The organism is Rhizobium sp. 05L429, assembly GCF_056397645.1.
Genome location: NZ_JBFTNV010000026.1, coordinates 1 through 56,211, shown reverse-complemented (window position 1 = coordinate 56,211; position 56,211 = coordinate 1). Strand labels below are relative to the sequence as shown.

59 protein-coding genes (1 of these 59 only partly in view) are annotated in these 56,211 nt (G+C 61.0%); 29 read left to right on the top strand and 30 right to left on the bottom strand.

All coding sequences use genetic code 11. From position 1 onward, the window contains the following. A protein-coding gene (locus AC1DNW_RS24480; RefSeq protein WP_477854614.1) for a zinc-dependent alcohol dehydrogenase family protein crosses the window boundary here: on the bottom strand, positions 1–770 show its 5' portion. Its footprint begins 271 nt before the window's first position; only the first 770 of its 1,041 coding nucleotides appear in the window; its start codon is at positions 768–770; its stop codon lies off the left edge, out of view. A gap of 250 nt (positions 771–1,020) precedes the next feature. Here AC1DNW_RS24480 and AC1DNW_RS24475 point away from each other — a divergent pair, with 250 nt between their 5' ends. Next, on the top strand, positions 1,021–1,908 hold the full coding sequence (locus AC1DNW_RS24475; RefSeq protein ID WP_113311706.1) for a branched-chain amino acid aminotransferase: 888 nt from the start codon (positions 1,021–1,023) through the stop codon (positions 1,906–1,908). A gap of 97 nt (positions 1,909–2,005) precedes the next feature. Here the strand turns inward: AC1DNW_RS24475 and AC1DNW_RS24470 are convergent, their stop codons facing one another. The 3 genes from AC1DNW_RS24470 to AC1DNW_RS24460 form a co-directional block, all read right to left on the bottom strand. Beyond that, positions 2,006–3,202, bottom strand: a complete 1,197-nt coding sequence (locus AC1DNW_RS24470) for an adenylate/guanylate cyclase domain-containing protein (RefSeq protein WP_477854613.1) — start codon at positions 3,200–3,202, stop codon at positions 2,006–2,008. A gap of 30 nt (positions 3,203–3,232) precedes the next feature. Then, the gene (locus AC1DNW_RS24465) at positions 3,233–4,870 is read right to left on the bottom strand and encodes an MDR family MFS transporter (RefSeq protein ID WP_113311707.1); all 1,638 of its coding nucleotides are present in this window, start codon (positions 4,868–4,870) and stop codon (positions 3,233–3,235) included. 77 nt (positions 4,871–4,947) lie between these two features. After that, positions 4,948–6,162 carry an HlyD family secretion protein gene (locus AC1DNW_RS24460; RefSeq protein ID WP_113311708.1) on the bottom strand — a complete coding sequence of 405 codons (1,215 nt, stop codon included), beginning with the start codon at positions 6,160–6,162 and terminating at the stop codon, positions 4,948–4,950. 137 nt (positions 6,163–6,299) lie between these two features. On the opposite strand from AC1DNW_RS24460, the gene AC1DNW_RS24455 reads away from it, so the two are divergent. Continuing rightward, positions 6,300–7,202: a LysR family transcriptional regulator gene (locus AC1DNW_RS24455; protein WP_113300265.1), complete on the top strand. Its 903-nt coding sequence runs from the start codon at positions 6,300–6,302 to the stop codon at positions 7,200–7,202. Positions 7,203–7,253: 51 nt separating this feature from the next. Here the strand turns inward: AC1DNW_RS24455 and AC1DNW_RS24450 are convergent, their stop codons facing one another. Next, entirely contained in the window at positions 7,254–8,225 is a 972-nt protein-coding gene (locus tag AC1DNW_RS24450) for an NADP-dependent oxidoreductase (RefSeq protein ID WP_477854612.1), read from the bottom strand. 153 nt (positions 8,226–8,378) lie between these two features. Then, complete coding sequence (gene gstA / locus AC1DNW_RS24445; protein WP_113311710.1) at positions 8,379–9,062, bottom strand: glutathione transferase GstA; 684 nt, start codon at positions 9,060–9,062, stop codon at positions 8,379–8,381. 110 nt (positions 9,063–9,172) lie between these two features. Here gstA and AC1DNW_RS24440 point away from each other — a divergent pair, with 110 nt between their 5' ends. After that, complete coding sequence (locus AC1DNW_RS24440) at positions 9,173–9,781, top strand: TetR/AcrR family transcriptional regulator (protein ID WP_477854611.1); 609 nt, start codon at positions 9,173–9,175, stop codon at positions 9,779–9,781. A gap of 3 nt (positions 9,782–9,784) precedes the next feature. Here the strand turns inward: AC1DNW_RS24440 and AC1DNW_RS24435 are convergent, their stop codons facing one another. Continuing rightward, a complete protein-coding gene (locus AC1DNW_RS24435; RefSeq protein ID WP_477854610.1) occupies positions 9,785–11,011 on the bottom strand; it encodes an MFS transporter in 1,227 nt (408 codons plus the stop codon). Between the two features lie 192 nt (positions 11,012–11,203). On the opposite strand from AC1DNW_RS24435, the gene AC1DNW_RS24430 reads away from it, so the two are divergent. Continuing rightward, positions 11,204–11,551 (top strand): nuclear transport factor 2 family protein, encoded by a 348-nt coding sequence (locus AC1DNW_RS24430; protein ID WP_113300270.1) that lies wholly within the window; start codon positions 11,204–11,206, stop codon positions 11,549–11,551. Here AC1DNW_RS24430 and AC1DNW_RS24425 read toward each other — a convergent pair. The 3 genes from AC1DNW_RS24425 to AC1DNW_RS24415 form a co-directional block, all read right to left on the bottom strand. Further along, a complete protein-coding gene (locus tag AC1DNW_RS24425; protein WP_113300271.1) occupies positions 11,548–12,279 on the bottom strand; it encodes a sulfite exporter TauE/SafE family protein in 732 nt (243 codons plus the stop codon). The genes AC1DNW_RS24430 and AC1DNW_RS24425 overlap by 4 nt on opposite strands. 162 nt (positions 12,280–12,441) lie before the next feature. After that, on the bottom strand, positions 12,442–13,092 hold the full coding sequence (locus AC1DNW_RS24420; RefSeq protein WP_113311713.1) for a class I SAM-dependent methyltransferase: 651 nt from the start codon (positions 13,090–13,092) through the stop codon (positions 12,442–12,444). A gap of 135 nt (positions 13,093–13,227) precedes the next feature. Continuing rightward, entirely contained in the window at positions 13,228–14,769 is a 1,542-nt protein-coding gene (locus tag AC1DNW_RS24415) for a hypothetical protein (RefSeq protein ID WP_477854609.1), read from the bottom strand. Positions 14,770–15,272: 503 nt separating this feature from the next. Here AC1DNW_RS24415 and AC1DNW_RS24410 point away from each other — a divergent pair. The 5 genes from AC1DNW_RS24410 to AC1DNW_RS24390 all read left to right on the top strand — a co-directional run bounded on the left by AC1DNW_RS24410 (position 15,273) and on the right by AC1DNW_RS24390 (position 17,965). After that, on the top strand, positions 15,273–15,875 hold the full coding sequence (locus AC1DNW_RS24410; protein WP_113300274.1) for a superoxide dismutase: 603 nt from the start codon (positions 15,273–15,275) through the stop codon (positions 15,873–15,875). Between the two features lie 166 nt (positions 15,876–16,041). After that, entirely contained in the window at positions 16,042–16,365 is a 324-nt protein-coding gene (locus tag AC1DNW_RS24405; protein ID WP_113311715.1) for a metalloregulator ArsR/SmtB family transcription factor, read from the top strand. Further along, positions 16,362–16,772, top strand: coding sequence for an SRPBCC family protein (locus tag AC1DNW_RS24400; RefSeq protein ID WP_113311716.1), 411 nt, complete (start codon positions 16,362–16,364; stop codon positions 16,770–16,772). Before AC1DNW_RS24405 ends, AC1DNW_RS24400 begins: the two co-directional genes overlap by 4 nt. 41 nt (positions 16,773–16,813) lie before the next feature. After that, positions 16,814–17,035 (top strand): hypothetical protein, encoded by a 222-nt coding sequence (locus AC1DNW_RS24395; protein ID WP_113300277.1) that lies wholly within the window; start codon positions 16,814–16,816, stop codon positions 17,033–17,035. An 84-nt stretch (positions 17,036–17,119) separates the two neighbouring features. Continuing rightward, a complete protein-coding gene (locus tag AC1DNW_RS24390; RefSeq protein ID WP_113311717.1) occupies positions 17,120–17,965 on the top strand; it encodes a metallophosphoesterase in 846 nt (281 codons plus the stop codon). On the opposite strand, the gene AC1DNW_RS24385 is transcribed toward AC1DNW_RS24390, so the two are convergent. Continuing rightward, positions 17,962–18,876 carry an AraC family transcriptional regulator gene (locus AC1DNW_RS24385; protein WP_477854625.1) on the bottom strand — a complete coding sequence of 305 codons (915 nt, stop codon included), beginning with the start codon at positions 18,874–18,876 and terminating at the stop codon, positions 17,962–17,964. The two genes, AC1DNW_RS24390 and AC1DNW_RS24385, sit on opposite strands and share 4 nt — an antisense overlap. A gap of 159 nt (positions 18,877–19,035) precedes the next feature. On the opposite strand from AC1DNW_RS24385, the gene AC1DNW_RS24380 reads away from it, so the two are divergent. After that, positions 19,036–19,806: an SDR family NAD(P)-dependent oxidoreductase gene (locus tag AC1DNW_RS24380; RefSeq protein ID WP_477854608.1), complete on the top strand. Its 771-nt coding sequence runs from the start codon at positions 19,036–19,038 to the stop codon at positions 19,804–19,806. Positions 19,807–19,845: 39 nt separating this feature from the next. Here AC1DNW_RS24380 and AC1DNW_RS24375 read toward each other — a convergent pair whose 3' ends face one another. Further along, a complete protein-coding gene (locus AC1DNW_RS24375; RefSeq protein WP_113311720.1) occupies positions 19,846–20,547 on the bottom strand; it encodes a helix-turn-helix transcriptional regulator in 702 nt (233 codons plus the stop codon). A gap of 127 nt (positions 20,548–20,674) precedes the next feature. Here AC1DNW_RS24375 and AC1DNW_RS24370 point away from each other — a divergent pair, with 127 nt between their 5' ends. From AC1DNW_RS24370 to AC1DNW_RS24350, 5 genes are all read left to right on the top strand, one after another. After that, entirely contained in the window at positions 20,675–21,310 is a 636-nt protein-coding gene (locus AC1DNW_RS24370) for a LysE family translocator (protein WP_113311721.1), read from the top strand. A gap of 134 nt (positions 21,311–21,444) precedes the next feature. Next, positions 21,445–21,888, top strand: coding sequence for a cytochrome c (locus AC1DNW_RS24365; protein ID WP_113311751.1), 444 nt, complete (start codon positions 21,445–21,447; stop codon positions 21,886–21,888). A 128-nt stretch (positions 21,889–22,016) separates the two neighbouring features. Further along, the gene (locus AC1DNW_RS24360; RefSeq protein ID WP_113311722.1) at positions 22,017–22,931 is read left to right on the top strand and encodes a c-type cytochrome; all 915 of its coding nucleotides are present in this window, start codon (positions 22,017–22,019) and stop codon (positions 22,929–22,931) included. Positions 22,932–22,970: 39 nt separating this feature from the next. Beyond that, positions 22,971–23,261 carry a hypothetical protein gene (locus AC1DNW_RS24355; RefSeq protein ID WP_113311723.1) on the top strand — a complete coding sequence of 97 codons (291 nt, stop codon included), beginning with the start codon at positions 22,971–22,973 and terminating at the stop codon, positions 23,259–23,261. 29 nt (positions 23,262–23,290) lie between these two features. Next, positions 23,291–23,968 (top strand): cysteine hydrolase family protein, encoded by a 678-nt coding sequence (locus tag AC1DNW_RS24350; RefSeq protein ID WP_113311752.1) that lies wholly within the window; start codon positions 23,291–23,293, stop codon positions 23,966–23,968. On the opposite strand, the gene AC1DNW_RS24345 is transcribed toward AC1DNW_RS24350, so the two are convergent. The 5 genes from AC1DNW_RS24345 to AC1DNW_RS24325 all read right to left on the bottom strand — a co-directional run bounded on the left by AC1DNW_RS24345 (position 23,950) and on the right by AC1DNW_RS24325 (position 27,367). Continuing rightward, the gene (locus tag AC1DNW_RS24345) at positions 23,950–24,528 is read right to left on the bottom strand and encodes a type 1 glutamine amidotransferase family protein (RefSeq protein ID WP_113300286.1); all 579 of its coding nucleotides are present in this window, start codon (positions 24,526–24,528) and stop codon (positions 23,950–23,952) included. The two genes, AC1DNW_RS24350 and AC1DNW_RS24345, sit on opposite strands and share 19 nt — an antisense overlap. 40 nt (positions 24,529–24,568) lie before the next feature. After that, on the bottom strand, positions 24,569–25,063 hold the full coding sequence (locus tag AC1DNW_RS24340; protein WP_113300320.1) for a GNAT family N-acetyltransferase: 495 nt from the start codon (positions 25,061–25,063) through the stop codon (positions 24,569–24,571). Positions 25,064–25,270: 207 nt separating this feature from the next. After that, the gene (locus AC1DNW_RS24335) at positions 25,271–25,816 is read right to left on the bottom strand and encodes a redoxin family protein (RefSeq protein WP_113311724.1); all 546 of its coding nucleotides are present in this window, start codon (positions 25,814–25,816) and stop codon (positions 25,271–25,273) included. Positions 25,817–25,967: 151 nt separating this feature from the next. Further along, complete coding sequence (locus AC1DNW_RS24330; protein ID WP_113311725.1) at positions 25,968–26,684, bottom strand: hypothetical protein; 717 nt, start codon at positions 26,682–26,684, stop codon at positions 25,968–25,970. Further along, positions 26,678–27,367 (bottom strand): MarR family winged helix-turn-helix transcriptional regulator, encoded by a 690-nt coding sequence (locus AC1DNW_RS24325; RefSeq protein WP_477854607.1) that lies wholly within the window; start codon positions 27,365–27,367, stop codon positions 26,678–26,680. The genes AC1DNW_RS24330 and AC1DNW_RS24325 overlap by 7 nt, the downstream gene beginning before the upstream one ends. A gap of 114 nt (positions 27,368–27,481) precedes the next feature. Between AC1DNW_RS24325 and dmeR the strand changes: the two genes are divergently transcribed. From dmeR to bla, 3 genes are all read left to right on the top strand, one after another. Beyond that, positions 27,482–27,754 carry a Ni(II)/Co(II)-sensing transcriptional repressor DmeR gene (gene dmeR, locus AC1DNW_RS24320; RefSeq protein ID WP_113311727.1) on the top strand — a complete coding sequence of 91 codons (273 nt, stop codon included), beginning with the start codon at positions 27,482–27,484 and terminating at the stop codon, positions 27,752–27,754. Between the two features lie 23 nt (positions 27,755–27,777). After that, positions 27,778–28,731 (top strand): CDF family Co(II)/Ni(II) efflux transporter DmeF, encoded by a 954-nt coding sequence (gene dmeF / locus AC1DNW_RS24315; protein WP_477854606.1) that lies wholly within the window; start codon positions 27,778–27,780, stop codon positions 28,729–28,731. A 72-nt stretch (positions 28,732–28,803) separates the two neighbouring features. Continuing rightward, a complete protein-coding gene (gene bla / locus AC1DNW_RS24310) occupies positions 28,804–29,688 on the top strand; it encodes a class A beta-lactamase (RefSeq protein ID WP_113311729.1) in 885 nt (294 codons plus the stop codon). 128 nt (positions 29,689–29,816) lie between these two features. Here bla and AC1DNW_RS24305 read toward each other — a convergent pair whose 3' ends face one another. The 4 genes from AC1DNW_RS24305 to AC1DNW_RS24290 form a co-directional block, all read right to left on the bottom strand. After that, complete coding sequence (locus AC1DNW_RS24305; RefSeq protein WP_477854605.1) at positions 29,817–30,320, bottom strand: hypothetical protein; 504 nt, start codon at positions 30,318–30,320, stop codon at positions 29,817–29,819. A 77-nt stretch (positions 30,321–30,397) separates the two neighbouring features. Continuing rightward, complete coding sequence (locus tag AC1DNW_RS24300) at positions 30,398–32,737, bottom strand: glucose/quinate/shikimate family membrane-bound PQQ-dependent dehydrogenase (RefSeq protein ID WP_477854604.1); 2,340 nt, start codon at positions 32,735–32,737, stop codon at positions 30,398–30,400. A 121-nt stretch (positions 32,738–32,858) separates the two neighbouring features. Further along, positions 32,859–33,401 (bottom strand): glutathione peroxidase, encoded by a 543-nt coding sequence (locus AC1DNW_RS24295; protein ID WP_162748632.1) that lies wholly within the window; start codon positions 33,399–33,401, stop codon positions 32,859–32,861. 47 nt (positions 33,402–33,448) lie between these two features. After that, entirely contained in the window at positions 33,449–34,951 is a 1,503-nt protein-coding gene (locus AC1DNW_RS24290) for a protein adenylyltransferase SelO (RefSeq protein WP_113311733.1), read from the bottom strand. Between the two features lie 258 nt (positions 34,952–35,209). Here AC1DNW_RS24290 and AC1DNW_RS24285 point away from each other — a divergent pair, with 258 nt between their 5' ends. After that, positions 35,210–36,664, top strand: a complete 1,455-nt coding sequence (locus tag AC1DNW_RS24285; protein ID WP_477854603.1) for a DHA2 family efflux MFS transporter permease subunit — start codon at positions 35,210–35,212, stop codon at positions 36,662–36,664. 16 nt (positions 36,665–36,680) lie between these two features. Here AC1DNW_RS24285 and AC1DNW_RS24280 read toward each other — a convergent pair whose 3' ends face one another. Then, positions 36,681–36,920, bottom strand: coding sequence for a hypothetical protein (locus AC1DNW_RS24280; protein WP_477854602.1), 240 nt, complete (start codon positions 36,918–36,920; stop codon positions 36,681–36,683). A gap of 18 nt (positions 36,921–36,938) precedes the next feature. Continuing rightward, the gene (locus AC1DNW_RS24275) at positions 36,939–37,886 is read right to left on the bottom strand and encodes a homocysteine S-methyltransferase family protein (RefSeq protein WP_113311735.1); all 948 of its coding nucleotides are present in this window, start codon (positions 37,884–37,886) and stop codon (positions 36,939–36,941) included. A 220-nt stretch (positions 37,887–38,106) separates the two neighbouring features. Between AC1DNW_RS24275 and AC1DNW_RS24270 the strand changes: the two genes are divergently transcribed. Continuing rightward, a complete protein-coding gene (locus AC1DNW_RS24270; RefSeq protein ID WP_477854601.1) occupies positions 38,107–38,790 on the top strand; it encodes a TetR/AcrR family transcriptional regulator in 684 nt (227 codons plus the stop codon). Between the two features lie 87 nt (positions 38,791–38,877). Beyond that, positions 38,878–39,783: an SDR family oxidoreductase gene (locus tag AC1DNW_RS24265; protein WP_113311737.1), complete on the top strand. Its 906-nt coding sequence runs from the start codon at positions 38,878–38,880 to the stop codon at positions 39,781–39,783. A 66-nt stretch (positions 39,784–39,849) separates the two neighbouring features. Here AC1DNW_RS24265 and AC1DNW_RS24260 read toward each other — a convergent pair whose 3' ends face one another. Then, positions 39,850–40,377 (bottom strand): DUF1697 domain-containing protein, encoded by a 528-nt coding sequence (locus AC1DNW_RS24260; protein ID WP_113311738.1) that lies wholly within the window; start codon positions 40,375–40,377, stop codon positions 39,850–39,852. Between the two features lie 50 nt (positions 40,378–40,427). Next, positions 40,428–42,536, bottom strand: a complete 2,109-nt coding sequence (locus AC1DNW_RS24255) for a S9 family peptidase (RefSeq protein ID WP_113311739.1) — start codon at positions 42,534–42,536, stop codon at positions 40,428–40,430. Positions 42,537–42,768: 232 nt separating this feature from the next. Here AC1DNW_RS24255 and AC1DNW_RS24250 point away from each other — a divergent pair, with 232 nt between their 5' ends. Next, positions 42,769–43,161 carry a DUF930 domain-containing protein gene (locus AC1DNW_RS24250; RefSeq protein WP_113300302.1) on the top strand — a complete coding sequence of 131 codons (393 nt, stop codon included), beginning with the start codon at positions 42,769–42,771 and terminating at the stop codon, positions 43,159–43,161. Positions 43,162–43,358: 197 nt separating this feature from the next. Next, positions 43,359–44,141, top strand: a complete 783-nt coding sequence (locus AC1DNW_RS24245) for a polysaccharide deacetylase family protein (RefSeq protein ID WP_113311740.1) — start codon at positions 43,359–43,361, stop codon at positions 44,139–44,141. Between the two features lie 9 nt (positions 44,142–44,150). Here AC1DNW_RS24245 and AC1DNW_RS24240 read toward each other — a convergent pair whose 3' ends face one another. The 3 genes from AC1DNW_RS24240 to AC1DNW_RS24230 all read right to left on the bottom strand — a co-directional run bounded on the left by AC1DNW_RS24240 (position 44,151) and on the right by AC1DNW_RS24230 (position 47,620). After that, entirely contained in the window at positions 44,151–45,443 is a 1,293-nt protein-coding gene (locus tag AC1DNW_RS24240; protein ID WP_477854600.1) for an NAD(P)/FAD-dependent oxidoreductase, read from the bottom strand. A gap of 22 nt (positions 45,444–45,465) precedes the next feature. Next, positions 45,466–46,638, bottom strand: a complete 1,173-nt coding sequence (locus tag AC1DNW_RS24235) for an AI-2E family transporter (RefSeq protein WP_113300305.1) — start codon at positions 46,636–46,638, stop codon at positions 45,466–45,468. Between the two features lie 82 nt (positions 46,639–46,720). After that, a complete protein-coding gene (locus tag AC1DNW_RS24230; RefSeq protein WP_113311742.1) occupies positions 46,721–47,620 on the bottom strand; it encodes a LysR family transcriptional regulator in 900 nt (299 codons plus the stop codon). A 95-nt stretch (positions 47,621–47,715) separates the two neighbouring features. Between AC1DNW_RS24230 and AC1DNW_RS24225 the strand changes: the two genes are divergently transcribed. Continuing rightward, positions 47,716–48,789: an aldo/keto reductase gene (locus tag AC1DNW_RS24225; RefSeq protein WP_113311743.1), complete on the top strand. Its 1,074-nt coding sequence runs from the start codon at positions 47,716–47,718 to the stop codon at positions 48,787–48,789. 118 nt (positions 48,790–48,907) lie between these two features. Here AC1DNW_RS24225 and AC1DNW_RS24220 read toward each other — a convergent pair whose 3' ends face one another. Together AC1DNW_RS24220 and AC1DNW_RS24215 are read right to left on the bottom strand one after the other, a co-directional pair. Further along, positions 48,908–51,724: a phospholipase D-like domain-containing protein gene (locus AC1DNW_RS24220; RefSeq protein ID WP_113311744.1), complete on the bottom strand. Its 2,817-nt coding sequence runs from the start codon at positions 51,722–51,724 to the stop codon at positions 48,908–48,910. 261 nt (positions 51,725–51,985) lie between these two features. Continuing rightward, positions 51,986–52,942 carry a VOC family protein gene (locus AC1DNW_RS24215; protein ID WP_477854599.1) on the bottom strand — a complete coding sequence of 319 codons (957 nt, stop codon included), beginning with the start codon at positions 52,940–52,942 and terminating at the stop codon, positions 51,986–51,988. Positions 52,943–53,140: 198 nt separating this feature from the next. On the opposite strand from AC1DNW_RS24215, the gene AC1DNW_RS24210 reads away from it, so the two are divergent. From AC1DNW_RS24210 to AC1DNW_RS24190, 5 genes are all read left to right on the top strand, one after another. Next, complete coding sequence (locus AC1DNW_RS24210) at positions 53,141–53,551, top strand: universal stress protein (protein WP_113311745.1); 411 nt, start codon at positions 53,141–53,143, stop codon at positions 53,549–53,551. An 11-nt stretch (positions 53,552–53,562) separates the two neighbouring features. After that, positions 53,563–53,883, top strand: a complete 321-nt coding sequence (locus AC1DNW_RS24205; RefSeq protein WP_477854598.1) for a TraR/DksA family transcriptional regulator — start codon at positions 53,563–53,565, stop codon at positions 53,881–53,883. Between the two features lie 120 nt (positions 53,884–54,003). Further along, the gene (gene trhA / locus AC1DNW_RS24200; RefSeq protein ID WP_113300311.1) at positions 54,004–54,672 is read left to right on the top strand and encodes a PAQR family membrane homeostasis protein TrhA; all 669 of its coding nucleotides are present in this window, start codon (positions 54,004–54,006) and stop codon (positions 54,670–54,672) included. Positions 54,673–54,716: 44 nt separating this feature from the next. Then, positions 54,717–55,265: a GNAT family N-acetyltransferase gene (locus AC1DNW_RS24195; protein WP_113311747.1), complete on the top strand. Its 549-nt coding sequence runs from the start codon at positions 54,717–54,719 to the stop codon at positions 55,263–55,265. A 104-nt stretch (positions 55,266–55,369) separates the two neighbouring features. After that, on the top strand, positions 55,370–56,068 hold the full coding sequence (locus AC1DNW_RS24190) for a pentapeptide repeat-containing protein (RefSeq protein ID WP_113300313.1): 699 nt from the start codon (positions 55,370–55,372) through the stop codon (positions 56,066–56,068). The last annotated feature ends 143 nt before the right edge of the window (positions 56,069–56,211 follow it).

Here is a 56,211-nt window from a genome sequence, read left to right as displayed (position 1 = left end):
CGCCGGCGCAGGTTCTTGATCGAATTGAAGCAGGTGGCGGGATGACCAAGCGCGTCGATGGACACATGCGCGCCGCCCTTGGTGATCTCGCGCACGGCTTCCGGTACGTCGCCAACTGCGGAGGCATTGATCGTTGCCACCGCCCCGCACTCGCGCGCAAAGGCCAGCTTTTCCACGGAGATATCGATGGCGATCGCATTGGCCCCAAGCGCGCTGGCGATCATGATCGCCGAAAGGCCGACACCGCCGCAGCCATGCACCGCAATCCACTCGCCCGGTCCGGTGCGCGCCTGATCCGCAACGGCGCGGAAGGAGGTCGCAAAGCGGCAGCCGAGGCTTGCCGCCGTCGCATCATCCACGCTCTCGGGCAGATGCACCAGATTGGTGTCGGCATAATCGATGCCGACATATTCGGCGAACGAACCCCAGTGAGTGAAGCCCGGCTGGAACTGGTTGGGGCAGACCTGCTGGTTGCCGGAATGGCATTCGCTGCAGTGGCCGCAGCCGGAAACAAAGGGCACTGTCACCCGGTCGCCGACCTTGAAGCGCACCACGCCCTTGCCCGTCGCCACGATCTTGCCCGCAAGCTCATGCCCCGGCACATGCGGCAGGCGGATATCAGGGTCATGCCCCATCCAGCCGTGCCAGTCACTGCGGCAAAGCCCTGTCGCGCCGACCTTGATGACCACGCCATCTTCCGAAGGTGTCGGATMCGGCACGGTGCGGATCTCCGGCGCCTGTTCGAAGGCTTCGTAATACATGGCTTTCATCGGTTTCTCTCCTGGCCCCGCACACGCTTTTCCTCATCCATGATGACATGCGGCGGGGGGCTCGATCCAGTCGCCTATCCATCATTTTCCTTTATAGACCCATCGCTTTGGGACCAAGACACGCGCATCAATATTTCAATCCTAGCGCACTATCGGGCATTTTCTTGCTTCGATGTTTCAACCGTCAATTTGCGCTTGACCGTCCCCGGCATGGAGGATTTTGCTTTGCCGACTTCAGAAGGAGAGCGCCATGTCCGTCGATACGTCACCCCGCACGACCACCTGGACCTATGTCGAGGGAGAGTGGATTGCCGGCAACCCGCCGCTGATCGGGCCGACTTCGCATGCCATGTGGCTCGGCTCCACCGTCTTCGATGGAGCCCGCTGGTTCGATGGCATCGCACCCGATCTCGACCTGCATTGCCAGCGTATCAACCGCTCTGCCGTTGCCATGGGCCTGAAGCCGGTCAAGACGGCCGAAGAGATCGAGGCGCTTGCCTGGGACGGGTTGAAGAAGTTCGACGGCAAGACGCCGATCTATATCAAACCTATGTACTGGGGTGAGCACGGCTCGCCGGGCAGCGTTGTGACCGTTGATCGCGAATCCACGCGTTTCGCGCTCTGCCTGTTCGAGGCGGCCATGGGCGGCCACGGCGGTTCCTCGCTCACCGTGTCGCCCTACCGTCGCCCGACGCCGGAAACCGCGATGACCGACGCCAAGGCGGGCGCGCTCTACCCGAACAGCGGTCGCGCCATTGCCGAGGCGAGAGGCCGTGGCTTCGACAACGCCCTGATGCGCGACATGAACGGCAATGTGGTCGAAACCGCTTCCTCAAATGTCTTCATGGTCAAGGATAGCGTAGTCTTCACCCCGGTCGCCAACCGTACCTTCCTCGCTGGCATCACGCGCCTGCGCGTCATCGGCCTCTTGCGCAAGGCCGGCTTCGACGTACGCGAGGCGACGCTCTCGGTCGAGGACTTCATGGGCGCCGACGAGATCTTCACAAGCGGCAATTATTCCAAGGTCGTCGGGGTCAACAGGCTCGACGGCCGCAATTTCCAGGAAGGCCCTTTCACCCGCAAGGCGCTCGACCTCTACATGGACTGGGCCTACGGCCGCGGGGGGAACGAGGAGTGAGTGATGTGTCGCGTAGCGGCAGTAATTGATCCAGTGAATCGATCGCAGTCACGAACGCCCTGAGCCATGCGAAGGGCTGGGTCAACGAGCGAGGGCCTCACTTCACGGTATAAAGCTCCACCTCGTCCGGAAAGCCCTTCAGCCGATGGCTTCCCACCGATACTGCGTCCTCCGGCTTTGCCTCTTCAATAAACGCCTCGGACATCAGCAGCGCCTCCCCAAGTTCGCTGCACGCCCCCTGAATACGGCTGACGAGATTGACGTCGCCGCCGATCAGCGTGAAGTCCAGCCGCCGGCCGGAGCCGATATTGCCGTAGCTGACTTCGCCGTGATGCAAGGCGATGCCAGCCTTGGCGCCGATGCCGTCATAATTGAAGCCATCCAGCGCTTCGAGGATCGCTCGCGCCGCCGAGAGTGCTGCATTGCAGGTACGGGTGGCATCGAAGCCGGGAAAGAAGGCAAGCACCGCGTCCCCCATGAATTTCAGCACTTCGCCGCCTTCTCGCGTGATCGCCGGAATGACTCGGTCGAAATAAGCGTTCAGCAAGCCGAGCACCGTGTCTCCCGGCAAGCGGTTGGAAAGTTCGGTAAAGCCACGCAAGTCGCAGAGCAGCAGCGCGGCCTKCATGGTTTCGATCTCGCCCTGGCGGATGCGGCCGGCCAGAATGCGGCTTGCCGTCATCGGCCCGATATAGGTGTCGAGCAGGCTKAGCTCGACCTGACGCAGAATGCGGAGTTCGCTGGTATTGCGTAGCGCCGGCACGATACGTTCGATCACCTGCATTTCATGGGCGGTGAACCCGCCCGGCCGCTTGGTGCCGAAAATGGCGGCGCTGACGGGGCCGTCGGCGTTGCAGAGTGGGGCGATCATCAATTGCACGAGCTCGCGTCCGGTGAAGACGTCGAGATGCTGCCAACGACCATGAGGGCTCTGGCCCGGTCCCACGATCAGCATCTCGCGTGTTTCGAAAACCTTGTGCAGCGGCGTGTTGGCGATGGCGAGGCGCGCGCCATGCTCGCGGTCATGGATCTCCACCGGTTCACCCGGCGCCCAGGCAATGGTGCGGCCGATGAATTCCGGGTGCAGGGTCATGAGATGCAGCGTCAGCCGATCGACGGGAACGCCGAGCGCCCGCAGGCGGCGGCCGAGACCGGAGACGAGGCCTGCCTCGTCGAGGGCATGACATTCGTCGCCAGTCAGCCATTCGATGAGGTCGAGCACGGCAGTCGTGTGGCGGCTGCCGGCGGGTGCCTTGGTTTCAACGGCATAGTCGATGTCGAGGAGGGTGGTCATGGGTGTTCTCCTACACTGGGGCAGGGGCGCTCAGTGAGCGCCTCCACCGGAGATCTGGCTGGATTTCTTCAGAAGCAGGCTGGCAAGCAGGGCGATGACCAGGGCGACGCCGAGCAGGAAGAAGGTGTCGCTGAAGGCCATGATATTGGCCTGCTTGCGCAGCTTCAGCGCAATGGCAACGACCGCCTTGTGGGTGGCAAGCGCCTGATCGCTGACGCCGTGGCTCATGAAATAGGCGGTCATCCTGGCGACGCGATCGCGGGTAGCTTCCTCGAAGACGGAGACCGAGTTGGTCAGGATGTTCGAGTGAAACTGCTCGCGCTTCGACAGGAAGGTCTGCAGCGAGGCGATGCCGACCGCGCCGCCGAGATTGCGCATCATGTTGAAGAGGGCGGAAGCCGAACCGGCATTTCCCGGCTCGATGCCTGCGGTGGCGATCGCAGAGAGCGGCGTGAAGACAAGCGCCTGACCGACGGCACGCACGACATTCGGCCAGAAGAGCTGGTCGCTCGCATAGTCGCCCGTCATGTACACGTTCATGAAGTTCGAAGCGGCGAAGAGGGCAAAGCCGACGACGATCAGCAGGCGAATGTCGAAGCGCTTCATCAGGCGCGGCACCAGCGGAATCAGCAGCAGCTGCGGGATGCCGGTCCAGGCAAGCACCAGGCCGATCTGTTCGGAATTATAGCCCTGGATACGGGTCAGGTAGATTGGCAGCACGAAGACCGAGCCATAGAGCGCGATGCCCAGCAGAAAATTCGCAAGGATGCCGAAGCCGAAATTACGGCGGGCAAACAGGCGCAGGTTCAGCAGCGGATGGGCGGTCTTCAGCTCGATCACCAGAAACAGTGTCAGCGAAACCGCAGCGATAACCGAGAGGCGGACGATGAAATCCGAGCCGAACCAGTCTTCCTTGTTGCCTTCTTCCAGCACGGTCTGAAGTGCTGCAAGCCCTATCGCCATGGTGATGATGCCCGGCCAGTCACCCTTGGCAAGCAGGCCGAGATTCATCGGCGCACGGTCGAGCGAAGCCCAGAGCATACCCACCATCAGCGCGCCGGGCACGAGGTTGATATAGAAGATATATTCCCAGCCCCAGTTTTCGGTGAAGTAGCCGCCGATAGTCGGGCCGATTGCCGGTGCGAACGTTGCCGAAAGGGCAAAGAGCGCCAGGCCGATCGGCTGCTTGGCCTTGGGCAGCAGCGTGATGATGATGGTGAAGGCCATGGGGATCAGCACGCCGCCGGAAAAACCCTGGATGGCGCGCAGGATGATCATCTGCTGCAGATTGACCGCGAAGGCACAGGCAACCGAGAAGATCAGGAAGAGCACCGCATTGACCAACAGATAGTTGCGGACCGAAAAGACCCGGGCGAGCCATGCGCTGAGCGGAATGACAACGATCTCAGCGATGAGATACGAGGTCGAGATCCAGCCGCCATCGTCAGTGCCGGCGCCGATGGCGCCCTGGATGTCGGCAAGCGAGGCATTGACGATCTGAATGTTGAGGATCGCCATGAAGGCGCCGAGCGTGGAGCCGACGACAGCTGTCCACATGCGAAGCGGGCTCATGGCGGGGTCGGCAGCGAGGACGGCCGTAGCGGAAACGATCGCGGCGCCAGGGCGCGCGACCGAGTTGCTGTTTGCGGCGATCTGAAGCGTAGCCATGACTTATCTCCTTCCCGCTCTGCGGAAAACTGTCTCATGACGCTGTTTGGGTGATGTCAGAGGAAGAAATGGAAGGATCATCCAGCAGGAGTGGATAATCCTTCCTCCTCGGCCGCGGAGGTCTGAGCGGCCTTGGTATCGATATCGGGGATGACAGACATGCCCGAGCGCAGCAGGCCGGCAAGGCGTTCGTCATCGATGACGATCTTGACCGGGATGCGCTGCACGATCTTGGTAAAGTTGCCGGTGGCATTGTCGGGCGGCAGCAGCGAGAATTCGAGGCCGCTTGCCGGTGAGACGCTGTCCACGTGGCCCTTGATGGCGACATCCGGGAAGCTATCGACCTTGATCTCCACCGTCTGGCCGGGGCGCACGAAGGTCAGCTGCGTTTCCTTGAAGTTGGCGACGACATAGACGGCATGCAGCGGCACGACTGCCATCAGTTGCGTGCCCGAGCTGACATACTGGCCGACGCGGATGGAGCGGGCGCCGACCGTGCCGTCAACGGCAGCAACGATTTGCGTATAGGAGAGGTTGAGCTCGGCCTGGCTGGCAGCGGCTGCGGCGCGGTCGCGCTGAGCGAGCAGCTGCTCGCGCTGCGTCTGCAGCACCGGTACCTTGTTCTCAGCGGCAACCAATGCAGCCTGATCCCGCTCGACAGCGGCCGCGGCCTGATCTTTCAGCGACTGGCTCTGCTCGGCGCGGGACTGCGTGCCGGCGCCGTTGGTGATCAGTCGGCTTGCGCGGTCGGCATCGGACTGGGCGAAGGTAAGCGAAGCCTGCGATGCGTTAAGCGTGGCGCGCGCCTGTCCGATGATCGACTGTTGCAACGCGACCTGCGCATCGAGATTGGTGACCGCAGCCTCGGCAGCCTTCACATCGGCCTTGGCCTGCGAGAGGGCGGCCTGGAAATCGCGATCGTCGATGCGGGCGAGAACCTGACCGGCCTTGACGGTATCGTTATCGTTGACGAGGACCTGCTTGATATAGCCGGCGACCTTCGGAGCGACGGTCGTGTAGTCGGCCTTCACATAGGCATCGTCGGTGGATTCGACGAAGCGGCCGACCGTCCAGTAGCGATAGCCGAAATCGCCGGCGAAGGCGACGCCGGCAAGCAGGGCCGCGGCGAGGACGGCGCGCTTGATGAGTTTGCGGCCGGTCTTCTTCGGGGTTTCTGAGGTCGCTGCTGCTGCAGCCATTGCTTCCGCGGTCGGTGCCGAAGCTTCCGCGGTGGGGGCGGTTCCGGCCTGCTGGACGTTCTTGAAAACTTCGTTGCGGGGCAGTTCGACCATTGTCCTTCTCCATTCGTCTTGGCCCCGTTCGTGCGAAGCCCTGTTCGATGGGAGGAAGATGGACCCGGACATTGTTTCTGATAATCTGCTGTTTTCGGGAAAGATCATCAACTCTCAGCGGATAATCGAGGAGCGATATGGATCGGCTGACCAGCCTCACAGTCTTCGGTCGGGTGGTGGAATGCGGCGGCTTTTCGGCTGCCGCGCGGCGCCTCAACATGTCCGTGACCATGGTGGGCAACCATGTGCAATCATTGGAAGATCGCCTTGGAGTGCGGCTTCTGAACCGCACCACGCGCAAGGTCAGCCTGACCGAAACCGGCAAATATTACTATGAGCGCTCGTCGCAGATCCTGGCCGATCTGGAAGAGGCGGATCGCGCCGCCGGCGCATTGAGCTCCACGCCGCGTGGCACGCTCAGATTCTATACGAGCAGCGCCATCGTCCGTTTCCTGTTGCCCGTCATCAATGAATTCATGACGCTCTATCCGGCGGTCCAGATCGATTTCAACATCGGCGAGCGGTCAATTGATATGATCGAGGACGGATATGATCTGGTGATCCGCACCACGCCATCTCCGGATTCGAGCCTCGTCGCGCGCAAGCTGACGCCATGGCGGCACTTCCTCGTCTGCTCGCCGGATTATCTCAAGACCCACGCGATGCCGACGACGCCGGCTGAAGTCGCCGAGCACAACTGCCTGCAATATGCCTATTATCCCTTTGGCGAGGAATGGCGCTTCGAGGATGCAGAGGGGCGGCTGGCGAGCGTCAAAGTGGGCGGCAGCATAATTTCCAACAGCGCGGAGACACTGCGCTATCTGGTACTGAATGGGCAGGGCATCTTCCTCGCCCCAAGCTTCGTCGTTTTCGAGGATCTGGAGGCCGGTCGCCTGGTGCGCATGATGCCGGATTATCGCGGCGTTGAGATCCATATCAACGCCGTCTATCCGAACCGCAGCCATCTTCCGACCAAGGTGCGGCTGTTCCTCGATATGCTGGTGGAGCGTTTTGCCGAACACCGCAAATGGATGGCGTGAAAAAACGTCCGCCGGGACTGTTTTCCGCCGGACGCCCGTCCGAGGTCATTCTCACCTGACGTCCAACACGATCTTGCCCTTGGCATGCGCGCGTTTGCCTTCCAGCATTTCATGCGCCGCGATCGCCGCATCGAGTGGCAGCACATCACCGACATTGGTTTCGAGTTCGCCATCATCGACCATCGCAGCGATTTCGCTCAGCTCTTTCGTCGTGACCTTGACGAGGAAGAATAAGGCCTCGACGCCATGCGCTTTGGCGAGATCCTGATCCGGCTGCGAGACGGCGGAAATCAGCTTGCCGCMACGCTTCAGCACCGGGAAGGAGCGTGCCTGGGTCTCCCCACCGACAAGATCGATGACTGCATTTACATCGCGGGCGAAATCCTCGAAGCGCTGGCTGCGGAAATCGACAACCACATCGGCGYCGAGCCGCTTGACGGTCTCGATATCGCCGCCGCTGGCTGTGGCGATCACCTTCAGCCCGGCCTTGCGGGCGAATTGCACGGCATAGGCCCCGACATTGCCTGCCGCACCGTGGATCAGCACCGTCTGCCCGGCGGTGAGCTTCGCGTGATCGAACAGCGCCTGCTTTGCGGTCGCCGCGATGACGGGGATCGAGGCGGCGTCGATATGGCCAATGCTTGCGGGCTTCAGGGCAATCATGCCCGCTGCCGCGATCGCATATTCGGCATAGGCACCGATGAAGCGGGGATTGGTGACGCCATAGACGGCATCGCCGCGGGTCACATGCGTAACACCGTCGCCGACCGCTTCGACCGTGCCCGAGAGATCGGAACCGAGCGTCAACGGCAGCGGCTGGGGCAGGGCACTGTTTCCCGAACGGATCCAGCCATCCCAAGGGCCGACACCGGCCGCGTGTACTTTGATCAGAACCTCGTCCTTGCCGGGCGCGGGGATCTCGACATCCTCGGCGATGATGACTTCCGGCGGTCCGAATGCATGAACCCTGTAGGCTTTCATGGTTCTACCCGTCTGCGCGGCATTCTCCGCTATGGTGCTCATCGTTCGCTCCTTTGTGTGAACCGGGCTTCCGGTTTCGATGGAGTGAAGATGCCGCCATCGAAGGCTTTCGATAATCCATGCTGCTTGGGAAGGATTATCAAGCATCGGAGGATAATCCGGTCCGGCGGTGCTACCCGCGGGACCGGCATCCTATCACGGCCGGACCGGAGAGCCGACATATCCGGCGGATTGGATATAGGCGATCGGCGCAAAGAAGTTGCCGCCGGCATTGAAGGCCATCAGCCCTTCCTCGCTCAACGCCGCCTGCACGGCCGGGCGGGCCGCAACACGCTTCATGAAGGCAGGAAGCGCGGGAAAACGATCGAGATCGATTTCTATCCAGGGCGACCAGTTCAGGCAGACGAAGAGATAGGCATCCGCGACAGTGAAATCCCCGCCGGTGAGATAGGGGCCGGCAAGCCTTGCATTGATCCAGTCGAGGCGCTTGTGAACGACGGCGCGCATTGCCTCATGTGCTGTTGCATAGTCGGCCTTGAAGAGCATGGCCATCGGCTTGTGAAGTTCTGACGTGATGAAGTTCAGTAGGGACTGCACCTGATTGCGGCCAAAGCTGCCGATCTCGGGCAACATCTTTCTCCCGTCAGGAACACTATCGGCAAGAAACTGCACGATCGCCGGTCCCTCCGTCAGCACCTTGCCGTCATCGAGCACCAGCGCCGGTACATAGCCGTTGCCGTTGATACCGAGGTAATCCTCGCCGTTGCCGGTTCGATGCGTCTTTCGATCGACAGTGATGAGCTCGATATCGATATCCAGCTCCCGGCAGACGATATGCGGCGAAAGCGAACAGGCCGCTGCATGCATGTAGAGCCTCATGGGTTCCTCCTCCTGCGCGGTRCAAGACCGGCGCGCATCAATCCGTTGGACATTTGTACTATTTCGCATAAAATTTACTTGGTCAATTATTTTATGCGAAACGGTACAAAATGAGCGAGAAGAAACGTGGCCGCCCAAGGGCCTTCGATGCGAAAGTGACATTGGAAAAGGTGAGGGAGGTGTTCTGGGACCGGGGCTTTGCCGGCACATCGCTGGATACATTGAGTGCCGCCACCCAGCTCAACCGTCCAAGCCTCTACGGCGCTTTCGGTGACAAGGAGAATCTCTACCTTGATGCCCTGGAGGGCTATAGAGCGGAAAGCATGGGCGTGCTGGCAGACGCTCTCGATCCATCGCTGACGCTTCGCGAAAATCTAGCGCGTGTCTACGGTCGCGCCCTCGATATCTATCTTCACGGCGAAACGGCCGCACGCGGCTGCTTCCTCATAGGCACCGCAACGGCCGAAGCAATCCAGCACGAGCGCGTTCGGGATGTGCTGAACCGCAGCCTCAACGATTTTKACGGCGAGATCGAGAAACGCATGACGCTCGCTAGGGAGCGCGGCGAACTACCCGGTGGTGCCGATCCTCACATGTTGGCAAAGCTCGCCTCGGCCATCATGCATTCGCTTGCTGTCCGCGCGCGAGCCGGCGATAGCCGTGAAACGCTGGAGGCTTTGGCGCAATCCGGCGTCGAGATGATCTGCGGAAAAGCCTGACGATCAGGCTTCTTCCTTTGGCCGCACCAACCACGCAAAGCCCGCGCCTGCGAGCAGTAGAACGCAGGTGCCGAGAAACACCGCCGGCATGCCGATATGCCCGCCGACGAAACCGCCGAGAACAGGCCCGACAACCTGACCCACATACTGCGAAGAGATGGAAAGGCCGAGGATGCTGCCGGCCGCGCTATCCGGCACACTATGCCTGATGACGGCGGTGATGCAGGGCAGGAGCCCGCCGAGCGCCACACCCATCAGGAAACGCAGGGCGATGAGCTGCCACGAAGCGGTCACGAAGGCCTGCGGAATGAGCAGCAGGCCTGCTATTGCCAACGCGCCGGCAATGACCGGCCAGTGGCCGATCCGGTCGGCAAGTTTGCCGAKCCGCGAAGCCGAGAGAATGCTGCCGAGCGCCGCTGCCGACATGACGATACCGGCGACCATCGTCACCCGACCCTGATCGGGCACGAGCTGCGCCACATAGACGGTGATGATCGGCTCGATCGACATGTTGGCGAGCATCAGCAGCAGGCCAGTCACCAGCATCGCGACAACAGGCCCCTTGTCGGGAATGGATTTCCAGCCGCCGGACGCCTTGGCCGCCTGTTTGCGGGCCGCCGACTTMTCCTCCTTGATGAGGAAAGTGGTGGCGAGAAAGGCAAGGAAGATCATGCCGCCTGCGGCCAGGAATGTGCCGCGGATGCCAATGATGGGCGGCAGCGCCCCGCCGATCAGCGGGCCGACAAGGTTGCCAGCCATGATTCCGGATGAGAGCACACCGAGCKCCCAGGCGGAGCGGTCCTTCGGCGTCTGTGTCGCCACCAGCACCATCGACCCGGAGGCATAACCGCCGGCGAGGCCGACGAAGAGGCGCAGTGCCACGAGCTGCCAGATATTTCCGGCCATGCCCATCAGCGAGATGGCGATGGTCATGCCGAGGCTGGCGCGCACCAGCATCAGCTTGCGTCCATAGATGTCACCCAGCCGACCCCAGATCGGCGCCACGCAGGCCGCGGCCAAGAAGGTCGCGCCATAAGYGATACCCGACCACTGCACGATCGCCGCATGATCGCTCACGCCAAGCTCCTCCACATAAAGCGGAAGGAAGGGAAGAAGCAGCGTCATCGCCACGATGGTCGTGAACGAGCCCACGAGCGAGATGACGAGATTGCGTTTCCAGTAGGCGGAGCCGGGCGCCGCCTTTGCGGCGTCCCATTGGGTGTCGGTCATTGCGGATCTTCTTCGGTACAGTCTGGCCGCGGCCAAGATGAAGCGATCCTCACTTTACGCATCACCCTGGGGGCTGCCAAGGACGGATTCCGCCCGATCCGACCTGCCGCCAACGGCAAAAGGGATTGAAAGTCATAATTTCGCCCCTAACTGATTGCAATATGCAATCAGAATTCCAAAAGAGTAGCAGTCATGAGCGACAGAGATGAGGACCGCGCGAAAATGCTGCGCAATCTCTATACAGCCTATCTGGATCGTCGGAAGGATATCGTCGGCGCGATGCTGACGGAGGACTTCACCTTCTCCAGCCCGCAGGATGATCATATCGACCGAGCCACCTATTTCGAGCGCTGCTGGCCGAACGAGCCGGAGCTGAATGCCTTCGATATCGAATTCCTGGTGGTCCGTGGCGATGAGGCTGTCGTGCGCTACCGGGCGGAGATGACCGACGGCAAAGCGTTCCGAAACATCGAGAGCTTCCGTTTCGACGGCGACAGGATAGCAGCCGTCGACGTCTATTTCGGCCGCAACACCGCTTAGAAGAACCGGATCGCCGACGTCGCGATGATGATGATCGAAACCGCGATCATCAGCGGTTTCACCGGCAGCCGCTTGACGAGGATCGCGCCGAAGGGGGCAGCGATCACCCCGCCGATGATCAGGCCCACCGCCGAGCCGAGTTCCGACCAGCCGAGCGTCAGGACGAAAGTGATCGAGATGATCAGCGTCACCGCGAATTCGGTGAAGTTGGTCGAGCCGATCACCCGCTTCGGATCGTGACCGCGGCCGACGAGCGAACTGGTGACGATCGGTCCCCATCCGCCGCCGCCGATGGCATCGAGCACGCCGCCGCAGAGCCCGACGGGTGGCACCATCCAATCATGCACGTTACGTTTGGGCGTCGGGTGGAAAGCCTTCCAGAGAATGATAAGTCCGATGGCGATCAGATAGGCCGAGACAAAAGGCTCGATCATCTTGCCTTCGACGTTTGCAAGCAGGAAGGCGCCGACCGCCCCGCCGATCATGCCGGCGGGTGCGAGCCGCGCCACGAGCTTCCAGTCGACATTCCGGTGCCAGGCATGGGAAATGCCCGATGCGGCCGTCGTGAACATCTCCGTCACATGCGTCATCGCGCTGGCATTGGCGACCGGCACGCCAAGCGCCAGCAGGCTGGTCGTGGAGAGCACGCCGAAGGCCATGCCGAGCGCGCCATCGATGATCTGCGCGCAGAAACCTACGACGATGAAGAGGAAGAAATCCGTGGTCATCAAGATCCCCGGCGAGCGAAAGCCCGACTGAAAACACGCTTGAAGCACGTTGCGCAAACTATGCTGCGGTTTTGCGATTGCGACATGCAGAAAACAAAGACCTAAAGCGTGGAAGCGAATCTGAAAGATCGCGACACGCATTGGGACGAAAAAAGTTCCATCTCAAGCATCCTGTGCGCGCCGTTTGAGGCGAACGACCTTGAAGAAGCCGTTCGGGAAAACCGGCAATATTTCAATGGAATCGAAACAACTCTCGCGTGCCCAGTTGGTGATTCTCCGGATCCGGAAGGCGGAGCTCCAGCCGATGCGCCGGGCGAGCGGCGCCACGGCTTCCTCGATCGCACCCTGCAGCCCGGCGCCGTCGCCGAGCTTGCTGGCCAGGATGATCTCGCCGCCCGACCGCAGAACACGGGCGCATTCATTGAGCGCCCGTTCCGGCTCRGGGATGAGCGTGATGACGAAGGGCAGGCAGACCGCATCGAAGGACCGGTCCTCGAAGGCCAGCGCGTGGGCATCCATCACCTGCAATTGCCGGACATGGAAAAGTTTCTGCCGGATGACTTTTTCCCGCGCCCTGGCAATCATATGCTCGGAAATGTCGATGCCCGTCACCCGGGAGCGGCGCGGATAATGAGAGAGCACCAGTCCGGTGCCGACGCCGATTTCCAGAATGTCAGTACCGGCRTCAGCGGCAAGCCTCGCCAGCGTGCGATGCCCGTCGCGCAGGAGACCGCGATAGACCCGGTCATAGACCGGTGCCCAGCGCTGATAGATTTTCTGCTGATCCTCAGGCCGATTTTGGACATGTTCCATGTGAGCGCCTCCTCCAGACCCTGCCTTCAAACTCATGAAGGCAGGCTCCGGTTCCGGGCTGCATGGCGGAGGGCTGTCAGGGGTGCTGCTTTTGCCTTCGGCGGAAAGTTCTCTTCCCGTCGAAGAAAGTCTCGATCACTCTGCCGGCGGCGTGCGCAGATTGGCTTCGATGGCGGAGAGTTCGTCATTGACGGAGCCGGCGATCATGCCGTTGCGCAGCGACTTGTTGGAAATATCGATCATCGGAGCGAAGGTGGCAGTCGGCATGCGGACCTCTTCCTTCGCAGGCTCTTCGACGGCCAGGGCGTCTGCGAGGCTTGGGCGATCGCCGCGCGCCACTTCGAGCTGGCCGCTGAGGATAGCGCGTTCGGCGCGGAGCTGGCGGATTTCCGACTTGGCGATTTCCAGGCTCGTCCGGAGCTGGCTGATTTCGTATCGGTCGGTATCCAGACGCGTATCGAGTTCATGCTTGAAGGCTTCGATCTCGCGGTCGCGCTTGTTGCGGTAGCTTTCGGCCTCGCGCAGCTTCATCACCAGATCGTTGCTATGGGCGGCCAGCTCGCGGCGGGCCGCTTCGCTTTCCGTGCCGTTGAGGCGCACGCGGTTGATCTCGTCGGTCATCCGTTCCAGGCGCGCCAGAGCTGTGGCAAGCTCGGACTTGCTGCGCTTCAGTTCGACGCGGGTGGACTGCAGCTCTTCGTCCGTCATCTTGTTGCGGCTGTTGGCGGTCGACAGCAGCTTTTCGACGAGTTCAGCCTTGGAGCCGATCGCCTCATGCCTGGTACGCAGATTGGCGATTTCGAGCGTCGAGGAGGTTTCCAGCGTTTCGAATTCGGCTTCGAGGCGGCGGTAGCGCTCCTCGGAAGCGGTTAGATCCTGCTTCAGATTGGCGACGGAGGACTGCAGGCCGCGAGTCAGCGCCTCATGCTCCGAAAGGTTGGTCTTGAGGTGGCTGCGCTCCTCGTTGAGGCGCGCGAGCTCGCGAAGCTGAATGCTGTTTTCGCGGCGCGAGCTTTCGACGAGCAACTGATGAGCCGTGGTTTCCAGCTCCAGCTTTTCGCGGGTCGTCGCCAATTCGCGGCTGCGGGCATCATGGTCCTGCTGCGTGCGGCGAAGCTGTGAGGAAACCTCGTCGAACTGCAGCGCCCTGTCGCGAATCTCGCGTTCGGCGTCGATCAGCCGGGCCTCGACGACGGTGAATTCTTCCCGCGTCAGCTCGTGCACGCCCTGCAGCTTCACCAGTTCTTCGCGGTAGGTGCCGGCCTCCACGCGAAGCTGGCTGCTGTCGAGCTTCAGCTCCTTGTTGTCGACCGTCAGGCGCTGGTTTTCCTGATCGGCCTTGCGCCGTGCATTGCTCTCGTAGTCCAGCAATGAGCCGAGACGCGAGCATTCGGCCCTCAGCGCGCCCGTTTCGTTGAGCGAGTGGGTGTGTGCGCCAAGCAGCGAGGAAACCCGCTCCTGCAGCGACGTCAGGCTGACCAGCAGCTCCTCGGAGGATTGCTTGTTCTCCTCGATCACCGTGCCGAAAGCCTGGAAATCATCGACTTCCGAAACGCTGTACTGCACTGGCGGCTTGTCCACGAGGGCCGTCTGTTCGGTGACGGACAACATCTGGCGATGGCTGGATATTCTCAAACCCGGCTTGACGGGTTCTTCATTACGACGAAAAAAGCTCATGACCATCACACGCCCCGAAGTTGATGTCAGAAGTCCCTGAAATGATTTATGCGATGCTAATTAAGTAAACCCTATCGAAGGTTGTGCTAACGCACTCCAATAGCCTTGGATTGCATCTAAGACGCGCTATTCGTCGCCTGTCAAAAGCGTCCGAAAGAAATTAACAGATTTTTATTGAAATCCCGCCGGCGGCCCCTAAGCGCGATGACGAGACGCGAGCGTGCCTCATTTTCCGGACGCGATTACGGGAATGTGAGCGCCGCCAGGAGAGGGATTTATTCCTCTGCATGCCAATTTCCTGTTTGCAGTCCTCCTGGTTTCAAATCCCGCAACGCGCGGCACTGCCTGTGATTTGCGCTTTTGAAGAGAGCCCATTGGAGAGAGGCAATTTTTCCTCGAAGTCGTTGTTTTTTGATAATTCGCCGGTTGCCACTCCGTGGTTCCCCTCCTATGTTCCGCCTCACCTGCCGATGACGCAATCTATTGCCAAGAGGAGATCTGATATGGCTTTCGAATTGCCTGAACTTCCCTATGACTACGAAGCCCTTGCTCCCTTCATGTCGAAGGAGACGCTGGAGTTCCACCACGACAAGCATCACAAGGCTTACGTCGACAACGGCAACAAGCTTGCAGCGGAAGCCGGCCTGGCCGATCTCTCCCTGGAAGACGTCGTCAAGAAGTCCTTCGGCACCAATGCCGGCCTCTTCAACAATGCTGCCCAGCACTACAACCACATCCATTTCTGGAAGTGGATGAAGAAGGGCGGCGGCGGCAACAAGCTGCCGGGCAAGCTCGAAGCTGCCTTCACTTCCGACCTCGGCGGCTATGACAAGTTCAAGGCCGATTTCGCCAATGCCGGCGCCACCCAGTTCGGCTCCGGCTGGGCCTGGGTTTCCGTCAAGAACGGCAAGCTCGAGATTTCCAAGACCCCGAACGGCGAAAACCCGCTCGTTCACGGCGCCACCCCGATCCTCGGCGTCGACGTTTGGGAGCACTCCTACTACATCGACTACCGCAACGCTCGTCCGAAGTACCTCGAAGCCTTCGTCGACAGCCTGATCAACTGGGACTACGTCCTGGAGCGCTACGAAGCGGCAACGAAGTAAGCTCTTCCGAGCATCCGGCTTTTCAGCACCCGGCGCCACAAGCGCCGGGTGCTTTCGTTTCTKCGGCAATCCGGTCCGCCCAGCAATTCCACCTTTGAAAACCGCTTGACTTATTCATACCCGTTTGGCTATAAATCAATCCATAGCCAAACGGGTATGAATTCACATGTCGAATGCCCATGATGCGCTTTTCAGGGCGCTTTCAGACCCGACCCGAAGGGCGATCTTCGAGCGCCTGTGCCGCGAAGGCGAGAAGACGGTCGGCGCGCTGACGGCGCGGGCCGGCGTCTCTCAGCCGGTTGTCTCCAAGCATCTGGCGGTGCTGAAGGGCGCCGGTCTGGTGCGCGATCGCCACGAAGGCCGCCAAACCCATTACAGCGTTGAGATCAAGGCGCTTGCCCCTCTGGCGGACTGGACGACAAAGATGGCCAGCTTCTGGGAAAAGCGGTTCGACGATCTCGAAGATTTGCTCAAAAGGATGGACCAATGAACGAAACCTCGACTGAAATCCGCTCCGTCATCGTCGAACGGGAGATTGCTTTCCCGCCGGAAAAGATCTGGCGTGCGCTCACCCAGCCGCATCTGATCCAGGAATGGCTGATGAAGAACGACTTCAAGCCCGTTCCGGACCACCGCTTCAAGCTCAGCGCGGAATGGGGCTCCGTCGATTGCCGGGTTCTGGAGATCGAGCCGAACAGGACGCTCTCCTACACCTGGGATGCCTACGGTCTCGAAAGCACCGTCACCTGGACGCTGACCCCCGCCGGATCGGGCACCCATCTGCGCATGGAACAGGCTGGCTTCCGTCCGGATCAGGAACAGGCCTATCAGGGCGCCAAGTTCGGCTGGCAGCGTTTCTTCGAAAACCTGGAGCAGGTTGTGGCGCGCGCCGACTGACGCAGGACGCCCGGCGTCTGATCGTTTGAGGAGGAAGAACAATGAACTGGAACAAGTCCATCCGTCAGCTTCATCGTTGGCTGTCGATCATCTTCACGGTGACTGTTATTGCCAACTTCGCCACCATGGCGGTGGGCACTCCGCCGGCCTTCGTGGTCTACTCGCCGCTACCACCGCTCTTCCTGCTATTGTTTAGCGGCCTCTATATGTTTGCATTGCCCTATCTTGCCGGTCGCCGGGAGCAGGGCTCGGCCGCAGGGTGAGGCATCGCACGGGCATTTTGTCAAAAAGCCGCGGCCGGCTGCGACGTCACATCGCTGTCACCCGCGGCCTCTACATCACGCCGCATGTCATCAGCCGATCTTCCCCTTTTCCGCTTCGGCGTCATCGCCGACCCGCAATATGCCGCCATCGAACCGCAGGTCGAAATGGGGCGCTATTACGCCAACAGCCTCGCCAAGGTCGCTGCTGCCATCGAGACCTTCAATGGCGAGGAACTGAGTTTCGTCATGACGCTCGGCGATATCATCGACCGCGATTTCAGAAGCTTCGACGATATCCTGCCGGTCTACGAAAAGCTGCGCCACGAAGCACATTTCCTGCTCGGCAATCATGATTTCGGTGTTGCTCCGGAATATCTGGAAAAGGTTGCGGAACGGGTCGGCATGCCGGCGGCCTACTACAGCTTCCAGCGCCACGATTTCCGCTTCATCGTACTCAATGGCAACGAAGTCAGCACTTTCGCACCGCCCGAAGGCCATGCCTTCCGTACGCTTGGCCGCGAGCGTCTGGCGGCGCTGCTGGCCGCAGGCGTCGACAACGCCCATGAGTGGAACGCGTCGCTGAGCGACGAGCAATTCACCTGGTTGGCAAATGAGATCGAGCAGGCGAAGGCCGCGGACGAGAAGGTGATCGTCATGAATCACTTCCCCGTCCATCCACCCTGCGAGCATGATATGTGGGACCGCGAGCGCATCGTCGAACTGCTGTCTTCGCAGGACAATGTCGTCGCCTATCTCAACGGCCATAACCACGTCGGCAATTACGGCAAGGTCGGCGGCTGCCACTTCGTCAATTTCAAGGGTGTGGTCGATACCGAGAGCGAAAACACTTTCGCGATCGTCGATGTATACTCGGACCGGATGGAGATCCGCGGTTTCGGCCGCGAGGACAGCCGCACTCTCTCGTATTAAGCCACTTCCGTCGCGACCGTCGCCGGCTGTGCCCGGTGCTCCAGCGCGTCCTTCTTCGGCGGCGTGCCGAACATGCGGGCATATTCGCGGCTGAACTGCGAGGCACTTTCATAGCCCACCTGATAGGCGGCATTGGCGGCATTGATGCCATCGGCCACCATCAGCCGCTTTGCCTCGAGAAGCCTGAGCTGCYTCTGATATTGAAGCGGGCTCATCGAGGTCAGCATCTTGAAATGCTGGTGAAAGGAGGAGGGGCTCATCTTCGCTGCCGCCGCCAGCTGCTCCACTCGCACCGGCGCCGTGAAATTGTCGCGCAACAGGTGAATGGCATCTGCCACGCGCCGCGTCTGGCTGCCGGGCAGCGCCAGCTTGCAGACCTCGCTGCCATTCTCGCCTGACAGCAGCCAGAAGCTGATCTCGCGCAGGATCGCCTGTCGCAGGATCGGGATAGATTTCGGTGTGTTCAGCATACGCATCAGCCGCAGGATGCAATCCTGCAATTCCGAGCCGAATTGCTGCACAAAAACACCGGGACCGCCTTCGCCCGAAGGCTTCGGCGGAGTTTCCATCGCCTCAAGAACGTCGCGCAGAATGGTGACATCGAGTTCCAGCGTCAGCGCGATCATCGGCCGTTCCACGCTTGCCTCGATCACCTGGCCGAAGGCCGGCATTTCTACGCTGATAACCAGCGCCTGCATGGTTGTATAGGTATAGAGCCGCGCTCCGAACATGATCTGCTTGGCGCCGTCGATGATGATGCAGAGCGCCGGCCGGTAGATCGCCGGCTTCGGCATGGTAAGCGTGGAAGCGCGCATCAGGTAGAAGCCGGGCAGGGCAGTTGTAAACAACCCGTCGCCGCCGCCATGGCTGTCCATGTACTGGTTAAGCACAGTCTTGATTTCATTGGACATCATCGTTCTCCGGGTGGCGGCCTTTGTCCGCCATCTTACTCCGTAGAGCGGAGGCGACAACCTATCTGGAGGAATAGGCAAGAAGTTCGAGGCTTTCGGCATTCAAGAAAAGGGGTGTCAGGACCTAGATTTCAGTCATCCGACCAAGGAGTAACCGAGATGACCGACCAGAATGCAAATTCCAAAATCGCAATCGTCACCGGCGGCAGCCGCGGCCTAGGCCGCAACACCGTCGTCAGCCTCGCCCGTGATGGCGTTGACGTGATCTTCACTTACAATTCCAACCGCGCCGAAGCCGATAAGGTCGTTGCGGAGGTTGAAGCGCTCGGCCGCAAGGCGGCCGCCCTGCAGCTCGACACCGGCAATGTCGCGGCCTTCGACGCTTTCGTGGACAATGTCCGCTCGGCGCTGAAGGGCTGGAGCCGCGAGCACTTCAACTTTCTCGTCAACAATGCCGGCACCAGTTACCACGCCTCGATCCTTGAAACGACCGAGGAGGAAATGGACAAGCTCTACAACATCCATTTCAAGGGTGTCTTCTTCCTGACGCAAAAGCTTCTGGCCGTCATTGCCGAMGGCGGCCGCATCGTCAATCTCTCCAGCGGCCTTGCCCGCGTTGCCCTGCCGGGCTCCTCGGCCTACGGCTCGCTCAAGGGCGCGGTCGAGGTCCTGACGCGCTATATGGCCAACGAACTCGGTGCGCGCGGCATCGCCGTCAATACGGTCGCACCAGGCGCTATCGAGACCGATTTCAGCGGCGGCATGGTGCGTGACAATCCGGAGATCAACCGCAGGGTCGCTTCGATGACGGCGCTTGGCCGCGCCGGCGTGCCCGATGATATCGGCCCGATGATCGCCTCGCTGCTGACGGAGGCCAACCGCTGGGTCAACGCCCAGCGCATCGAGGTCTCCGGCGGCATGGCGCTCTGAGTTCCTGCTGGGCGGAGGAGAGGGATTGGCGAGCTGAACTTAGGCGTTTGCCGCCAGTGGCTTCTCTGTCCAGCTCTCTGTCCAAAGCGTGCGTAGGCCGTCGCCTTCCCCCTTGAAGAAGACTTCGGTTTCGGCACAGGCCTCCACCCGGTCGCCGCGGAAATTGCGGATGGCCTGCCTGAGTTCGCACCAGGCAACGATATTGGCAGTCTGCGAATAGTAGATCAGCGCGATCGGGCGGATCATCCGCTCGGTCGCGCGTCCCATTTCGTCGCGATAGGAAAGGGTGAGCTTGCGTTCGTCGCGGATCGCCCGTCGCACGATGGCAAGGTCCACGCCTGCGGGCGCGGGGGCGATCGTGCCCCAGGCAAACAGCGCCTTGTTCTCCATCGCCTGTCGAAGGGGCGGCGGCACTGCGCCGGCAAGCTTCTGATTGACGCGCCGCGCTGCAAGCTTCAGTTCTTCGTCGCCGGTGCGCTCCAGCAGTGCCAGCGACAGCACGATCGCTTCCGTTTCCTCGATCGAAAACATCAGCGGCGGCAGATCGAAGCCTGGCCGCATGATGTAACCAATGCCGCGCCCGCCCTCGATCGGCACGCGCATCGACTGCAGCGCGGCGATATCGCGGTAGATCGAGCGCACCGTCACTTCCAGCCTTTCGGCCATAAGGGCGGCTGTCATCGGCTTCTTCGCCAGCCGCAATATCTGTATGATTTCGAAAAGCCTGGAGGCCTTGCGCATTTGACGCCCTTTCTCCAACGCTCCTGACAATACACTGTCAGTTGGTCTCTCGTATAGAGCCACCTATCGAATTGAAATTCAACGGGCTCTGCGAAAAACGCGCTCCAACGAGGGACGGACAACTGACATGAATTACCACGAAAGCCTCTGGCTCTATTTCACTCTTCTCTTCGGTATCATCATCGTGCCGGGCATGGATATGCTCTTCGTGCTCGCCAACTCATTGACGGGCGGCACCAAACGCGGGCTGGCCGCCACCAGCGGCATTATGCTCGGCGGGGCGGTGCATTCGGCCTATGGTGCGGCGGGAGTGGGTATCCTGGTCGCCATGCTGCCGCAGCTCTTCAACCTGCTGCTCTTTGCCGGCGTCGCCTACATGATCTGGATCGGCATTTCCCTGATGAAGAGCTCAATCAAGGTCGAGGCGGTCGGCCCCGGCACGGCTCGCTCCACCTGGAAGGCCTTCCGGCAAGGCGCGGTCACCTGTCTCGTCAATCCCAAGGCCTATATCTTCGTGCTTGCCGTCTATCCGCAGTTCATTAAGCCGGAATATGGGCCGATCTGGCTGCAGGGTCTGATCATGGGCATCATGACCGTGCTGACGCAGCTTGCCGTCTACGGCACGCTTGCCATGACCGCCGGCCGCAGCCGCGATCTCCTGGTTTCCAACCCGAACACGACTGCCGTCATCGGCCGTCTTGCCGGCCTGCTGCTGGTCGTCATCTCCGCAATCAGCCTCTGGCAGGGGTGGAAGACAGCCTGATCCTGCCTATTCTTATCACATTGTTTTTATGAGGATCCGGCTAAACGTGACTATGCGACCACATGGATTTTGTCATGATCCCGGTGCAGATTGCCCTCGACCGGCTTCGCCGGTGGAACAATGGAGAGAGAATCATGAATTGGAAAACAGTTGCGGCGGCTGTTGCGTTCGCCGGCATTGCCCTCGGTTCGGTCATCGCCGCCGACGGCACGCATGACGCACGCGTTGGAATGATGAAGCAGATCGGCGGCGCAGCAGGCGCGCTGTCCGCCATCGCCAAGGGCACAAAGCCCTATGATGCTGAAGCCGTAAAGACGGCACTGACGACGATCGCCGCAACGGCGAAGGCTTTCCCGGACCAGTTCAAGCCGGGCACCGAGACGGGCGACGAGGAAGCAAGCCCGAAGATCTGGGAAAACATGGATGACTTCAAGGCACGCGCCGCGAAGCTGTCTACTGACGCCGAAACCGTTCTCGCCCAGCTTCCAGCCGATGCCGCCGGCGTCGGCGCTGCGCTGAATACGCTCGGCGGCAATTGCGGTGGCTGTCATCAGCTCTATCGCATCAAGAAGGACTAGGCGATAGAGCGAACCTGCACGATCCCGTTATCCGCACCGGCCCTTGCCGTCGGTGCGGATCGCCTTATTCTCCTCCGGCACCGGGGCCGGGGAATGCCCTTGATATCGATAGTAAGGAGAGGCGGCGCATGGTCCGCAGGTTCATCCGCTTTGTGCTCTGTCTCATCGGCGTCGTCGTGATCGGCGGCGCGGTCTTCTATTTCGTGACGGCGCCCGATGCGCTGCCGGAAAGCCACTGGGCCAATCTCGGCGCGCCCGACGTTGCGAACGGCGAGAAGGTGTTCTGGGCTGGCGGCTGCGTCAGCTGTCATGCTGCGCCCGGTGCGAAAGACGATGCGAAGCTGATGCTGACCGGCGGTCTCGCCCTGACGAGCCCCTTCGGCACCTTCCATGTGCCCAACATTTCTCCGGATGAACAGGCTGGCATCGGCCGCTGGACGCTGGCCCAGTTCGGCAATGCCATGAAGCGCGGCGTCGGCCCCAATGGGCAGCATCTCTACCCATCCTTCCCCTACGGCTCCTATACGCGCATGAGCGACAAGGACGTCAACGATCTCTTCGCCTATCTGAAAACGCTGCCGAAGAGCAGCAACGTTGCCCCGCCGCACGAATTGCCGTTTCCCTTCAACATCCGGCTGGCGCTGGGCGGCTGGAAGCTACTCTATTTCAACGACCAGCCGCGCGTCGTGCTCGTCAACGCCGACGAAAAGCTTAAGCGCGGCCAGTATCTGGTCGAAGGCCTCGGCCATTGCGGCGAATGCCATACCCCGCGCGATTCCCTCGGTGGCTTCGTCCGCGACCAGTGGCTCGCCGGCGCGCCGAACCCGGAAGGCAAGGGCCGCATACCGAACATCACGCCCGGCTCCAAGAGCGTGGGCTCCTGGAGCGAAGCCGATATCACCAACTACCTGCAGACCGGCTTCACCCCCGATTTCGACTCTGCCGGCGGCCAGATGGTCGACGTGCAGCAGAACATCGCCCACCTGCCGCAGTCCGATATCGAAGCGATCTCAGCCTATTTGAAGGCAGTACCGAGCAAGTAGCGCCTGCCTGGGACAAGCGCAGCAGACTAGGTTGGGGCTATGAAGCATCCGTCTCTTGAGGAAACCGACGCCGCGATCGCCCGCATGCGGGAGCGGCTTGGCGCGCGCAACCCCGTTCTTGCGCTCTGGTTCGCTGATACACTCGCCGTCATGGAGGCGAAGATTGCCGGCCATCTCGATGATCCCGGCGATCTGGTGAAGGCGCGGGCCGCCGCCTTCCTCTTCGTCAAGGCCGCACTTCACCAGTGGGCCATACGGCCAGCACATGAGGCGGCGGTGAAGACCAGCCCGGAAAAAGAGATGCCGTCGCGACGACTCGGTATACGCTAGGCCTCAATCACTGGAACGGACGGGTGGTCTTGAAACGGCACGACTGGCAGATCGAAGCGCGTGAATATGCCCGTCAGGAAGACCGCCGCGGCCGGCGCTTCGCGTTCACGCATCTGGCGCCGGTAAGAACCGCGCTCGTCATCGTTGACATGATCCCCTTCTTCGTGACGCCGGGCAGCTATGCCGAAGGCATCGTTCCGAACATTCAGGCGCTTGTTGCTGCGGTGCGCGCCTGTGGCGGACTGGTTGTCTGGGTGGTGCCGGCGCCCAGGCAGGCTCATCCGGAGCTGGCGCGCGAATTCTTCGGGGAGGCGATCGCAGAGCTCTACCGCACGTCAGGCGGCGTAGGGCCGATCGAAAGCAGGCTTGCGCCGGATTTCGTCCCGGAACCGCGGGATCTATTGATCGAGAAAACTTCCTACAGCGCCTTTCATCCGGAAAGCGCGCCACTTGCAGCCATGCTGAAGGCTCGCGGTGTCGATACGGCTCTCATTACCGGCACGCTCAGCAATATCTGCTGTGAATCCTCGGCCCGCGATGCCTGCAGCAGCGGCTTTCGCGTCGTCATGCTGGCCGATGCAAATGCCGCTCGCCGCGATATAGATCATAACATGGCGCTCTATTCGGTCTATCGCAGCTTCGGCGACGTGCGCACGACAGCCGAGGTTATCGGCCTGCTAGGCGAGGCTCAGGCCGCCTTCGGCTGATGTTCGGCGCCGAGGATCTGCACATAGGTATCGAGTTCTTCACTGCCGAAGCCGAGCGCCCTGTATATCTCCGCCGTAAACGTGATCGGCGCCGAACCGGACGCAGTCACGATCATGCCTGATCGCACCGCCTGCGGACCGTCACGATAATGCGCCTGGCCGCGATAGCCATCGGCGCCGGCAATGAAATCGGGCGCGTTGCTGGTATGGGCAATGTCATCGAGCGCACCGGCGCGCGCCAGCGCCAGCGTGCCGCCGCAGATCGCGGCAGTGACCTTGCCTCGCGCGATGAAGTCGTTGATGACGGGCGAAAGGTCGGGTGCCCTCTCTGTTTCCCAGATTGTCCCGCCGCAGATGACCAGTGCATCGAAGGCGTCGCCATGCAGGTTCTCGGCCACTGTATCAGGAGCCACCCGCATGCCGCCCATGGAGCGCACTCCCGCTCCGCCGGGGCTTGCGGTCACGACATCAAAGCCGAAATGCGTGCGGGCGGAGGCAGCAAGCTGCCCCACTTCCCAGTCCGCGAAGCCTTCGGTCAGTACCACCGCCAGTCGGGTCATGCTCTCCTCCCTTGCAAGACGCCCAAGCGGCTGGAGCCACTCACGACAGGGACTGCATATAGCGCATGCCGGTGACCGGACGAGGGGTGAAGTCCATCTGTTCGTAGAAGCGGTGAGCCTTCAGGTTGCCGGTTGCGGCGCTGACGGAGAGGTAATCGCAGCCTGCAATGCGTGCAGTTTCGCGGGCGCGGTCGACGAGAAGCTGGCCGGTGCCATGGCCGCGATGACCGTCGCGCACGAAAAGGTGATGCAGGTCCATGCCGCGCTTGCCTTCCTGCGCCCTGTAGAGCGGAACGAGAATGGCATAGCCGATCAGGCCTTCGCTGCCATCGGCGACAATAGCCGAAATCCACGGCGTCGGCCCGAAGAGATCGCGCTCGAGCTGCTCCGGTGTCGAGGCCGAAATGTCGCCGTGATGGGTGGCAAGAAGACCGATCATCTCGTGGAGTTCGAGAATGTCACGCGGTTTTGCGGCGCGGATCGTCACGACCGGCGGGCGCATCAGCGAAATTTCGCTGTCTTCGATTTCAAGCATGATCTTCGCGTCCTTTTCGAAGTTTATGCCGTCAGGACGCTGCCGATACAACAAAGCCGCCTGACGGCGGCTTGTTGACATTATGATCTGTCTCGGCCGCCCTTTACAGGTACAGCCAAAAATACGAGCGGTTATGGTGCGCGTTCTCGATCATGCAGAGATCAATCCTCCGAAACCGCTCGTTTGTCAATGGCGGCTCCGGCAAGATCAGGCCGCATCTGCAGGAGCCGCACAAGCTCCATCGGCGCAGCCGTCGATCTTATCAGCAGGCATTGTTGCCGGAAGGGGAGCGGCCAGCGCCATGCCGATGCGTGCGCCGACCGCAATATCGTCCTCGACGCCAAAGGCATGATGCAGGATCGCCCCGTCACGGCCGATCAGTACGGAGGAGGGCGTTCCCCTGAAACCATAGTGGCGCATTGTCATTGGTATGTCGGACTGCCTGTCGGCCTGATCGACACCGATGGGCGAGGTCAGTCGATATTCATGGATGAAAGCCTTGAGCACAGTCGGCGTCATCGCTTCGTGATGCTCGAAGACCGTGTGCAGGCCGATGACCTGGAGATCCGTGTTGGCGAAGATGCGCTCGATACGGCGCACTTGCGGCAGGCTTTCGGCCACGCAGCCGGGGCAGAGCAGCTGGAAGCTGTGCAGGTAAATCACCTTGCCACGCAATCCGGCGATGGAGAGCGGTTGAGGCGTGTTGAACCATTCGCTGACGGAAAGTTCCGGTGCGAGTGTCAGATCGGACATGTCGAAATCCTTGGTCGTTGGGCAGACGCTTCTTCGCCCGTTGCATCCGGGGCGCAATGGGATAATCCTGCCTGTTGTTTTCTCTTCTCTATTTGCCTGGAGAGAGGAAAGAGCCGGTCCGGCGATGGCAGTCGACGGACCGGCGACCCGCTCACTTTGCAGGCATGACCTTGCCCGGCAGGCTGAGATTGCCGGATGCGACCTTGAAGACATTGTCGACGCAGAGCAGCGGCGCATGCAGGTTGCCGTTGATCTTCAGCCCTGCCGTCACGCCATCATAGGAAGCGCCGACCAGGCCGCCGAGCAGCGACAGCGGAATGGTGACATCGACGCGATCGCCCTTGAGCGCGGTCGGATAGTCGGGGCTGTCGATCAGCAGCGGAACGCCCGGCCAGGTGGCGGGAAGCTTCGGCTTGGCGCCATCGGGAATATCGGTCACCTTCAACCCGCCGGCGCAGGCCTTGTCCTCGTTGAGCACGACCCAATGTGGATGCCAGACATCGCGGTTCTTGCCCTTATAGGCGGCATCGTCGAAATCGGGATGGAAGGTAACGGCAAGTGCGACGATGCCCTGGTCCTTGTCGAAGCCGATATCGTCACTGTTGAGCGAGGTCGGCCAGACATAGGCATAGATGCCGGAGCCTTCGAATTTACCTGTGACCGCGGGCTTCTCAGCGCCGGCCTCGCCGCGCACGCGGGTTGAGAAGACCGCCTTGTCGCCCTTGGTGACGATCTCAGTTTCGATGATATCGAACGAGGCTTTCACAACGACAGACGGTTCTGCCGTGACGGGATGCGCCATGGCTGAGCCCAGCCAAAGGGATAGCGCTCCGGCGATGGCCGCGCCGGTGACAAATTGTCTCAACATTTTGAATTTCCTTCTCTTTCTAAGTTGCCTGGAGAGTGCGCCYATCCTTTTTCGAAGGCATCCCAGGTGGCAGCCCGGGTTGCCGGATCGGCGGTTTCATGGTCGCGGCAATCGATGCGCAGTTCATTGCTGCCGAAGGCCGCGTTCACGAAATCACAATGGTGCGGCTTGGCAGCACCAGAATGCTGATAAGGGCGGAAATAGCGACAGCTCGCACACATCCGCTGGATCGGTATTGCGTCTGCCTCCTGCAGATGCCGGATCATCTTGACGAGCGACAGCAGCAGGCCTTCCTGCTCGCCGGGAGAAAGCGACCGGGCCGCCTCCATCGCCGCTGTCTCTATCGGCGAAACCGAGCCAAGCGCCGCCAGCCCCTCGGGCGTGATGCGGATTGCCGTTGAGCGCTTGTCATCGGCGACACTTGCCTTGATGACAAAGCCCTTGCGCTCGAGCGCCCCAATCGAATCCGTCGCCGTCGGCTGCGAGACGCCGAGATGTGCCGCAATCTCTTTCACCCGCGCACCGTTTCGCCCGGCAAGGAAATCGAGGATCGCAAGCTGCGTCGGCTTCAGCCCGGCCTTTTCGGCCTTCGACCATTCATCACTGCGCATCACGATCGCGATCCGCGAAAGGCCTTCGCTGATGCGGTTGTCGATCGGAGTGGGATCTTTAGGCGTTTCCATGCTCTTAATATATAGGAGTCCTATGTAATTTCAAGAGCGACTGCGCTGCTTCGCCGCTTTCGTTTTTTGGAAAGGCAATATAGGGTACCCCCCTATACTAAATTCGAGATCGCTATGTCCCACACCACCCATCAGAAGAAGAAGCTCATCGCCCGCGTCAGCCGCCTCCGCGGGCAGCTCGAGGCGGTCGAGCGCGCGCTGGAGGCCGAGCGCCCCTGCGGTGAGATCCTCCAGCTTTTGGCCTCCGTGCGCGGTGCGCTGACGGGTCTGACGGGCGAGGTGCTGGACGAGCATCTGCACGAACATGTGCTGCATGCCGCCGACGAAAAGGCGAGGGCGGAAGCGGTCGAGGAAATATCGGAAGTATTGAGAACCTATATCCGCTGAGCCGGATCGATAAGGAGATGGCGATGATATCAGGAACGAATAGCCATGGACATGATCATGTCTTCCTGGGGCAGGACCATGCCCGGAACGAACGTCGCATCTGGTTGGTGATCGCGCTGACGGCAGTCATGATGGTGGTCGAAATCGCCGCTGGTACGGTCTACGGCTCAATGGCTCTGGTGGCCGACGGCTGGCACATGTCCACCCATGCGAGCGCGCTGCTGATTTCCGCGCTCRCCTATCTCTTCGCCCGCAAGCAGGCCCGCAACCCGCGCTTCACATTCGGCACCGGCAAGCTCGGCGATCTCGCCGGCTTCGCGAGTGCCATCATTCTGGCGATGATTGCCCTGCTGATGGGCTGGGAAAGTTTCCTGCGCATCACGTCGCCGGTGCCGATCAGCTTCAGCCAGGCGATTGCCGTTGCCGTCATCGGCCTTGCCGTCAACCTCGTCAGCGCCTGGATGTTGAGCGGTAGCGGCGGTCACCATCATGGACACGGGCATGATCACCATCACGATCATCACCACGGCCACGATCATGGCCACCATGGTCATGCGGATAACAATATTCGCTCCGCCTATATGCACGTCATCGCCGATGCGCTGACCTCGGTGCTCGCCATTGCTGCGCTCACTTTCGGCAGTCTCTATGGCTGGCTCTGGCTCGATCCGCTGATGGGCATCGTCGGCGCTCTCATCATTGCGCAATGGTCCTGGGGGCTGATGAAATCGTCGGGCGCCGTGCTGCTCGACGTGCTCTCCGAAGGGGAAACGCTGCCGGATGAGATCCGGGGTGCTATCGAGGGCGATGGCGACCGCATCACCGATCTCCATGTCTGGCAGGTCGGCCCCGGCCATCATGCGGCAATCGTCGCCGTGCTCACGCCGCAGCCGCGCGACACGGCCTTCTACAAGGAGAGACTATCGAGCCTGGACGAGTTGTCGCATGTGACGGTGGAGGTCACGCGCGCCGCCTGATCCTGGCCTTAAAGCCGAGATGCCGCCGCAATCAGCCCTTACGCCTGTGTTCCTGATTCCCCGGAGGTCTCTATGAATCACAGCTTCACCCGCCGCAGCTTCATGGGTTCCGCCTTGCTGTTGCCTGCGCTGGGCTTTGTGCCTCGCGTGTACGCTGCGCAGCAGGATGACGATATCGACAAGCGGCTTGCAGCACTTGAAACGCGCATCGGCGGGCGCCTTGGGGTCTCTGTTCTCGACAGCGACACGAATGTCTCCTTCGGCTATCGCGGCAGCGAGCCCTTCGCCATGTGCAGCACCTTCAAGGTTCTGGCCGCCGGCCTCGTTCTCGCCCGTGTCGACAAGGGTGATGAAAAGCTCGACCGGCGCGTCACCTACGGCAAGGACAAGCTCGTCACCTATTCGCCCGAGACCGAAAAGCACGCCGGCGGCGAGGGCATGACGATGGCCGAGATCTGCAAGGCCGGCATTACGCTGAGCGACAACACGGCCGGCAATCTCATGCTGGAAAGTTTTGGCGGCCCGGCTGGATTGACCGACTGGCTGCGTTCCGTCGGCGACGGTACGACAAGGCTCGACCGCATGGAAACCGCGCTGAACGAGGCGACGAAAGGCGATCCGCGCGACACCACGACGCCCGATGCCATGCTCGATACGCTCGGCAACATCGCCCTTGGCTCGGTCCTGGCGGAAGATTCAGCCAATCAGCTTGTCGACTGGATGGTGGCCAATACGACCGGCGGCGCGCGCCTGCGTGCAGGCCTGCCCTCCGGCTGGAAGATCGGCGACAAGACCGGCACGGGCGACAACGGTTCGGCCGGCGATATCGCCATCATCTGGCCGCCGAATCGCGGCCCCATCGTTGCCGCAGTCTATATGGCGGAAATGACCGTGAAGATGGACGAGTTCAATCCCGTCTTCGCCGAAATCGGCAAGATGATTACGGAGATTGTGTAGAGGGTTCCCGCCTGGTTTCTGCGAGCTCATCCGCCACGTTCCGGCGTGCCGGAGCATGTCGGGCATGGATAATTGAAAAGCCGCGAGGCAGCATCGCTACTCCGCGGCTTTTCGGATGAGACCTGAGATCAGGCGGCCGAATTTTCGTCCGTGGACTGTGTGGGCGCGGATTGCGCAGTCGTTTGATCCTTGCTGCCGTCTCCGTCGTCTTCGATGCCGGCAAGCTCACGCTTGATCTGCTCGGSGATTTCCTTTTCGATCGCCTCGCGCTGGTCGGCGGGCATGGATTTGAGGTCGTCTTCGGTCAGACCGTGTGCTTCCAGGTATCGGGCACGGATGAATTCGGCCGGGTCCATATTGCTCCATTCAGAGAATTGGTCGACCAGGCTGTCGTGCGCCGCCTTGGCGGCGGCCTCTGCGTCGGAAGGCGGGTTGATGTAGGTCTCGTTGCCGGCCTGCACTGCCCACATCGTATTGGCGATGGACGGCGGGGTCGTGCTCGGCTGCAGGCCGGCGCCGGACTGGTTGCGCGCGCTGCCACCGAATTCGTCGGTCTGCTTGTTCTTGGATTTGCCCTGCTCGAAAAGCGAGCCGAGGCCTGAATAAATTGAAAGGCTGCTACCGATTTCCATGAAAAAATCCCCCTGAAAAATCAGTAGCAGTATGCTGGGGCAATCCTGCCCCGAGCTTGTGTATCGCTCAGCTGGCACTACGGCAGCGTGTAGGCGATGACGTAGTCGCCCGGTTTGGTGCCGACCGAACCGTGCCCGCCGGCGACCATGACGACATATTGCTTGTTGTCGCCAGTCGCATAGGTCATCGGCGTCGCCTGTCCGCCGGCCGGAAGCCGGGCCTCCCACAGCTGACGTCCGTTCGTCACGTCGTAGGCGCGCAGGTAATTATCGACGGCAGCACCGAGAAAGGCGACGCCGCCCTTGGTCATGACAGGCCCGCCGATGCCGGGCACGCCTATCTTGAAGGGCAGGGGCAGGGGCGTCATGTCATGCACCGTGCCGTTCTTGTGCATATAGGCGATGCGCCCGGTGCGCAGGTCGACGCCAGCGACATAGCCCCATGGCGGCGCCTGGCAGGGGATCTGCAGCGGCCCGAGGAACGGACCCATGAACACGCCATAGGGCGCGCCGTCATTGCGGTTGAGACCCTGTTCGCTTCCCTTCTCATCCTGCCCGCGCGGTGGAATATCGGCGGCCGGCACCAGGCGCGAAGTGAAGGCAAGATAGGTCGGCATGCCGAACATCACCTGCCGCTCCGGATCGACTGCGACCGAGCCCCAGTTGAACGTGCCGAAATTGCCGGGATAGACGATCGTTCCCTCCAGCGATGGCGGCGTATAGCGGCCCTCGTACTTGTAGCGATGGAAATCGATGCGGCAGGCAAGCTGGTCGAACAGCGAGACACCCCACATGTCCTTCTCCTGCAGCGGTTCCGGMGAGAAAGTGAGGTCCGAGATTGGCTGCGTCGGCGCCGTACGATCTTCGGGGATCGCCCCATCAGGCGCGGGGATTTCCTTGAAGGGAATGATCGGCTGCCCGGTGCGACGGTCCAGCACGTAGATATCGCCCTGCTTTGTGGAAGCCACCAGCGCCGGAACCGCCGTTCCGTCCTGCTTTGTCAGGTCGAGCAGCACCGGCTGCGCGGGCACGTCCATATCCCAGAGATCGTGATGGACGAACTGCTGCACCCAGCGAAGCTGCCCGGTATTGATATCCAGCGCCACAACGGATGAGGAGAATTTCTCGACATTCTCGCTGCGGTTCATGCCGAGCTGGTCCGGCACCTGATTGCCGAGCGGGATATAGACCATGCCGAGCTGGTCGTCGACGCTGAAGACAGACCAGCTATTCGGCGAATTCGTCGTGTAATGCTGCCCCTCCGGCAACGGCGTCGTCTGGTCCGGATTGCCGGAATCCCAGTTCCAGATCAGCGCGCCGCTGTTGATGTCATAGGCGCGGATGACGCCGGACTGTTCCTGTGTGGAATAATTGTCGTTGACCGCCCCGCCGATGATGATCTTGCCCGCAACGGCAACCGGCGGTGAGGTCGAGTAGTAATAGCCTGCCGGATTGTACTGCATGCCCGTCTGCAKATGCAGCACGCCCTGTTCCGCAAAGCCGGTGCAGACCTGCCCGTTGCTTGCATCGAGCGCAATCAACCGCGCGTCCGAGGTCGGCAGGTAGACGCGCTCCTTGCAGGGCTGGCCGGCCGGTGTCGCCTCATCGCTGTAATAGGTGACGCCGCGGCAGGTCTGGTGCTGACGGTCCGGATTCATGCCGGAATTGGCGTCATATTTCCATTTCTGCTGCCCGTTCCTGGCATCGAGCGCGATCGCCCAATTGTGCGGCGTGCAGAGATAGAGCGTATCGCCTACCTTCAGCGGCGTCACCTGATAGGTTGTTTCGCCGACATCGTCAGGCCGCTTCACGTCGCCGGTCTGGTAGCGCCAGGCCTCTTTCAGCGTGGAAACATTCTGAACGGTGATCTGGTCGAGCGGTGAATAACGCTGGCCGAACGGTGTGCGCCCGTACTGATGCCATTCGCCACCGGGCACATTGCCGCCGAAGGCCGGCGTGGCGGCAACTGTCTGCGTCGGCAGGTCACCCGCAAGATCGTGCGGATCGGTCGTCATCGAATAGACGGCGACAATGATGGCGGCGATGACCGGAATGGCGAGCGGCCAGGGATTGGCGCCGTAATGGGTGCCGGTCGGGCTGCGGAAGCCGAGTGGCCGTCGKATCCAGGGCGTCAGCAGCCAGATCCCGAAGAGGATAATGAGGCCACCGCGCGGGCCTAGCTGCCACCAGTCGAACCCCACCTCCCAGATCGCCCAGACGAGTGCCACGACCACGAGCACCGCATAGACCCAGAGCGCCACCGCCTTGCGCATGAGGAGCAGGCCTGCCGTCAACAGGAACATCAGCCCCGCGAAGAGATAGAAGATGCTGCCGCCGAGCGTGACGAGCCAGAGCCCGCCGGTGCCCAGCGCCAGTCCGAAAATGATGAAGAGGATGGAGGTAATGACGATTGCCATAAGGCAGTCTCCCGCTGGTTAGCCGGATCGGAGAATGGCGAAAAATATACGCCGATCAGACAGATAGAGCGGGAGGGTTACCTTTCAACCGCCACAATTGGCCGCGGTTGCGGTCGTCGTCTCAGGCTTTTGCAAGCTCGCGGTCGATCGCCGAGACAAGGCGATTGTCGTCAGCCGTCACATCAGGGGCGAATCGGGCAACGACCTTGCCGTTGCGGCTGATGAGGAATTTTTCGAAATTCCAGAGCACTTCGCTGTCGTCAGCCGCGAGACCGGCGCCCTTCAGCCGCTCGCGCATCGGCCCTTCGCCGGTCGTTTCCATGCCGGAACCTGTCAGGTTCTTGTAGAGCGGGTGCTTTTCCGGCCCCTTGACCGAGATCTTGGAGAACATCGGGAAGTCGACGCCGAAGGTGCTGGTGCAGAAATCGAGGATTTCCGCATCCGTGCCCGGCTCCTGTCCCTTGAAATCGTTGGCCGGAAAGCCGGCAATGACGAAGCCTTTCTCGCGCTTGTCGGCATAGAGCTTTTCAAGCCCTTCATACTGCACCGTCAAGCCGCATTTGGAGGCGACGTTGACGATGAGCAGCACCTGGCCGCGATATTCGTTGAGCGTCGTTTCACGCCCCTGAACGGTCTTGACGGGGATGTCGAGAAGGTCGGTCATCACTATCTCCGGTTAATATGGGTCGGTTGATATGGAATTGGCTGAAATCAGGTTCCGCAGAAGGTCTGCAACACCCGCTCTTCGGGCTTCGGCGGGTCCATATAGGCCGCGAATGCCGGCTGCTCGTCATAGGGATGAGAAAGCACGGATAGAAGTGCTTCGAACAGCGAGAAATCGCCATCCTCTACGGCCGCCTCGATCGCCTGCTCGATACGGTGATTGCGCGGAATGAAGGCCGGGTTGACCAGCTTCATGGCTGCGGCTCGCTCGGTGGGCGCCTGTGGATCGCGCAAAAGCCTGTCGCGCCAGCGCCCCAGCCATTCGGCGGCGGCAGTCGGTTCGCGGAAGGTCGATGCGAAGGCGGCCTCGGCCGTTTCGTCGCCCGCAAGCGCCGAAAGCCGCCGGAAGGTCAGCGTGAAATCCGCGCCCTCGGCCTGCATCAGCGCCAGCAGCGCCTGAATGAGCTCGAGATCGCCGTCCTCTGCGGAGATCAGGCCGATCTTGCCGCGCATGCCCTGCAGCCAGTAGGCGTGGAAGCGCTCACCATAGGCCTTGATGATGGCATTGGCATGCTCGATCGCCTTGTCTTTGTCGGCATCAACAAGCGGCAGCAGCGCTTCGCCGAGCCGCGCCAGGTTCCATTGCCCGATGCCCGGCTGATTGGCATAGGCGTAACGGCCATGCTGGTCGATCGACGAAAAGACCTTCATCGGATCATAGATATCGATGAAGGCACATGGGCCGAAATCGATCGTCTCGCCCGAGATCGTCATATTGTCGGTGTTCATCACCCCATGGATGAAACCGACCTGCAGCCACCGCGCGATCAGCGCTGCCTGCCGGTCGCAGACGGCCTCATAGAGCGCCAGATAGGGGTTCTCCGTCGCCTTCAGCTCGGGATAGTGCCGTTCGATCACATGGTCGGCGAGCGTCTTGATGCCTTCATCGTCGCCACCAGCGGCAAGATACTGGAAGGTGCCGACGCGGATATGGCTTGCGGCGACGCGCGTGAAGACCGCGCCCGGCAAGATGTCCTCGCGCCGCACGCCTTCGCCTGAAAGCACGGCGGCTAGCGCCCTTGTGGCGGGAATGCCGAGCGCAAACATTGCCTCGCTGACGATATATTCGCGCAGCACCGGGCCGAGCGCGGCCCGCCCGTCGCCCCGGCGCGAAAAGGGCGTCTGCCCTGCGCCCTTGAGCTGGATATCACGGCGCTGCCCGTTGCGGTCGATCACCTCGCCGAGCAGGATTGCTCGCCCGTCGCCGAGCAGCGGCACGAAATGCCCGAACTGGTGGCCGGCATAGGCCATCGCCAGAGGCTCGGCGCCTTCAGGCACGAGATTACCGGAAAAGATCGCCGCACCGTCACGCTTCAGGGCTTCGACATCGAGTCCCAATTCTTCGGCCAGCGGTTCGTTGAGCTTGATCAGCCAGGGTTCCGAAACCTGCGTCGGCGCTTGCGCCGCAAAGAAACGCTGCGGCAACCGCGCGTAGCTGTTGTTGAACGAAAAGGCCGTGTCCGGCCGGTTTTTCTGCAGGGCGGAGGTCATGGCTAATAGGTAGGGCTGCAGGTGCTGTCACGCAAGCCGATTTTGACACCGGACCATTCCTTCACGAAGGGCAAAAAAGTGCAAGGAATGGTGATCTGCGTTTACCTCTCGGCAAAGCAGCTTTGCCATAAAAGACATAGCGCCGCCATGATTGCAGGCGTATAGCAAATCATCTCCCCTTGGCATCTTTGCCATGTCATCCCCCGCGGCCCTGTCGCCCCGTGTGCTCCGCTGCGCCACTGTGAGTGATCCCTGACGATGTCGGATCAGATTTATCATGCGCCGTTGGCTCGGCGTGCAGCACCCAATTTCCGGGTGATCGCGATGATTGTCGCGAGTGCCATGCTCATGGAAAACGTCGATGCAACCGTGCTGGCGACCGCGCTGCCGACGATGGCACGCGATTTCGGTGTCGACGCCCCGGCCATGTCGATCGCTTTGACCTCCTATCTGCTCAGCCTCGCGATCTTCATTCCCGCCAGCGGCCGCATGGCAGACAGTTTCGGTTCGCGCACCGTCTTCCGCTCGGCGATCGCCGTTTTCGTGATCGGCTMCATCCTCTGTGCCTTCGCGCCGACCTTGCCATTCCTGGTTCTCGCCCGCCTGCTGCAGGGCATCGGCGGCGCCATGATGATGCCCGTCGGCCGCCTCGTCCTGATGCGCAGCGTCGACCGCAAGGATATGGTCAGCGCCATGTCCTGGCTTTTGGTGCCGGCGCTGATCGGCCCGATCGTCGGCCCGCCGCTCGGCGGCTTCATCGTCACCTATCTCGACTGGCGCTGGATCTTCTACATCAATGTGCCGATCGGCATCATCGGCATGATTTTCGTCTCGATCTATATCGACGAGGTGAAGGGAAAGGCCGCCGGCCCCTTCGATACGATCGGCTTCATCCTCTCGGGCATCTCGCTCGGTTCGCTTCTCTTCGGCTTCGAACTGTCGAGCCATGAAGGACAGGCTTCGTTCGCGATCTTCCTGATCGCCATCGGCATGCTTTTCGGCATCGCCTATCTGCGCCATGCCCGCAATCACCCTTCGCCGATCATGGATTTCTCCTTGATGAAGGTGCCGAGCTTCGGCACCTCGGTCATCGCCGGCTCGCTGACGCGCATCACGCAGGGCGCGCAGCCTTTCCTGCTGCCGCTCCTCTTTCAGATCGGCTTCGGTCTTTCGGCCGCTGCTGCGGGCCAGATCGTCATTTCCACCGCGCTCGGGGCGCTTTTCATGAAGCCCCTCGCGCGCGCCGTCTTCCGCCGCGTCGGCTTCCGCAGGAGCCTTGTTATCAACGGCATTCTCGGCACGATCGGTTATGGTCTCTGCGCCGCCTTCCGGCCGGATTGGCCGATGCCGCTGATCTTCATCGCCCTGGTGCTCAGCGCCTTCTTCATGTCGTTCCAGTTCACGGCCTATAATACCATCGCCTATGACGAGATCGGCCAGGATCGGATGAGCTCGGCCACGAGCTTCTACACCACCTTCCAGCAGCTCATGCTGTCGCTCGGCATCTGCATCGGCGCGCTGGCGCTGCATGGGTCCATGGCTTTCAACGGTGTCAAAACGCCCGAGCTTGGTGATTTCTCGATCGCTTTCATCGTGGTTGCGATCATTTCGATCACCGCCACCATCTGGAACCTGCGCTTTTCGCCGACCGCCGGCGAAGAAATCAGCGGCTACAGGGGCAAGCAGACGAAAGGCGCCGCAGCCAAAAGCTGAGGCGCCTTCCTCTTCGTCAGAGGCCGACAGGCTCCCGCAAACGCCCGCGCCGCGATGGACGCCCCTTGCGTTGGTCCGCCTGGAGCCCGTAGGCCATGCGGCCGTCGAGGCCCTCGAAAGCTGCAAGATCCATATCCTGCAACGCCACCTCTTCGGCCGACTCCAGTTCGGCTTGCGCCTGCCGCCCTGCAATCGCAAGCCACAGATCGCGCCAGCAGTGCTGGCGCATTATTGCCCCAACCATCGTCACAGTCATGCCCTCCAGCTGACCCTGTCACGCCGCCTGCGGCAAGCATGCCTCGCAGATCGCCGCGACGTGCCGGTGGTCGGTGCCGCAACAGCCGCCGAGCACGCGCAGTTGCGGCATGCGGCGCACGAGTTCGCGGTAACGCCGGCCGAGGTCTTCGGGGTCGCCCGCATCCAGTGTCTCGCTGTTATCAAGCTGCTCGTGGCTCAGGGTCGAGGCATTGGCGCGGATGCCGCCAATGCGCTTCACCCAGGCGCCGCCATGATCGAGTGCTCCTTCGAAATGCGTCGGATGGGCGCAGTTGATCATGTAATAGGCCGGAGATCCGCCGGTCGCCGCATCCGTCGTCTCGATGGCGTCCTGAATGCTGCGGCCGGTCACCAGCCTGCCGTCCGTCTCGAGCGTGAAGGAGATGGCGCAGGGCATGCCGAGCATTTTTGCCGCACGGGCGATGCCGATCGCCTCATCGACGTTGGTCAGCGTGAACGCGGCGACCATATCGGCTTCCGTGCCGGCGAAAGTGCCGATCTGGACGGCGTGGTAGTCCTCCGCCTCGTCGGCACTCATCGCACCCGCCTTGTAGCCGTCGCCGCGCGGGCCGATGGCGCCGCTGATGACGACCGGCTGTTCCGGCTGCTCATAGGCGCGACGCAAGCCCACCAGCAGGTCGACAGCTTCCTCGTTTGCCGCCTGCAGGGCTTCGGTTGTGTATCCGAGCTTCTGGCCCCAGTCGGGATTGGCACGCCACGTGACGGTGTCGAGCACGAAGCCCGTGCCGTGCCGCCGGGCGATATCCAGATAGCGGCGATAGTATCTTTTCGTGCGCTCCCGCCCGTCCTCGGAAGCCAGCAATACGAAGGAGGCGAAATGTGGAAGCTCGATGCCTTCATGAAAGATCATCGTGGTTTCCATACCACCATCGCTAATGAACGTGCCGCCCTTTAGCTGCGGCAGCTCACGCCTGTACTTTGCCATTGCGAAACCTCTCCTGTCGCGGCGCCTGAAATGGCTGCCGTCGATGGATGATGTTCTGACGTTTAAGTTGATGCTAAACTAGGCGACTTGCGGTATACTACAGGCGGTTTCGAACTTTTCGGATTGAAATCAATCCCTTGCATGGACCGATGCTGCCGGGGGCGGAGKCGGGCCTGATGTTGCGGAACTGAAAACTGTACCGCGAGTACAGGAGGGGAACATGCGAAAGGGCGAGGAAACGCGGAATCGCATCCTTGATGTGGCAGAAGCAGCGGTCTTGCAGAAGGGGTTCGGCGGCACTTCCATCGAGGAGCTGATCGCCGAGACGGGCATCACCAAGAGCGGCTTTTTCTACCACTTCAAGGACAAGAACGAGCTCGCGAAGGCGTTGCTCAACCGCTACATCGAAAATGACKAACGCATCTACGACGAGATCTTCAGCCGTGCGCGCGATCTGATGGACGATCCGCTACAGTCCTTCCTGCYTGGTCTGAAGCTTTTGTCCGAATTGCTCTCCGATCTGCCGAACGGCCATCCCGGCTGCCTCGTGGCGACCGTCTGCTATTACGAGCGGCTGTTCGACCACGAGATACAGGATACCAACCGCAACGCCGTCCTCGCCTGGCGCCGCCGCTTCGGCCGTATGTTCCGCGAGATCATGGCGGTCTATTCTCCGCGCGAGCCAGTCGATGTCGACCAGCTTGCCGACATGGTTTCCTCGGTCCTGGAGGGCGGGATCGTTCTCTCCAAGACGCTGAAGGAGCCGAATACGCTTGCCGAACAGGTGCTGATGTTGCGCATCTTCGTCAAGATGCTCTTCCTGCCGGCAATCGAGTCGCCGCTTGTTGCCGTCAGGCACGACCAGATCTATGGCRCAGCCGGCGGCGGCAGCGGCCGGCTATAGGCGCTACCACGACGTTTTCTCCCTGCAGGGAACCGATAGGTGCCCGCACTGTTATGCCCGCAGTGTAAATCGCAGGGAGAACAGGCAATGGACAGCCCGAGCAGCAACAGCAAGACGATCCATGATCCGCGCGGCAAGTTTCCGAAGCCACCCTTTCCCTCGCAGACCCAGCCCTTTCCAGGGCTTGCACGCGATATGGAGCCGAAGCCGGACCATGGCGAGACGAGCTATGAGGGCAGTGGTCGCCTTGCGGGCCGCAAGGCGCTGATTACCGGCGGCGATTCAGGCATGGGCCGTGCGGCGGCAATCGCCTATGCGCGCGAAGGGGCCGATGTTGCGATCAGTTACCTGCCGGATGAAGAGCCGGATGCCCGCGAGGTCATTGAACTGATCGAAAGGGAAGGGCGCATCGGCGTGGCACTGCCCGGCGATCTCAGGGATGAAGAACTCTGCCGGAAGATCGTCGCAGACGCGGTGCGCCAGCTCGGTGGACTTGATATTCTCGTCAACAATGCGGGACGCCAGCAGCAGCGCCAGTCGCTTTCGGATATTTCCAGCGAGGATTTCGACGCGACGATGAAGACCAACATTTATGCAATGTTCTGGCTGACGAAGGCGGCATTGCCCTACCTGCGCGAAGGCTCGGCAATTATCCAGACGACGTCCGAACAGGCCTATGATCCCTCCGCCAATCTGGTCGATTACGCCATGACCAAGGCGGCGATGATGAATTTCACCAAATCGATGGCCAAGCAGCTTGGTCCGAAAGGCATCCGGGTGAACGGCGTCGCCCCCGGACCGATCTGGACGCCATTGCAGGTGAGTGGCGGCGCGACACAGGAAAAGCTGGTCGAGTTCGGCGGCAATACGCCACTCGGACGTCCCGGCCAGCCAGCCGAACTTGCCTCGATCTACGTGCAGCTTGCCGCTGCCGATGCGAGTTACGCCACCGGTCAGGTCTATGGTGCAGCGGGCGGAGGCGGACAGCCATAAGCAATTCCAGCAAATGGGTGCAGCGGTTTTGCGTAAAAGGCAAAGTGCTGCAGCATACCAGATGCTCTAGCTTTCACCGGCCTCCAGATCGGCCGCCATTTCTGCAAGCTTTCGAACGGTGTTGAGGTTGCGGGATGTCCCCGGCTTCAGCACCGGAAGCTTGAGTTTCGAGCGGCCGGAACCATTTGGATAATGCACATAGATCTCACGGCCGGCGAGCTTCGCCTCCTCGCCATCCGGCGCAACCATCTTTTCCAGCGCATCGGAAGCCGTTGCTTCGGGCAGGAAATAGACCAACAGAAAATTGGGCTTGGCCTGGGGAAAAGGCACATTGGCGACGATGGCATCGAGCTCCTTACGGCTGCGCACCATCACGCCCGGCCGCTTGCCCATCGTCCGCCCGAGAGCCGCATCGAGCTTTTCCTCGACCACCTTTTCTGCCTCATCCGAGCGGAACAGAACATTGCCGCTCTGGATGTAGGTCTTCGCATCGGCAAAGCCGAGCTCTTCGCAGATTGCCTTCAATTCGGTCATGGGGAGAGAGCCGGTGCCGCCGACATTCACGGCTCTCAGCAGCGCGACATAGACGGCCATTTCTCCCTCCATTGATTGTGTGGCGTTCACAGGGAACGCCACACCCGATCTTACATCTTTCCTGCCACCTTGATCGCAAACGCATATTCGAATGCGATTTCCTCAAGCCGCTGGAAGCGGCCGGATGCGCCGCCGTGGCCGGCATCCATGTTGGTCTTGAGCAGGATGGGCGAGGAACCCGTCGTCTTGTCGCGCAGCCGCGCGACCCATTTTGTCGGCTCCCAATAGGTGACGCGGGGGTCGGTCAGGCCACCGAGAGCCAGGATCGGCGGATAGGCCTTTGCGCCGACATTGTCATAGGGCGAATAGGCGGCGATCTGCTCGTATTCTTCCTTGCTCTCGATCGGATTGCCCCATTCGGGCCATTCTGGCGGGGTGAGCGGTAGGGTGTCGTCGAGCATGGTGTTCAACACGTCGACGAAGGGCACGGCAGCGATCAGGCCGGCGAATTTCTCCGGCGCCATGTTGGCGACTGCACCCATCAGCATGCCGCCGGCCGATCCGCCCTCGGCGATGATACCAGCGTAAGACGTGAACTTCTCCTGATTCAGATAGTCAGCGGCAGCGATGAAGTCCTTGAAGGTGTTGGTCTTCTTGTCCATCTTGCCGTCTTCGTACCAGGCAAAGCCCTTGTCCTTGCCGCCGCGGATATGGGCGATGGCATAGACGAAGCCGCGGTCGGCGAGCGACAGGCAGTTGGTGTTGAAGCCGGCAGGGATGGTGATGCCGTAGGCACCGTAGCCATAGAGCAGGCAGGGCGCGGTGCCATCGAGCGGTGTGTCTTTGCGATAGAGCAGGGTGACCGGTACCTGCTCACCGTCCCAGGCCGGCGCGAAGACGCGGCGGGTGACGTAGTCATCCGGATTATGGCCCGATGGCACTTCCTGCGTCTTGAGCAGCCTGCGCTCGCGGGTGACCATGTTGTAGTCGTAAAGCTGCGAGGGCGTCGTCATCGAGGAATAGGAGAAACGGATGACGTCGGTCTCGTATTCCGCAGCACCGGAAAGACCGAGCGAATATGCCTCTTCATCGAAGGCGATCGCATGCTCCTCGCCGGTGCGGCGGTCGCGGATCATGATCTGCGGCAGGCCGTTTTTGCGCTGCAGCCACAGCAGGTGGCGGGCATAGGCCATGTGGCTGATGATGAGCGTGCCGGGCTTGTGCGGCACGACCTCGCGCCAGTTTTCCTTGCCCGGTCTGTCAACCGGCGCCTCCATGACCTTGAAATCCTTGGCGCCGCCGTCATTGGTCAGGATGTAGAAGACATCACCGCCCTCCGTCAGCGAATATTCGATGCCTTCTTCGCGCGCGGCGACCAGCTTCGGTTCCGCGGTCAGGTCCTTGGTCGAAAGCAGCCGGTATTCGCTGGTCTCATGGTCGTGGATATCGATATAGATGAAGTCGTCGAGCAGCGAGCCGCCGACGCCCATGAAGAAGCCGGCATCCTCTTCCTCGTAGACCAGACGATCTTCGCTCTGCGGCGTGCCTAGAATATGGTGGAAAACCTTCGAGGGGCGGTGGTTCTCATCGAGCGCCGAATAGAAGAAGCTCTTGCCGTCAGGCGCCCAGACGCCGCCGCCGCCCGTGTTCTCGATCACATCGGACAGGTCTTCGCCGGTCGCCAGATCGCGAACCCGGAGCGTGAAGAACTCGGAACCCTTGTCGTCATAGCCCCAGATGCCGCGGCTATGGTCCGTGCAGTGATCAATGCCGGCGAGACGGAAATAGGCCTTGCCGCCCGCTTCCTTGTCGCCATCGAGCAGGATGACGCGAAGCATCTCGTCCTTCACGTCTCCGTCGCGCGGAATGCGGAAATAGCGCGGCTGCTCGCCGCCGGTGACAAAGGCGGTGCCATAGGCATAGGCGCCGTCCTTCATCGGCACGGAGCTGTCGTCTTCCTTGATACGGCCGCGCATCTCGGCAAACAGCACCTTCTGCAGCGGCTTGGTATCTTCCATGGCCGCATTCATATAGCCGTTCTCGGCCTCCAGATGACTGCGGATATCAGGGTCGAGGATGGAAGGATCCTTGAACATGGCCTGCCAGTTCTCGGCCCGCAGCCAGGCGTATTCGTCCGTGCGCGTAATGCCGTGGCGCGTGTCGGAGACAGGCCTTTTTTCGGCAGCGGGAGGGGCGGGCAGATTGTTGAAAGCGGACAAGGAAGGCTCCGTGAGGGCGATGTCGGTGGGCAAGAGATAGAGACGCGGCAGGTCGGGATCAAGCGCTTAAGCAATGAAGCGTCTCGAGACACGATGGCCGGCGCGTTGCCTTGATGTCACCACAATATTTAAGAAAGTCCGCTAGCGCCGCGCGAAAATTACACCTTCGTCAGGCCCCGGCATGYTGTCGGCGGCAGTATGAAGAATGCATAACAGTAAAGGTTTCCCCGCAATGCCGAAACGTCTGGTTCTGCTTATGTCGCTCATCGGCCTTGCGGCTTCCTCCGCCTTTGCGGTTGATCCTGCCATCAAGAAGCAGCTCGAAAAGCTCGATCCCGCCACCCGCCTCGAACAGAGTTGCGACACCGAAGCCATGAGCCGCATCAACAAGGACGGCACCGGTTTCCGGCCGGACAAGGTGATTGCCTACACTTTCAAGGATCCGATTCCGAGCGACGACCGGCTGGAAGCTCCCGGCGCCGTCTTCCGCAGCAAGGGCGACTGGTACCACCTTGCCTATACCTGCATCACCGGCCCGCAGCACATCAATGTGCGTGACCTGAAGTACAAGATCGGTGACAAGGTGCCGAAGGATAAGTGGACGAAATATTACCTCTACGATTGAGCGTCACTCTCCCGTGTTTCCTGATGGGATTTGTGTCTCTCTCGCCCAAAGGTCCGGCGCTGTCATCTTGTGTCGGGCACAGGAATGCGGGGAGATTGAGACACCTTCCATTCCTCTGCAGGCGGCATCAGGCCACATGGCTTGGTCTGCAGCTTTGCTTTAAGTTTGACTAGAACATCAACTGCATCTGATTCTTTATGAACCGTATTCTTCTTGCACCCGCGCTGCTGCTTGCTGCCGTCTCGTCGGCATTTGCTGCGGAAACATCCCCGGTCGTACCGCAGCATCCGCCCGGAGCAGCAGGTCCGAAGCTGGTGGAGCCGCATCTGCACATCGCCCGTTCCAACATATCAGGCCATGCCCGCGTCGCGCTCACCTTCGATGCCTGCATGGGTGAGGCCGATGAGCGCATTCTGTCCACGCTCGTCAATGAGCGCATTCCCGCGACGATTTTCGTGACCGCGCGCTGGCTGAAGCGCAATCCGAAGGCGGTTGCCGCCTTCCTGCAGAATCCCGATCTCTTCGAACTGGAAAATCACGGCGAGAAGCACATTCCGGCGATCGACAAGCCGGTGCTGGTCTATGGCATCGCATCTGCCGGTTCGCCCGAGGCCGTCAGGCAGGAGGTGGAGGGCGGTGCTGCTGCCATGGTCGCTTCGGGCATTCCCGCACCGCGCTGGTTTCGTGGTTCGACCGCCAAATACGATCTCTCGGCCATCGGCCAGATCCGCGCCATGGGTTATCGCATCGCTGGCTATTCCGTGAATGGCGACGGGGGCTCGCTGCTTGGTGCTGCGGTAACGGAAAAGCGCATTTCCTCGGCAAAGGACGGCGACGTCGTCATTTCCCACATCAACCAGCCGACCCACGCAGCCGGTGAAGGYGTCGCCAAGGCGCTCGTCGATCTCAAGGCCAAGGGCACGGAGTTCGTCCGCCTGCAGGATGTTGCCGATACCGGTGACGACAAAACGACTGAGTAGGGGCGGGGCTTACCTCAGCTCTTCCCCAGCACGCACCGAATTCGCCACAAAACTCCGCATAGCCGGCGCATCCCGATCGAGCGCGAAATCCTCGAACCATTCGCGTTGCGTTCCGGCMAGCGTCGCGCCGATCATCTGTGCTGCGAGGTAGGAGAAGGTGATACCGTTTCCGCCATAGCCATAGGCGGCATAGATACCTGCCATGCCAGGCACCGGGCCGATCAGCGGCAGGCCGTCCGCCGTCTCCCCGAAGGTGCCGCACCAGGCATGCTCCACCCGCATATCGGCTTTCGGCCACAGGCGCTTCAGTTTCTCCCGGATCGCCATGGTCTTCGCGGGTAACTTGCGGTCGCGCTCTCCGGGATCGATTGTGTCGTCATCCTCGCCGCCGGCGATGATGCGGTTATCATCGGTGGTGCGCAGGTAGAGATAAGGATGGCTGTCTTCCCAGAGCAGCGTTCCGTCGCGCCAGAGGTCGTCAGGTTTCTGCGGCACGGTGGCGAGCGCCCAGCTGGAACTCGTGCGGTGCAGCTTCGGCATGTCGAGGCCGGGCATGGAATAGCCGGTCGCCAGCACCACATGCCCCGCCTMGATCACATAGGGGCCATCTGTCACCGCGGTCACATGCCTGCCTTCGCTGTTAAGCGCGCTCACCGAGGCATTGATCAGCCGCGCACCGCGTGAAATCGAGATCTGCAGCAGAGCCCAGGTAAGAAGCAAGGGATCGGCCTCGGCGGAGCCGGGCGAAAGGATCGCCGCATCCCGATCGAACTCATATTGGGTGAAGAGATCGGGATGCTCGAGATAGTGCCCCGGCAACCCCGCCCGCCGGCGCAATTGCCACTCGTCCAGCAATTCGCGCGCGCCTTCATGATTATTGGCGAGATAGAGCGTGTTGCGCGGCCGGAAACCGCAGACGATGCCGTGGGCGCCGACCAGCTTGGCAAGCCCCGCGACGGAAGCGGCGCTGCGGCGGTAGATGGCGGCGGCCCGCTCGAAACCATAGAGGATTTCCAGCTCGCCGAGTGTGCGGTCGATCTCCCATTGCAGCATCGCTGTGCTTGCTGCCGTGCTGCCGAACCCCGGCTGCTCGCGGTCGATGACGACGACGGAGAAACCGCGCGCCGTCAGATGTTCCGCCACAAGCGCGCCGGTGATGCCACCGCCAATGATTGCGATGTCCGTCTTGAAGCTCTGTTTCAGCGGATAACAGGTCGGGCGCTTGCCATTCCTGCCCCAGAGCGAGCTGCCGCCCACGAGGTCGTCGTGGTTGACTTCGTTGAGATCGAGATCGGATGGCATCGGCATATCCCGTCGCTATCGATTACTTCGGCAGTTGTGGCTGCGGTTTTTCCTCGATCACGAGTTCCTCGATGATGGTCATGACGATTAGGGAGAGCGGCAGAGCCAGCATCGCGCCGACGGCGCCCCACATCCATGTCCAGAAAATGATCGCGAGGAAGACGACGAACGGATTGATTTCCAGCCGCCGGCCCATGACGGCGGGAAAGATCAGGTTCTCCATGACGAGGTGCACGGTGAAGAAGGCAGCCGCCGGAATGAGGCCGATGATGATGCCGTCATGGGACATGATCCCGGCGATGGCCACGGCAAAGGTCATCATCGTGATGCCGAGATAAGGAATGAAGCTCGAAAGAAAGGCAAAGAAGCCCCACAGCACGGGCATGGACAATCCGCCGGCATAGGCGATGACAGTCATGACGACGCCGAGCGCCACATAGATCAGCGAGGCAGTGGCGAAATAAAAGCCGAGTGCCTGTTCCACCGCATTGATGACTCGGATGGCGGCAAGCCTCTGGGAGCGGCTGCGGAAAGTCATGATGATCGTCTTGCGCAGGTTCGCGCGGCTCGCGAGGAAGAGCAGAAGCGCTGCGAAGAAGATCAGTCCCTGCACGAGCGCCGGCGTCAGGTTCGTCGTCACTACATGAAGCACATTGCCGGTATTTTCCAGGAGCGCATCGATGGACATCGGCCCGCTCTGGAAGGTTGCGGGCGTGATGTGCAGCCATTCGATCCGCTCCAGATAGGGCATGATGCGTTGAGTGGTGCTCTCGATGAAATCAGGCGCTTCATTGGCGATCGTCGACAGGGGGCCGGCAAGCGAATTGACCACCAGAACGATGACGAGCGCGACGGAGAAAGAAAGAATCGCTGCGTTGGCCAGCCGCGGCACACCCAGCTTTGAAAGCTTTTCTGCCGCCATGCCGAGGATCATGCCGACGACCACGGCGAGCGTGATCGGGATCAGGATCAGCGACATCATGTAGACGGCGGCAAGCCCAAGGATGCCGAAGATGCCGATGATGGCCCAGGCCATGCTGACATCGAGCCCGTCCTTCTCGACGCGTCGAACCGGTACCGGCGGCGGTGGGAGCTCCTCTGTAGCTTCCTGCAGCGTTCGTGCCCATGCGCTGGTATGGCGTTCGCCGAGGCGGATCTTGTTTGCCTGTTTCCGGATTCCGTTGGCGATACCCATGTGCGATAAGTCCCAGAAGCCCCATTGCTTCGGCAATCAACGCGCAAGGGTTGCTGCCGGTTCCGCCGGGGGATCAAGGCCTTTAGGCAACCCGCTGCCGGCCGATGAAATCCACGAAGGCGCGCAGCGGCGGCGGCATCTGGCGCCGGCTCGGATAATAGAGATGGAAGCCGGAGAAGGGCGGTGTCCAGTCGTCGAGCATGCTCACCAGCCGGCCGGCGGTGATATGTTCCGCCACGTGATAGTCGAAGAGATAGCCGATGCCGATGCCATCGAGCATGGCCCGCAGCATCAGGTCGTTGTCTGTGGTGCTGAGTGGCCCCGAGACGGCCACTTCGAGCTTTTCATCGCCGCGCTCGAATTCCCAATGATAGAGGCTGCCATCCGTCGGCCAGCGGGAAGCGACGCAAGAGTGGTCGCGCAGGTCACGCGGCGTTGCCGGCATGCCRTGGCGGGCGACATAGTCAGGTGAAGCGACGACGACGAGCCGCATCTCGCCGCCGAGTTTTACGCTCACCATGTCCTTTTCCACCATCTCGCCCAGCCGAATACCGGCATCGAAACGGTCGGCAACGATATCGGAGAGCTTGTCATCCACGATGATGTCGATGACGATATCGGGATAGGCGGCGTGGAAGGGGGCAATCAGCGGTGCCAGCCTGTGTACGATCGCAACGCGCGGCGCATTGATGCGCAACAACCCGGCCGGCGTATCGCGTAGCGTCGAAATATCTGCCACCGCCTGGTCGAGATCGGCGAGCGCCGGCAACAGCCGGGTTAATAGCCGCCGGCCCGCCTCGCTCGGTGCCACACTCCGGGTCGTGCGGTTGAGCAGCCGGATACCCATCCGCTCCTCGAGCGTGCGGATCGTCTGGCTGAGCGCCGACGCTGATATGCCAAGTCGGGCAGCCGCACGGGCAAAATTACCGTGCTCGGCCACAGCGGCAAAAGCCCTGAGTTCCGCATAGTCGCTGCCGCGCATTATKCTCTATTTTCTAAAGAAGCCATGCCGATAATGTAGCATTGTTACCAGTATCGGCAAGGCGCATCTTCTGTCTGCAACACAGGAGATCATCCATGACTGATACATTGTGCCTTGACCGCTATCGTCTCCTCGGCCGTTCCGGCCTGCGCGTCTCACCTCTGTCGCTCGGCGCCATGACCTTCGGAACCGACTGGGGCTGGGGCGCGGATGAAGAGGAGGCGCGCCGCATGTTCGACGCCTATGTCGATCGCGGCGGCAATTTCATCGACACCGCCAACCAATATACCGGCGGCACCTCCGAAACCCTCGTCGGCCGCTTTGCCGAAGGCCGCCGCGACGAACTGGTGATTGCCACCAAATACACGATCACCTCGCGCCCCAGGGATCCGAACTCCGGCGGCAATCACCGCCGCAGCATGGTCCGTTCGGTGGAAGACAGCCTGAAGCGGCTGAACACCGATTACATCGACCTCTTCTATCTGCATGCCTGGGACTTCACGACCTCGGTGGAAGAAGTGATGCGCGGGCTGGACGATCTCGTCACCGCCGGCAAGATCGTTTATGCCGGCATTTCCGATACGCCGGCCTGGCAGGTCGCGCGCATGCAGACGCTGGCCGACCTTCGCGGTTGGGCGCCGCTGGTGGCTCTGCAGATCGAATACAGCCTGATCGAACGTACGGTGGAGCGCGAACTGATCCCTATGGCCGCTGAACTCGGCCTCGGCGTCATCCCCTGGTCGCCGCTCGGCATGGGTGTCCTCACCGGCAAATATAGTCGTGCCGACCTCGAGATCGGCGGTGGCACCGCAAGTGCCGTCGGCACCCGCAAGAATGTCGCTGCCGGCAACGGTTCGCTGACCGAGCGCAGCCTCGGCATCGCCGAGGTCGTGAAGGAAATCGCTGCCGAGATCGGCAAGACGCCCGCGCAGGTGGCGATCGCCTGGACGCTCACCAACCCGGCCGTGACTTCGCCGATCATGGGCGTGAAGACGATGGCCCAGCTCGAAGACAATCTCGGTGCGCTCGATGTTGTCCTGTCGGATGATCACCGCACCCGGCTGGCCGAAGCAAGCGCCATCGTTCTCGGCTTCCCGCATGATTTCCTCGCCAAACCACTGACGCGCGGCGTCATGTTCGGCGAGGTGACCATCGAGCCCCGTCACTAAAGTCTGAGGCATGCAAATGATAAAATGGCGCCGGATACGGCGCCATTTGTCGTCTGGATGTTTTGCTTCGAAAGCGCAGCCCCTGCGCGTTCCGATCGCCGTTCGTGCCGCTCCGAAGTTACCGCCCAAGCGCGATCGAAAGCGGGACGGCAATGTAGCCTGACGGCGGCGCCGTCTCCCCTCCTGATGGTGCAAGGACCGGCGGCGGCAGATTTTCATCTATTTTCGCCGGGCCGATACGGTTCCAGTCGTAGAGGAAGATTTCCTCGTAAAACTTGGCGATCTCGGCATCATAGAAGATCAGGCTCGCATCCCGGTTGAAGCCGGTGCCGGCTGTCGTCCAGTTGTGGCTGCCCATCAAAACGGCTTCGCTGTCGATGATGATCCCCTTGGTATGGCAGTTCTTCTGCTTGCGGATCTTACTGGTATCGAAGCCGTAATCCTTGGCGTTGGTGATGACGTCGCGGTCCTCGGAGCCGAAGCTGCGAAAGATGATGCGCACGTCGAGCCCGCCTTTCTGCTTTTCGAGCAGCGCATCCAGCAGCCGGCGATAGTTGTCGCCCACCGTCTTGGTGTTGAAGCTCTGGTTCTGGAAGTAGATCCGGCTCTTGGCCGATTGAATGAACGGCAATACCACGTCGATATAGTTGTCAGGCGTCAGGATCGGCTGCACGTCGATCGTCCGCTCGCCGGTCAGCGGCTGGAAATAGCGCGGCTTTTGAGGCGCTTCGAGCGTGTCGGTGGCGAGGTTAGCGGGCAGGAAGACCAGTTGTTCCGACACGATGCCGGCCTCGGTCACCGTCTTGGCCTCTTCCAGATCGCGCAGAATATGATCCTCATAGAGTTTGCTGAGCACGGCATCTTCAAGGATGGCATGCCATTCGCGATTGTAGAGCCGCAGTGCCGATGCCGCGTCATCCTTGTTTGTCAAAGGTGCCACGTTGGGCTGGTTGGAGCTCTGCCAGTTGCCGCTCGAAAGCCACATGGCATTGTGGTCGCGCACGGCGACCTTGATATGATAGGCGGAATCGAAGATGCCGTTCCTGCCGACGCTCGCCGGCGCGAAATCGAACTTGTTGCCCTTCGCATCGCGGATCTGCCCGACCGCTTCGGCATCCGTCAGATCACCGTCATGCACCTTGCCGCCCATCTGCAGTACCATGGAGATGGTTTCTGCCTGGCCCTTGACAGCATCCAGCACGCCATTGGCGACATTCGTCGCACCGAAATCGTACATGGCAACGACCAGCGACTTCCGGGTCTTCGACAGGAATGGGCCAAGCTGCGGCCAGCTCGCATCGGGTCCGGTATGGATGACGAATTTGCCATTGACCGGGCGCCGGGTCAGCGGCAGATCGGGACGCGGCTTGTAATTCGTATGCCAGCTCGGCTGCGCAGCCTCGTCCATGTCAATGCCGAAGAGATCCTGCGCCGAGGCAACGGTGATGTCAGTGCGCACGCCGTCAATATAATCAGGTAGTTTCGTGCGGCCGCGCGCTTCCAGGGCGCCCAGCTCGAGCTTGCGATTGACCGCGATCACAACGGCGCGCTGATCGGTGATCTCGCCATTCTCGAAGCGATAGCCCGGCTTGATGGCTACAACGTCATCACGATTGGCAAGCTGAGATCTTGCGCTGCGGACCGCTGTAAATACCTGCTCCTTGGTCGGCATCGGAATCGGCGAGGGGGACGGCGGGTTGGGGCCGGAACCGGTCGTGCTCATGACGATGGACGGCCCCGACGGCGCGTTCGCCGGTCCGCCTGCGAGCGAGGATTGCAACGCCGCAGTGTCCAGTTCGACGGTAATCTTCAGCGGCACCGTGAATGTCACTTTGCCGCCGCTGCCGCTTCCACTTCCATCGCTATTGATCACGGCAATTTCCTCTTTCGGTGGCGGTTGGAGCAATCCTTGGGCACGCTGCAGGCAGCGCCGCAGAACGGCCGCCGGCACTGCGTCATTCTCGATGAATTCGGTTCCGCTGTAGTGAAGCCCCATCACCCTGCCGGTGCCGATGTCGAGCAACGGAGAGCCGGAATTGCCGCCGAGGGTGGAGCAGGAATGGGTGACACGGTTCTCGTCGGCGGCCAGCAGGTTGCCGACTGCAAGCCGCTTCTTGGTGAATACGCCGCCAAAAATCTTTTCGGCAAGCCTCTGATCGGAGAAGCGGGAATCGCTGGCGGGATAGCCGATTGCGGCAACCGGCAGGTTGCGCACCGGCACCTCGGAGGCAAGGTCGAGCTTCAGACGGCCGACCGGCGAGGATTTCTGCTCCAGCTTTAGGAAGGCAATATCGGGTCCGTTTTCGGGCGCCACCCAGACGACGCGTTCGATCTTCACTTCGTCGCTGGCGGCGTTACCGTATTCTTCCAGGAAGTCGATGTTGACGCCGATTTCGCGGCGCGCGTCGAAGCCGATCTTGAACTTGAAACCGGTGCCGCTTGCTTCCGCAAAAAGGTTGGCCACATGGCGGTTGGTGACGACAAGACCGTCATCGATCACCCATGCCGTGCCGGCATAGTCGCGGTCGGCATTGGTGACGTCGACACGGCCGATCGAAACCATCGCCCGGTCCACGTTCGCAGCGTTGTCCGTGAGGATGCGGCGCCAGGCCTTCGCTTCCTCTCGGGCGCTGTCGATGTCGACGGCATTGTTCCTGACAAGGAAAACCGGCGTACCCACGGCAAAGACGATCGTCTCCAAGTCGCCGACTGGAGGTGGGCCGATATCGACCCCTTCTTCGACTGGCTGATCTCGGTTCATCAATGCGCGTACGCCGCCGTAACGGACGTTCATGGCGCGGCCGGCTTCATCGAGCCAGCCAGGCTTTTGCGCGCTGCTCATCAGCGCGTTGATATCTGCCCGAACATCCGGCGGGCTGGCGGCTGCAACCTGCTCCGCTACCTGCCGGACGCGCTGAGAGTCCTCCACTGTCATTCTGCCTCCTCCGTCCGATGGCGGACGTCTCGTCGGTGTACGATGGGGATTGGCTGCGAAATCTATTGATGGTTGTAAACTGGAACGATACGTCCAGATTATTACAGCGGGATGATGGCGTCGAGCCCTGCGCTTGCGGTCGTCCTGAAAGCAAATATCGGCAAATATGCCGGGACTGTTTTGGAAATTACCTCAAAACAAAAGGACCGTTTCGGCAAAATACCAAAACGGTCCTCTCCAAGTGCCTTAAAAGTTATTCCTTCAGGCCGAGAGCGTCAGCCCGATGCCCCATGGATCTCTCAGGAAGACGCCGCCGTCGCGCTTCTCGCTCCTGATCTCCAGTTCGTCGAGCTTGGCAACGGCCTTGTCGAGCGTTTCCTTGTCGTTGAAACGGATCTTGTAGTCGGAAAGGCCGGTCATGTGGTCGGCGCGCGTGCCGGCGCCGCGGCTGTTCCAGATATTGGCTGCGAGATGGTGGTGATAGCCGCCGCTCGCAAAGAAGCTCGCGCTCGGATAACGCGCCATTACCTTCAGGCCAAGCACGTCGCGATAGAAGGCATCCGCCTGCGGAATGTCGCCGACCTGCAGATGGATGTGACCGATCGCGGTGCCGTCAGCCATGCCGGTCCAGGTATCGTCGGGCGCGCTGTTGTAGAGCGCCTGCAGGTCGAGCCGCAGCGTTGCCATTTCCACCATGCCGTCCGGATGGAACTTCCAGCTCTCATGCGGCCGGTCTGCATAGATTTCGATGCCGTTGCCCTCCGGATCGGAAAGGTAGATCGCCTCGCTGACCAGATGGTCGGACGCGCCTTCCAGCGTGACGTTGTTGTGCGCGGCATGGCGCAGCCAGCGGGCAAGTTCGGTGCGGCTTGGCATCAGGAAAGCGGTGTGGAAGAGGCCGGCGGCATTGCGGGGCGCCTCGCGCGCATTGCTGTCCGTCGTCAGCGTCAGCAACGGCAGGCCGGCGACGCCAAGGACTTCGCCGCTTGCGGTCTTTTCGAGCACCGAAAGGCCAAGCATCTTCTGATAGAAACCGGAAACCGCGGCCAGGTCTTTCACGACCAGATGCGACTGGTCGATATAGGCAGGGCGCGTCAGCGCATAGGAAGTTTCTGATGACGTCACGGAATGATCTCCTGCCCTGGAATTGAAAGGCGTACCGGCGGTGGCGGCAAATGTGCCGCCCGTAGCGAGCGCGAGGAATTTTCGCCGGTCCATTTGCCTGTAAGCTCCCCTCGGCTGCTGTACTTGATGCCTATATGATCTATTTGCATTGTTCACAGAAGGCCAGTTTTTGACGATGAAGCGTTCTGCAAACGTTGACGATCGCTTGGCCCCCACTTGATATCAGTCAATGCGCTTTATCTATCCGAGTAGGAAGTTGACCACGAAGAGCAACACCTCGAGGAGGATCGCATGTACAAGAAGATCATCGTTCCGATTGAAATCGGCAGCATCGATAAGGGCGAGAAGATTTTCCGCAACGCGGCAAAGCTGCTCGACAATGGCGGCGAGATCATCCTCCTCAATGTCGTCGAGGATATTCCGACCTATGTCGCCATCGAGCTGCCGGGAAACATCGTCGAAGATGCCATGAGGGAAGGCCGCGACCGGCTGGATGGCCTCGTCGCCAAGACCGGCATTCCGGCCGCCGTCGAAGTCCGCAACGGCCCGCCAGCCAACGGCATTCTTGCCGCGGCGGACAGCCACGGCGCCGACCTCATCATGATCGCCTCGCATATCCCCGATATCTATAACTACTTCATCGGCGCCACCGCCGACCGCGTGGTGCGCCACGCCAAGTGCTCGGTACTGGTGGATCGGTAGGACGTGAAACCATGGACACGAAACTTCAGGAAAAGATCCTGCGCGACCGCTGGCACGAGCTGACTGCGCGCCTGCGCAAGATCGATACGGACCTCGGCCGCACCAAGGCGGCCGATGACGAAGACMGCGCCATCGAGAACGAGAATGACGAGGTACTGGAAGGGCTCGGCCAGGCCGGTGAGGACGAGTTGCGCGCCATTGACGCCGCTCTCGAACGCATCGCCAAGGGCACCTATGGCACCTGCGCCCGTTGCGGCGCCGAGATATCCGAGGCCCGCCTTGCAGTGCTGCCGCAGACGCCGCTCTGCGAGGATTGTGCGGCAGGCAAGTAAGCGCGTCATCAAAAACGAGCATGGCTCGTCACAAAGATTTAACCTGACGCCACCGGGCGTCAGGTTGCGCCTTTACGCATTCAATGCGACCATCGCATCGCTATGAGTAAGGGTGCGTGCATGGCCGAAATCAACGGCATTCGCTGGGCTTACGACAGATATGAGCTGATCGCCGACGGCATCGTCCACGGCGTCGGTTTGTTCTTTGCCCTGATCGGCGTGACCGTGCTGATCTTCTACGCCACCCTCTGGAGCCCCGCCGGTGCGCTCGCTGCCGCCTGGGTTTACGGTGTCGGGCTGGTGCTGACGCTGGGCATTTCCTTTTCTTATAACATCTGGCCGGTTTCGCGCACCAAATGGTATCTGCGCCGGCTTGACCACTCGGCGATATTCATCCTGATCGCCGCCACCTATACGCCCTTTCTGGAGCGCGGCGCCGACGATCCGCTGCTCCTGGGCATGCTGATCGTCATCTGGGCGATCGCTGCCTTCGGCATTTTCGTCAAATGTGTCTTTCCGGGCAAATACGACAGGCTGGCGATCCTGCTTTATCTCGCTATGGGCTGGAGCGGCGTGCTGGTTGCCGAACCCGTCGCCTCGCGCATTCCCTATGCTTCCATGCTGCTGATCATCATCGGCGGCATCATCTATTCGCTGGGGGTCATCTTCCACGTCTGGGAGAGGCTGCGCTTCCAGAATGCCATCTGGCATGGCTTCGTTGTGGCCGCGGCTGCAGTGCATTATTCGGCCGTGCTGACCTGCTTCAGCCTCTCGGTTCCCGCCTTCTGATCTCTTGCTGATATCTGGCGTTTACATCGGCCCGCGCCCGGCGTATGCCCCGGCAGAAGACCATTCCGAACCGGACCTGCCATATGACCGATACCGTTCTCATCCGGGACGCCGCCGAAGTCGATCTTGCTGCTATCCGTGATATCTACAATCACGCTGTCGAGCACACGACGGCGATCTGGAACGAAACGCTCGTCGATCTCGACAACCGGCTGGAATGGTTCAAGGCTCGCAAGGGCAGGGGCTTTCCGGTCATCGTCGCCGAAATGAACGGCGAGGTCGCCGGCTACGCCTCTTACGGCGACTGGCGCGCCTTTGACGGCTACCGTCACACGGTCGAGCATTCCGTCTATGTCGATAAAGACTGCCGCGGTGCGGGCATTGGCGAAAAGCTGATGCGCGAATTGATCGCGCGGGCGGGCGCCGGAAATATCCACGTCATGATCGCCGGCATCGAGGCAGAAAATGCCGCCTCCATCAAACTGCACGAGAAACTCGGCTTCCGCATTGCCGGCACATTTTCCGAAGTCGGCATCAAGTTCGGCCGCTGGCTCGATCTGACCTGCATGGAGCTGCGCGTGCCGAAGACCTGACGGGAACTTCGAGAGATTGATTGCCGGCAAGGACTAACCATATTTTTATCGTAGTCTGCGCCTTGTAGAAATCTCTGGTAGCGCGACTCGCGGAGGAGAGGTTGATGTTTGGACGCTCGGTGCTCGGTCTTTCGGCTTTCTTGGCCATAACCGCCTATTCGCTGCCCGTTATGGCGGCCAGTTGCGGCAGCACGGCTTCGCCCGAGCTCGACTGGCAGGAGTGCAACAAGAAAAACCTGATGCTGCAGGGCAGCGACCTCCAGGGCGCCAATCTGGCCGGCACGGATTTCTCGCTGACCGATCTCGGCGGCGCCAATCTCAAATCCGCCAATGCCGAAAAGGCGACCCTTGTGCGCGCCTCGCTTGAAGGCGCTACCGCGCAGGGCGCGAACTTCGGAAAAATCGAAGCCTATCGATCGACGTTTGCCAGGGCCATCGCCGATGGTGCAAGCTTTGCCGGTGCGGAGTTGCAGCGGGCCGATTTCACCGGGGCGCAGCTGACGAAGGCCAACTTCGAGAAGGCCGAGCTGGGTCGGGCCAATTTCGACCAGGCGGTGCTGACAGGCGTCAGCTTCGCACTCGCTAACCTCTCCCGCGCCGATCTGACGAGCGCAAGCTTTGAAGGTCCGATCAGTTTCGACCGAGCCTTCATGTTTCTGACCCGCATCGAGGGGCTGGATCTTTCCGCCGCTACCGGCCTGCAACAGGCGCAGATCGACCTCGCCTGCGGCGATTCCTCCACCAAACTGCCTTCGGGGCTCTCTGTCCCTTCGACCTGGCCTTGCCCGCAGGAGCAAGACTAGGGTTAAAACCCAATCAAACTATTGATTAAATTATCTCTGTATGATTCACTTCGGTAATAATGGGAGTTTGAATCATGGCAGGAGAATTCTGGCTTGATGACCGACAGTGGGCGGTGATCGCTCCTCTGCTTCCGACGAACCAA

Coding starts and splice junctions, on each gene's coding strand:
- dmeR (WP_113311727.1), top strand. CDS start 27,482: ATGTCCCACACCACCCATCAGAAGAAGAAGCTCATCGCCCGCGTCAGC.
- AC1DNW_RS24295 (WP_162748632.1), bottom strand. CDS start 33,401: ATGACCGACCTTCTCGACATCCCCGTCAAGACCGTTCAGGGGCGTGAA.
- AC1DNW_RS24195 (WP_113311747.1), top strand. CDS start 54,717: ATGCCCCGGCAGAAGACCATTCCGAACCGGACCTGCCATATGACCGAT.
- AC1DNW_RS24210 (WP_113311745.1), top strand. CDS start 53,141: ATGTACAAGAAGATCATCGTTCCGATTGAAATCGGCAGCATCGATAAG.
- AC1DNW_RS24225 (WP_113311743.1), top strand. CDS start 47,716: ATGACTGATACATTGTGCCTTGACCGCTATCGTCTCCTCGGCCGTTCC.
- AC1DNW_RS24400 (WP_113311716.1), top strand. CDS start 16,362: ATGAACGAAACCTCGACTGAAATCCGCTCCGTCATCGTCGAACGGGAG.
- AC1DNW_RS24280 (WP_477854602.1), bottom strand. CDS start 36,920: ATGACTGTGACGATGGTTGGGGCAATAATGCGCCAGCACTGCTGGCGC.
- AC1DNW_RS24455 (WP_113300265.1), top strand. CDS start 6,300: ATGGATCGGCTGACCAGCCTCACAGTCTTCGGTCGGGTGGTGGAATGC.
- AC1DNW_RS24410 (WP_113300274.1), top strand. CDS start 15,273: ATGGCTTTCGAATTGCCTGAACTTCCCTATGACTACGAAGCCCTTGCT.
- AC1DNW_RS24220 (WP_113311744.1), bottom strand. CDS start 51,724: ATGACAGTGGAGGACTCTCAGCGCGTCCGGCAGGTAGCGGAGCAGGTT.
- AC1DNW_RS24215 (WP_477854599.1), bottom strand. CDS start 52,942: ATGGACCGGCGAAAATTCCTCGCGCTCGCTACGGGCGGCACATTTGCC.
- AC1DNW_RS24345 (WP_113300286.1), bottom strand. CDS start 24,528: ATGACCCGACTGGCGGTGGTACTGACCGAAGGCTTCGCGGACTGGGAA.
- AC1DNW_RS24340 (WP_113300320.1), bottom strand. CDS start 25,063: ATGCTTGAAATCGAAGACAGCGAAATTTCGCTGATGCGCCCGCCGGTC.
- AC1DNW_RS24475 (WP_113311706.1), top strand. CDS start 1,021: ATGTCCGTCGATACGTCACCCCGCACGACCACCTGGACCTATGTCGAG.
- AC1DNW_RS24460 (WP_113311708.1), bottom strand. CDS start 6,162: ATGGTCGAACTGCCCCGCAACGAAGTTTTCAAGAACGTCCAGCAGGCC.
- AC1DNW_RS24365 (WP_113311751.1), top strand. CDS start 21,445: ATGAATTGGAAAACAGTTGCGGCGGCTGTTGCGTTCGCCGGCATTGCC.
- bla (WP_113311729.1), top strand. CDS start 28,804: ATGAATCACAGCTTCACCCGCCGCAGCTTCATGGGTTCCGCCTTGCTG.
- AC1DNW_RS24265 (WP_113311737.1), top strand. CDS start 38,878: ATGGACAGCCCGAGCAGCAACAGCAAGACGATCCATGATCCGCGCGGC.
- AC1DNW_RS24335 (WP_113311724.1), bottom strand. CDS start 25,816: ATGTCCGATCTGACACTCGCACCGGAACTTTCCGTCAGCGAATGGTTC.
- AC1DNW_RS24395 (WP_113300277.1), top strand. CDS start 16,814: ATGAACTGGAACAAGTCCATCCGTCAGCTTCATCGTTGGCTGTCGATC.
- AC1DNW_RS24290 (WP_113311733.1), bottom strand. CDS start 34,951: ATGACCTCCGCCCTGCAGAAAAACCGGCCGGACACGGCCTTTTCGTTC.
- trhA (WP_113300311.1), top strand. CDS start 54,004: ATGGCCGAAATCAACGGCATTCGCTGGGCTTACGACAGATATGAGCTG.
- AC1DNW_RS24465 (WP_113311707.1), bottom strand. CDS start 4,870: ATGGCTACGCTTCAGATCGCCGCAAACAGCAACTCGGTCGCGCGCCCT.
- AC1DNW_RS24370 (WP_113311721.1), top strand. CDS start 20,675: ATGAATTACCACGAAAGCCTCTGGCTCTATTTCACTCTTCTCTTCGGT.
- AC1DNW_RS24355 (WP_113311723.1), top strand. CDS start 22,971: ATGAAGCATCCGTCTCTTGAGGAAACCGACGCCGCGATCGCCCGCATG.
- AC1DNW_RS24390 (WP_113311717.1), top strand. CDS start 17,120: ATGTCATCAGCCGATCTTCCCCTTTTCCGCTTCGGCGTCATCGCCGAC.
- AC1DNW_RS24250 (WP_113300302.1), top strand. CDS start 42,769: ATGCCGAAACGTCTGGTTCTGCTTATGTCGCTCATCGGCCTTGCGGCT.
- AC1DNW_RS24235 (WP_113300305.1), bottom strand. CDS start 46,638: ATGGGTATCGCCAACGGAATCCGGAAACAGGCAAACAAGATCCGCCTC.
- AC1DNW_RS24375 (WP_113311720.1), bottom strand. CDS start 20,547: ATGCGCAAGGCCTCCAGGCTTTTCGAAATCATACAGATATTGCGGCTG.
- AC1DNW_RS24330 (WP_113311725.1), bottom strand. CDS start 26,684: ATGTTGAGACAATTTGTCACCGGCGCGGCCATCGCCGGAGCGCTATCC.
- AC1DNW_RS24275 (WP_113311735.1), bottom strand. CDS start 37,886: ATGGCAAAGTACAGGCGTGAGCTGCCGCAGCTAAAGGGCGGCACGTTC.
- AC1DNW_RS24190 (WP_113300313.1), top strand. CDS start 55,370: ATGTTTGGACGCTCGGTGCTCGGTCTTTCGGCTTTCTTGGCCATAACC.
- AC1DNW_RS24260 (WP_113311738.1), bottom strand. CDS start 40,377: ATGGCCGTCTATGTCGCGCTGCTGAGAGCCGTGAATGTCGGCGGCACC.
- AC1DNW_RS24415 (WP_477854609.1), bottom strand. CDS start 14,769: ATGAGCTTTTTTCGTCGTAATGAAGAACCCGTCAAGCCGGGTTTGAGA.
- AC1DNW_RS24405 (WP_113311715.1), top strand. CDS start 16,042: ATGTCGAATGCCCATGATGCGCTTTTCAGGGCGCTTTCAGACCCGACC.
- AC1DNW_RS24425 (WP_113300271.1), bottom strand. CDS start 12,279: ATGACCACGGATTTCTTCCTCTTCATCGTCGTAGGTTTCTGCGCGCAG.
- AC1DNW_RS24360 (WP_113311722.1), top strand. CDS start 22,017: ATGGTCCGCAGGTTCATCCGCTTTGTGCTCTGTCTCATCGGCGTCGTC.
- AC1DNW_RS24430 (WP_113300270.1), top strand. CDS start 11,204: ATGAGCGACAGAGATGAGGACCGCGCGAAAATGCTGCGCAATCTCTAT.
- gstA (WP_113311710.1), bottom strand. CDS start 9,062: ATGAGGCTCTACATGCATGCAGCGGCCTGTTCGCTTTCGCCGCATATC.